Here is a 57,223-nt window from a genome sequence, read left to right on the forward strand (position 1 = left end):
GGATGGAGATCATCTTGGCGTCTAGATGAGTAGCGTTAGCTACACTGTAAGAAAGCGACTTCTTGTCGCACCATAATCAAAATTATAAGAAGTAACAAACCTTTAAAATTCCTATTATTAAAGGTTTTTATATATTTATAATTCAAATTTTGTAAAAGAAAAGTTCTAAAAAGGATAATAACTCTTGCCTTGTTATATTCTTTAGGATACAATACTGAGATATTTCCTCACCATTTTTATTCTGATTTGAAAACCTACTGTACTCTTGTTTGCACAGTAGGTTTTCTATTATAGAAAAGCGTACAATTCAATCACAGTACAAATGATTGGAAAAGGAATGATTAAATACCGAATAGTGGTAATGATTATCTTTATGTAAAATCTAATAACTCTTCTTATAGCTGTAAATAGATAAAAACATATTGACATTTAATTTCAAACTAACTATGATGATATACATTACATACACTTTAATTTAATAAACAAAAGCTAAGATAGGATCTTAAGTAATCCTAATCTCCCTGTTATAGAGAGCTGATAATTGGTGGAAGTCAGTACAAAGATTAGAGATGAAATTCACTCCTAGAGCTTCCTCTTCTAATGGTGTTTTAGAGAGGACGGATAAAACCGTTATGGTAATTAAGAGGTAAGATGTTTTTACAATATAGGGTGGTACCGCGAAATTTTCGTCCCTGCTGAATAATTCAGCAGGGACTTTTTTATGTTAAAAGGAGGGCATCATGAAAGAAAATACTGCATCAAAGAATACGTTAAAAAAGCAATTATTACCGCGACACATTCGAATGATTGCTATTGGAGGAATGATTGGAACAGGGATTTTCAAAGGGAGTGCTGATACAATTGGATTAGCAGGACCTTCGGTTATCTTTTCGTATCTATTTGCTGGACTATTGCTTCTCATTGTAATGGGAGCTTTGGCTGAAATGGCTATTGTATACCCATCGCACAATATGAAAGATCTAATTCAAAAAGCTTTTGGAAGACGTTTTTCTTTTGTAATGGGGGCTACTTATTGCTTTATGTGGCTTACTGTGTGCGTTATTGAAGTCATCGCTGCAGGTAGTTTTCTGCAATATTGGTTTTCTTCTATTCCTTTATGGATTCTTTGTCTTATTTGTTCAATTGTACTTATTTTAATTAATGCTACAAGCGTAAAGTCTTTTGGAGAAATTGAGTTTTGGTTTGCTGGTATTAAAATTTTTGTTATTATTGCTTTTATTTTATTAGGTATAGCGATACTATTTGGAATTATGCCAAGTAATAATTCATCTTCTCATTATCTTCATAATTATAGTGATTTTGTGCCAAATGGCTGGAAAGCCGTTTTTTCTACATTACTTGTAGTCATTTTCTCGTATGGAGGATCAGAACTCATTGGTTTAACTATTACGGAAACAAAAGATGCTGAAAAGGTATTACCAGGGGTAGTTAAAGGCGTTATGTGGAGAGTAGTTCTGTTTTATACTTTGCCTATTTTTATTATCTGTGGCTTGATACCATGGGATAAAATTGATGCAAATGCTAGCCCTTTTGTCCAAGTATTTGAAACAGCCGGGCTTCAAGGTGCTTCTCATATTATGAACTTTATTTTATTAACAGCTGTCCTTTCAGCAGCCAATTCAGGTATTTATGGCTGTACAAGGATGCTTCATTCTTTATCTCAGTCGGGAGATGCTCCTAAAAGTTTGTCCTATGTAAATAAACAAGGCGTACCTGTTTACAGTTTAGCTTTCAGTGTCCTATTTTTATTATTGGGAACGTACCTCGTATACTTATATCCTGAAAAAGCTTTTTCTTATTTATTAGCTATTCCTGGATTTACAGTTTCTCTTATATGGATTAGTATTTGCTTAGCTCAGCTAAAGCTACGTCCTCAATATAAAGAAAAACCATATTTTAAACTTTGGGGCTTCCCTTATTTAACGCTTTTTGCCGCATGTACATTAATTATTAGCTTCATAGTCTTTCTCATAGACAGTGCGAATAGGTTAAGCTCTATAGTTTGTGTAGCATTCGTTCTTATAATGGTAATTATTTCATTTTTCAAAAGGAACACCAAACCTACTTCTCTTGAAGTACCGAATGATACCAATTAGATTTTACATTCTTCAAAAACTTAAATCAAAAAAAGATACTTTATAAAGTATCTTTTTTTGATTTATAGAATCACTTGCTTCATCTGAGGGCATTTTTAGTGATTTAACTCACGATTTGTTTTTGGGATTTTGCTCTTCATTCCAAGCCTCTAAGGTTTCAAGGCCTGTTAAGTGCCCAAAATGGTGATATATGATTGCGTTTGACATACCTTTGTTATCCACACTGTAAATTCGTTAATCATGTTAATTAACTCGCGAATGTACTTGTTTTTTTGATGATCAAACTGTTTGTACGTTCCCTCTACTTTGCTAAAATCAATCCATTTCTTTAGTTTAATCATAGGCGGATTAGTGCTCAAAAAATATGCGAGTTCTTGCAGCTGATTACTAATCCTTAGCCATGTTTCTGCCTTGATTTCTGTCACTTGGGTAGGTTGGTACTGTGGCACATACTTGCAAATCGTGGTATAGAAATAAGCAAAAGCTTCATCAGCAAAATAGACCGAGTCTTTATTCCAATACTTTGCATTGTACTCACCTGGTTTCACTTCTATATAATAAGCATTTTCGACCTTGTCCACATTGGTTATCATTTCAAAAGGAGATTCCATAGTAACACCTCTTTTTTAGATAACGTTAGTATGTCCTTTTTTATTAGTGATTTACCTAAAAATTACTCCCAAGTTAATATCGTGTACTTTTATTTTTTTAACCATTTATAAAACATAGGTATGATTGCCTTTCCTTTGAATAGGTTAGTTGTAAAAAAACCATATAGCCGAAAGGAAGTAGCAATTATGCATATAGAAATGAATATCTTATTTACTTTAGGTTCTTTAATGGGTTTATTAGCAGGAGGAGGACTTCTCGGATTAGTAAACCATCTGGCAAGGGGAAGAATCCAATTTATGTATGCTATATGCGGTGGAATCTTATTGGGCTTATTGTTCTTTGATATCCTTCCGTCTACTTGGCATCTATATGATTTAAGAGGCGTTTTATTAGGAATTGTAGCCGGATATATCATCATGCTATGCATTGACCTCTTTTTGCATAAACAAAACAGCGAAATTTCACCCTTACAGGCACTTATCTTATTAACGGTTGCTATTTTTTTTCATAATGTCATCACAGGTATTACATTTGGAATAACAGATATGCACCAATCAGCTTCTGTATTCGCAGCTACCCTTTTACATCAGGTCCCAGAGGGGATGGCAATTATGACAGTCCTCTCTATAGCAAAAATACCTAACACCTTCTTTTTACTAATTATAGCCATTCTGTCGCTGTCTTTAGGAGGCAGTTTATTCATTGGTGAAAGTGTACAAGTTTCCTCACTTAAACTACAAGCTTTATCGACTGGCGCAGCAATCGGTACACTGTCTTTTGTTATCTTTCATGAAATAATTGGAAATACCATCAAGCACTTCAGAAAATTGCATGTATGGCTATTAATTTCGCTAGGATTCGTAATTATTTATGTTTATCAATATTCTCTTTCATTATTTCATGGCCATTAGAACGATTAAATTTAAGTGTCAAAAAGACACCTGCAAATGTATGCAGCTATACCTCACTCTGATCATTTATAAAAGAAGAACATTTCACACAATGTTCTTCTTTTACATTACTTCCTAGGGTCATGATTATGGTAACTAGAAATAACTGCTTAGAATCCATATTTAATTCTCCTATATGTAAGCATTTGTATGTTACCACTCTCTCCACTCTTCTGTAATATCCTCTTCAGTCTCTAAGCCAGCTGCATTTGCAGCTTTAATGATAAAATCGCAAAGTTCTTCTCTTTCTAACGTTTCAATGAAATAATCAAATTGTTCATTTAATTCGTTTAATCCTATAACTACCTCTTTTACATATTCTAAGATATCTTGTTCTGACATTTTATCTACAGAATCTTTAAGTCTATTCATATAAGTATCAAGGATTTCATCAGTGGCTTTAATATTCTCTACAGTGAAAATTTCATCATCTTCCATTCTTTGTTGCCAAGCTACTGTCGGTTTATTATTTTTTAGGTCTTGCATTATTGTAATATCTCCTTAGGGTCATATTTCCATTGAGCTATAAGCCTAATGCTAATCTGATTATATATCAAAATTAACCTAGAAGATTGTAGATACCCTTTTTATTTTTAGTTACTGTAAGACAGGTGATTATGGATATAAAAAATGTGCTAATTAGTGGATGAATCCTACTTTTCACTTAAATAAAAGGTCAATTTCTTCTCGATCATAATCCAAAATCCAATTATTATATTCTTCATAAAGAAAGCGTATAGATTCTTTACTTGAGGCTAAGACATCACATCCACGATCATCATACAAATGAAAAATCATTTTTTTAGAGAGATTAATAAAGTAAATATCATAACTACTTTGGGAATTACTCTTCAGAATAGTAGATGGATGAGCAAAGTCTTCATAATTAATAGCCTTTAAAAGCTGCGCATATCTTAATTCTGTTTTCTTACAAGAAAGTACAAAGCGATGGGTCAAAGATTGATCATCGTCTTCATCTTCATCCTGAAATATACTCGGCAAACAGTGATGGTTTAATTGATATAGCCGCTGTTTATCTTTTATGTATTTTAAATAAACGTTTAAAGGTCTTTTTTGAAGGAAACGATCTTTGTTCGTAGTATGTACATCCGTAACAAAAAGAATCTCATCTCCCTCTCCAAATACCCTTTGAAATAATGTGATTGATCGATGAAAAGCTTGATTCAAACAATCTTTTTCGTGAGATGAAATTAATGGATCTGATATTTCAAAGCGAATGCTATATTTCCATGAATAAAACAGAGCTGGACTTAAAGTTAATCCTTCAAAGTATTTTTCTGAAAATAAAGGCAGAGTGTTAGTGCTCATGTATTTTTCTCCATATTTTATAGTTTATAAGTAACTTTTTTTACTTAAACATTAAGTAATTGTTTTAATTCTTTTTTTTAAGCTTTTATAGTGCCCATTAATATGGTCAAGTTCTAACTCCATTTCAATTAATTGTTCTATAACTTTCTCTTTATCTAGTGAAGAGCTAAGAAGAGCTTTAATTAACCGCTCAATTTTATTACTACTCTCAGAAATGTTATTTAAATTTAAATCAGTCTATTTATTAAAATAAAAAGCACCTCAATTAATAGATGCCTAGTTTTTATTATTATTTTTCTTCTGTAATCATAAACTGTACCACGTTATTTAAATTGATGTGCACTAACTCTTTTTCATTCGAAATGAATCTTTCATATTTTGTTATATGACTAATGACTTCTTTCTTTGATGCGGCTTCGAATTTTAATTCCTTTGTCCTGCCATTTATAAATTCGAAAATAACTTTAAATTTAAGCATAGGTGTATCTCCTCATTATCTACTTATTATTCTTGTTTCATCAATTCTTCTTCAAAGAAAAAATACTTGGATATTTAGTAACCGTATAAGAGTATCTTTTCATGTTTTTTACATAATGAATTTTTAAGATTGTTACTAATTCATTCGATACTCTTATAGTTACTGTTTTTCCATCACTAAATATTTTCACGTTATATCCTTCATCTTCTCTCCTACGTTCTGTTCTTGCCTTTTTAATAGCGAACAGCTAAGGAATGTTCGCTATTAATGATGGGTGAGAAAAATGTGTCAGTCCTATTATCTTTGGGCTAACGTTTACATACGCATCAATGCGCCATTAGGCTTTGGTAACTCCTCAGCTGTTATCAGATTCATTTTACAAAAATGTTCAAAAAATTGTTGTGCCAGCTCTCTTTCCTTTGGGTCATTTTTTAACTCAGCTATATCAAGCAAAATTTGAGCCATCCATAAATTATCAAAATAACGATATTTACCTGTATTCCATGTCATTTTTTGGGATGTTCTTTCATTTACATAATATTTCCAGAAAGGCATCTGATCCGATTCCTGTTCTGTAAGCTGGAGTCTGTATTTTGAATGAGCAGGAATATATCCATCTTCACAAAGCTTACCGATAAAATCTTCATTCACCATATAGACGCCTAAGATACGTCTGTCTTTTTCAGGCATACTGGAATCTATTGCTGTTAACAAGACAGCACTATTTTGGTGCAAACGGATGGGTTTGGTTGGCTTCCCCTTGTTATTACCGCTTTTTATTACACCTGAAAAAACCTTCCACTCTAAAAAAGAACTATTCTGTTCTTCTATGTCACACCAAAAAACCATTTGTGATTCAGAATGAAGTTTATGATTTTTCATAAGTTTTTCAAGTCCCCAGCGAAGTTCCTGGTTTTTTCGTTGTAGTTTTTTTTCCTCTTCCTTCTTCCGTTCTTCCTCGTTGTGTTCCATTTCCTTTTTTTCTATAATTTTTTCGAGTGAATGAGCAACACTTTTATCATGCAGTTTTAGATGCTTTCCAAATACATCAGGGAAAACAAACTTTTTATTTTCCGATGCGAAATGTATTTCAATACTAGAATCATTACATTTAACTATACTACCTATCCCAAAAAGCTTGTGTGTAACTTTCTTATTGATTAGATTCATTATTCTAGGCCTCCTTGTAGAATAAAAACTCGGTTACTATTAGATGGTAAATTAATAATTTTATTCAACTAACTTACCTTTAAAGCTCACACAACTGTTTGAGTTTTTTTCAGTTTTAAAAAAGGGTATTGAAAAAATGTATCCATAATTCTATCTGAAAAAAACACAGCGGAATTCGGAATACGATCGAAAAAACAATTGTAAAACTATTATAACATTTTTTGAAAATATTACAAATTTTTCATTGACAATATATTTTAATTTGAGGTAAAATGAAGTTTTATTATTTATAATAACTCGAAATAAAAGTTTCCAACAAGTCATGAAACTTCTGGAAAGTCCCTATAAATAACCATTTGATTACCGGTGATAAGCGAAATGATTCCACCATTAAACTAATCTTTAAACTAACCCTCCTTACGTTGGCGGCTTAGTTTAGGGATGTACTACTACGGTAAGTGGTGCAATTAAAAAGCAAAAGAAGAAGATATGAACATTATTACCAAGTGTTTAGAAATTCTTATATCAAAAATTCCGTGCATTATTCCATGAAAATAAAATGGTAAGAAACACTAATTTATATAAATGATTATTACTCCTTTATAAGCTATAATGTAGTATGAGGAGTAGTGATGTTAGTATGTATTATTACGGCAAAAGAAACCAAGAACCTTTAGCTCAAGAACAAACAGAGGTTTGGGAATGTACAGTAGAAGATTGTAAGGGCTGGATGAGAAAAGATTTCTCTTACGACAACCATCAAAAATGCCCTTTGTGTGGAAATCACATGGAAGCTGGAGAACGGCTTATTAATAAAATCCCCCTTAATCCCCATCGAAGATAATTTGTACCAATGCTATCGCATAGATTAAAAATTACTACTATATTATTTAATTGAAAATATAGTTAATTTATTTGCATTTGCTTTCTATTTCTAATGTATGTTATAACTAGTTATACCTTGTATCGATCGTCTTGTCTAAAACCCAGGCTTTTTTTAAAGCCTGGGTTTTCTATTGAACTAATAGTAGATAAATCATGGTTTTTTAATTATAAGACCATAAAAAAAGGACTCCTTCATAAGGAGTCCTTTTTGTTATCACTTTTGATTATGCTTTATGAACGTTAGCAGCTTGTGCTCCACGTTGACCTTGCTCGATATCAAAAGTCACTTTTTGACCTTCTTCTAATGATTTGAAACCTTCACCTTGAATAGCACTGAAATGAACGAATACATCGTCTCCGCCTTCGATTTCAATGAAACCGAAACCTTTGTCTGCATTAAACCATTTTACTGTACCTTGTGTCATAATGTTGCCTCCTGCTGTGGAATATTCCACAAATGTATTACCTTTCTTGCCCAATCATACTATTTCAAGATAAAAACTTCTGTTTAAGGTTTTTTCTTCTCTCAATCTTATACCGAACAAAAACAAGTTAAACATAGTGTAACACATAGAGATATTGATAGCAAATAATTGCTTTTTCCCCTTCTTCACTAAAAACAGTATTATGAGAAACGCTCAGAATTGGAACGAGTGGACAATCACCCGCGAAATAAAGAATATCTTCTTCTGATAGCTTCTCAGTACAACATTTCAACACTTATGCACCAGAATCCCCTTAACTATGTATAGTTAATTTATGGTTAAGTTTTTCCAATATAGATAGTCTCAAAAAGTACACTTTTTGGGATTGTAAAAAAATGACTTAAAAAACAGCTATCCCATTCGAAAAAAAATACTTTTACGGACTCCTAATTTTTAACTTTATTCAAACACTAAAGGAATAAAGTTAAAAAATTTATTGGAATTAATAAAATTGCTTTAACGAAACTTAAAAAAGGTTAATTAATACTTTTAATGAATTAATTTACTTTTAATTTATTTTTAACCATATTTTAATGATTCACTATAATTATTGGATTATAATGGAATCGCCAAAGTGATTATCCTTCTTTCAACTTGCTTTCTATTATACTGATAAAGAATGGAAATAGGAGAGGATAATCTTGACTAAAAATCATCCATATTTAGATGAGAAAGTTATGACTATAAAAATCGTTACTGAAATGACAGGTTTATCAGAAAGACAAGTTCGTTATTATGAAGAGCGAGAGCTTATTTTTCCAAAACGAAACTCTTCAGGTACCCGAATGTATTCCTTTTCCGACATTGAAAGGTTAATGGACATTGCAGAAAAAATTGAAGATGGTGTTAGAACACGGGAAATGCGTAAGGATTTATTTTAAAGTAGGTGAATTTGATTTGTTCCTTTAGTCTTTGTTCATGCTTACTCAATCTCTATATTCAATATTTACTGGGTTATTTTTATTCGGATTTTTTATAAATGTATATAAGATAAGACTTTTATGCACTCCATTATTATTTAGCCTAGAGAAAAACATTGATACATAAGGGACGTATAAAGATGTCTATATTTTATAAAAATCATTCTGTTAGAACCCTTATTCCCATAAAGGTTCTCTTTTTCATATGTTCCTGAAAGAGTGATTATGGTAACATTAAGTAAGCCCCTTTGTGTTAAACTGTACACAGAAACTTGTATGAGTCTGGGGGCAATATAATGAAATGTGCAATAGGGATAGTTCTTATTGCTCAATCTTTATTAACGTACTTAACTATTAAGACAGCATATACTCCTTACACCGTTAGAATATTAGATAGAAATACTGGAGTTATGAAAGTTTCCTATAGTTTCCCTTTAACGTACTGGTTAATCTTTATAGGTTTGGGCATCATGTTTTTAGTGGGAACATATTTAGTCTTTGCTAAAGAAAAGAAGCAGATCTTTAATTAAAGGTCTGCTTTTTATTTTTACCGATAAATGGTTTTATGTTAACTAATGATTAACAACAAGCATTAGTTACAGGTAGCTTTTCATTTGGCCCATCGCTGTTCTTGTGAACCTCACTATCAGATTTCGTATAAAAGAATTCCCATTCGTTTCCGTCCGGATCTGTTACCCAAAACTTATCTTGCACAGCATAGCAGCAAGTTGTATCCATTTCTTCACGAGCAAAGAAGCCTTCTTTTTCTAATCGTGATTTATGAGAATGAATTTCTTCAGGAGTTTCTACTTGGAAGCCGAAATGATTCACTTGATTACCTTTTACTTCGTCTCGTACGTTTAAAGTAAAATTTAATCCTGGCTCATCTACTAAGAATTTAGCGTAATCTACTTTCGTTTTCACAGGTTGAACGCCAAATACCTTTTGATAAAACTCCATGGACGCCTCTAGATTCGTTACATTAATTCCTACGTGAACATATTTCATTTACACTTCCTCCTTCGCATTATAAACAATATTATTTTAAATATATTAATTTAAGAGCAGGAGCCGCTTTTACTTGTATCTTTTCTAAACAAGCAGCAAAGCTCCTCAGATAACAGGTGATTTACCTCTTTATCATGTAAATCATAATAGCTCCATGTCCCTTTTGTTTCTTTTGTGATAAGGTTTGCTTCTAATAAAATTTTTAAATGATAGGAAAGTTTAGATTGAGACATCCCAAAGAATTCAGTTAGGTCACATACGCATGTCTGTCCCCGCTGGCAGAGCTCATACATAATTTCTAATCTCTTTTGATCAGCAAGTGCTTTAAATTTTTGTTCGTACTGTTTAAATGGGTGCTTTCCTTCCTTAACTGTTTCCATTGTCATTCTCCTTCATCAACTTTTTTTGATTTAATGATCGAAGCTTTCGGCAGCTTTTTTAAAGTTACTATATGTAGTTTCCCCTCTTAGCATAGGATCTTGATGAAAAAAACGCTGAAAGATTAGGTTTTGTGCTTCCTTCTGGTCCATCCCTTGGGTGTTCATAACTAAATGAAAATAGGCTCGAAAGTACGTAACAGATAAGTTTCCAGAGTTGTTGACTCTCACTGCTTTCATCCTCACTTTCATAAATCAATTTTTTTTGATGTATTCATCATATCTGGAAAATTCAGATAAATCAAGACATTAATCAACTTTTTTTGATTAATGTTTAAAATGTATATTTTCGTTGAATATATAATAAAATACTTATATAATTATATTTGAAAATAAGGAGGTGAGTCATAATGGATGTAAAAGCGCAGGTAGAAGTGGAAAAAGCAGTACAGATACTGAAGCTGCTTGGAGATAAGACAAGATTGTCAATGATGAAGCTGCTCCAAAATAACGAGTGCTGTGTTTGTGAGCTAGTTGAAATTTATAAAGCAAGTCAACCGGCTATTAGCCAACACTTGCGGAAGTTAAGAGCTATCGAACTCGTAAGTGAAAGACGAAAAGGACATTGGATCTTCTATTCCTTAAATAAAGAAAACAGCTATTATCAGTTTGTCCTTGATATACTCGATTCTTTACCAAGCGAAGATGAACGATTAAAAGAACTAGAAAAGCAAGGTTTACGTATTAATTGTTGCTAATAATAGGAGGTCTGTAAAGTGATATCAGTTATAGTAGCCTCCCTCATCTTCTTAGTGACATTGATTTTTGTCATTTGGCAGCCAAAGAACTTGTCTATTGGTTGGTCAGCATGTGGAGGCGCAGTATTAGCTCTTTTAGCAGGTGTGGTTGATTTCCATGACGTGCTGGATGTAACTCAAATTGTATGGAATGCAACATTAACGTTTATTGCAGTTATTATTATTTCCTTAATTTTAGATGAAATTGGATTTTTCGAGTGGGCAGCTTTACATATGGCGCGTACTGCAGGAGGCAATGGCGTTCGCATGTTCGTTTATGTATCCCTCCTTGGAGCTGTAGTAGCAGCATTATTCGCAAACGATGGAGCAGCCTTAATTCTAACACCTATTGTACTTGCCATGGTACGAGCACTTAAATTTGAGGATAAAATGGTCTTCCCTTTTATTATCGCCAGTGGATTCATTGCAGATACAACATCGTTACCTCTTGTAGTAAGTAACTTGGTCAACATTGTATCAGCTGATTTCTTTGGTATTCGCTTTTCTGAATTTGCATCACGTATGATTGTGCCAGATCTGTTCTCACTTTTGGCAAGTATTGTTGTCTTATATTTGTACTTTCGTAAAAGCATCCCTAAGAAATACAATCTAGATGATTTACAGAAACCGGTTGAAGCCATTAAAGATAAGAAAATGTTCCGTTTATCAGGAATCGTTTTATTCATTTTAGTTCTTGGTTACTTTATTGGTGAGTTTTTCGATATTCCTGTTTCTATTATCGCAGGTATTATTGCGATTTTATTCTTAGGAATAGCAAGAAAGAGTCCCGCTGTTCACACTAAAAAAGTGCTAGCAGGAGCTCCGTGGGCGATTGTTTTCTTTTCGATTGGTATGTATGTTGTTGTCTATGGATTACGTAATGTAGGGCTAACTAAAGTATTAGCAAGCCTCATTCAAGCAACGGCTGACCATGGATTATTTGCTGCAACCATTGGCATGGGATTCATTGCAGCCATACTTTCATCGATTATGAACAACATGCCAACCGTGATGATTGATGCTTTGGCCATTGATGCAACTTCTGCAACAGGTACAATTAAAGAAGCCTTGATTTATGCAAATGTCATTGGTTCGGACTTAGGACCAAAAATTACACCTATTGGCTCTCTAGCCACTCTCTTATGGCTCCACGTTCTTTCGACAAAAGGAGTTAAGATTTCTTGGGGAACCTATTTTAAAACAGGTATTATCTTAACCATCCCAACATTGTTTATTACGCTTGTTGGTTTATATATTTGGTTATCAATTATTTCTTAACACATCACAAAGGAGATTTTACACATGTCTAAAAAAACACTTTATTTCTTATGTACAGGTAACTCTTGCCGTAGCCAAATGGCTGAAGGATGGGCAAAAAAATATCTAAATAATAATGAATGGGATGTACGCAGTGCAGGGTTAGAAGCTCATGGATTAAATCCCAATGCTGTAAAAGCAATGAAAGAAGCTGGTGTTGATATCTCAAACCAAACATCTGATGTCATTGACCCTGAAATTTTAAATAATGCGGATTTGGTCGTTACATTATGTGGCCATGCAGCAGATCACTGCCCAGTAACGCCTCCCCATGTGAAACGTGAACACTGGGGATTTGACGATCCTGCAAAAGCTGAAGGAACAAATGAAGAGAAATGGGCGTTCTTCCAGCGTGTACGTGATGAAATCGCTGAACGTATTCAGCGTTTTGCTGAAACAGGTAAATAATTAATCAAAAAGCAGTCTATTTGTGTAGACTGCTTTATTTCTTCTTAAAATCTGTTTTATAGTAACTAGGAATATCAGGAATGCGTTATTAGTCTAACCAGATTTATAGATTCATATATATCCAAATTTAAAAATGTAGATGGTAATCGATTCTACTTATATAAAAAGCTACCTTTCCCCTAATTTCTATCATTTGATAAGTAAATGCTAAAGTATAAACTTACTTTTTATAAATATAAGATATTCTTTTAGCTAGTTTGCAGAAAAACTTTCGCCTTTACAATTAGATGCGTTTATTGTATGATTACACAACAGGAACATTTGTTCGACACTAAGGGTTTAGAGATGAATAAAGGAACGCCAGAGCAAACTAAGACAGTTAAACACAAAATTTTCTCGCACGGAGCAAAAACATTTGAGCCAACTCTTATTCTTTATCGAAATACCTGGGCGTTTATTGTAAACGTAATAACAATCGGAGGTTTCAAATTATGAATGATAAAAAAGCAGCACTAGATATGGCTCTAAAACAAATTGAAAAACAATTCGGTACAGGATCAATTATTAAAATGGGAGAAGGCACACATACAAAAGTTGAGGCATCTAGCTCAGGCTCATTAGCTTTAGATATAGCTCTTGGAATTAATGGTTATCCCAAAGGAAGAATTATGGAAGTTTACGGGCCCGAAAGTTCAGGTAAAACAACCGTTTCCTTACACGCAATTGCAGAAGTACAAAAAAATGGAGGTCGAGCTGCCTTTATTGATGCTGAACACGCACTGGATCCAGTTTATGCAAGAAAACTAGGTGTAGATATTGATGAGTTACTGTTATCTCAACCAGATACTGGTGAACAGGCACTTGAAATTGCTGAAGCATTAGTTAGAAGTGGTGCTGTAGATATTATTGTTGTTGACTCAGTAGCAGCATTAGTTCCACAAAAAGAAATTGAAGGAGAAATGGGAGATTCTCACGTCGGTTTACAAGCTCGTTTGATGTCTCAAGCTCTTCGTAAACTATCTGGAGCAATCAATAAGTCTAAAACCATTGCCATCTTCATCAACCAAATCAGGGAGAAAGTAGGCGTTATGTTTGGAAATCCAGAAACAACGCCAGGTGGAAGAGCACTAAAATTCTATTCTTCCCTTCGTCTTGAGGTTCGCCGTGCTGAACAACTTAAACTAGGAAATGACATAGTTGGTAACAAAACAAGAATTAAAGTAGTCAAAAATAAAATGGCACCTCCTTTCCGCATTGCTGAAGTAGATATTATGTATGGAGAAGGTATCTCGAGAGAAGGAGAAATCTTAGATATCGGTTCTGAAGTAGATATTGTTCAAAAGTCTGGATCTTGGTTTTCATATAATGAGGAGCGTTTAGGACAGGGACGAGAAAACGCTAAGATTTTCTTAAAAGAAAACCCTGAAATTAGAGAAGAAATTAGAAAAAGAATTATTGATTTCAAATATAGCGATAATATTAACAACGATAATGTTATAGATAACGATAGCGAAAACGAAAACAAATAAAGGCATAAAACACCTTTCCCACGGCTTGAACTGCACCCCATTATTAGATAAAAAAACTCTAATAATGGGGGTGTTTTTATGTCAAGGCTATTGATTTGCACCTAAATAAACACTACTCATATAGAGAAACAGCATGAATCTTCTTGCAATCCATTTGTATATTTACAATGAACGCACCTTTCTCTTTGTTTCAATGAAATAAAAAGTATAACCAGCAGATAGTGAAGTGAATAATTTTTTGGCCTTAAATAGAATCCCAGCGAGCAACTAAATAAAGAATATCTTCTAAAAAGAAATTTTCATTAAAAAAGCCTAGGTGATACGATAGTAGAACTTTCTATTTCTTTCCCCTTCCATATCCATCGATCCGCTTTATCTCTACTTTTATTTAGGTACACATTATGATTAAGTTGATTATATTTATTTGAGTAATGAAGATTGGCCAGAAGCAAATTAGATTTTACTGAAACCATAACATTATTTTTAATAGCGCTATGAGTTGCATGATATTGCATCAGTAATTGGCCACCATCCATGTTCATCGTATCATTTCCATATAAAATATTATGTTCAATAAGAGTATTTATCGTCCCTCCACGTTTTTTATCATAGCCTCCAATTGAAATTCCTGTAAAACGATTCTTATAAATCATATTCCGTATAACTTGAACATTGCTAGTTTGTTTACCATAGTGTTCACTTGCGATTTCTATTCCTAGATCGTTATGACTTGAAACGTTATGCTCAATAATAACATCTTTTCCTCCGTCTACGTAGATTCCCCCAGCGGAGTATTCATGTTTGTAAGCAGGATTTGAATAACTGCTGACGTTGTAAATATGGTTTTCACTAATGAGTCCTTCACGAGCTCGGTCATATTTCTCAATAGGAGCTACTTTTTCAAAGCCAATTACGTCAATCCCAATATTATCAACGTTTCGAATTGTATTGGCATTGACGATAAAATCTTTAACATTTCCATTTAGAGTTAGTGCTTCACTAAAACCTAAGGTCAGGTTTTCAAGTAGGTTTCGCGATATTTCAATGTTTTCTAACGAACGCGGCGCTTTGGATCCATAAAAAGCTATTCCATGAGCGTTTCCATTTTTATGTGCAGTCTTAATATCGAAAATATGATTATTAATAATTCGAAGGTTCTTTCCACTTCCTTCTACTAAAATACCACATGGTGTATTTTGTTCCTTAGAAGTAGACGAATGACCTATATTCAAACCTTGAATTGTTATGTAGCTCTTATTTTTTATGCTAACTAGCCCTCCATCTGTAGAACGGCTTTTTATTTTTTCTCCACTAATAAGAGGCTTTTCACTTTTATAGTTCCTGAAGATAATAGGCTTTTGTTTAGTACCTGAACGGCTAATAATTAATTGTTCATAGTAGATACCGCCTCTGATGTAAACGGTAGTTCCGGGCTGAGCTACTTCACTTGCCTTTCTTAATGTTCTAAAAGGTTTGCTTTTAGTACCCAGGTTTTTGTCATCCCCTGTAGGAGAAACATAAATTTCATGATGTATTATAGGAGCTGCTGAAGGTTGATTAGCTGCCTCAACCCTTTGGTTTATACAGCATAGTAAAATAAGAAGAATACCAACTGCTTTTTTCATAAGATCCTCCTTAAAGTTAATGAATTTTACTTGCGAGATTTTTAAATTATACTATGGTTCTTTTCATAAGGATGTAAATAATTGCACTATGTCTTATTATTTTTTAAAACTACAGCAATTTTTACATTTAAAACGGAAAGTGCTAAAGTAATGCTAGAATGTGGAGGTTTGAGAAATGAATAAGGAACTTAAGTTACGTCCTTTGGAAAGAGAAGATTTAAAATTTGTCCATGAACTCAATAATGATGCAAACATTATGTCTTATTGGTTTGAAGAGCCTTATGAAGCTTTTGTAGAGCTACAGGACTTATATGATAAACATATTCACGATCAAGGTGAGCGTCGTTTCATCCTTGAAAAGGACGGGGATATGCTGGGATTAGTGGAATTAGTCGAAATTGATTATATTCATCGTAGAGCAGAGTTTCAAATTATCATCGACCCTACGTATCAAGGTCATGGCTACGCCATGGTTGCCACAAACCTAGCAATGAATTATGCCTTTTCGGTATTGAATATGCATAAACTTTACTTAATTGTAGACAAGGAAAATGAAAAAGCAATTCATATCTATAAGAAGGTTGGTTTTTCTATTGAAGGTGAGTTAAAAGATGAATTTTTTGTTGATGGAAGCTATCATAATGCTATAAGAATGTGTATGTTTCAAAAAGAATATTTACAAACCAAAAATAAAAACTAAGGTTGAACTAGTATAAGAGTCCTGGTCACCAAAAAAAGAAGAAAGAATGAAATTGGGCTTCTATTATAGGAGTAAAAAATCCTGAAGGAGAAATGTGCAAACCATTTAAATATGATAACATTGTAAATTATAGAAACCATAAGGATGGTATTATGAGTACATTTAATCCAACAGTATTGCTATTATTCTTAATAATTATTGGTTTAATAGGATTCCTAGCTTTTAAAGTTGTTAAAAGGTTAAAAAAGAAATAAGTAACAAAAAGAACCTGCTATCAAAACAGCAGGTTCTTTTTAATAAGAAGATACATAATACCAGTTTTTATGTACTTTTTTTATTTGTTTAAAATCCCCGTTAAAATCGCTTTTTGAAGGTTTGTTATCGTATGGGTTATATACAAACCCCGAAAAATTGTCTAGCATCCCACGGTATGTAAAGAAAAGAATTGATTTAGCCTTTCCTTTTGTTTCTACTACGATGTCGCCCCCACCTTTAGACAATTGAGTATACTTTTTAGGTAATTGAATAAGTGATGGACTATCAGATACATTAGGTTTAATAACACCATTTTCTATTTGAGTTGCAACCTCTTCTCTCTTATCTTGATGGATTTTAAAGTTGAGATCTAAGTTGACTTGATTGAATGGAAAGAAAAACCATAATGAGATAGTAATGAGCTGAATAACAAACGGCTGCCACTTTCTCTTTTTAAAAAGATGAATTAATGTCCATATAGTCATTATGATAAAGAAAGCATATACAAATAACCAAATAGGTAACATTAAAAATTCTGTTATCATATCAACCAGATCCCACTGGAACAAGGACACTAAAATAACGAACAAACTACTAATTAGCGATAAAAGCAACAATCGACTACGTTTCACACATTTTCCTCTTCCTAAAATAATTCTTTTTTACCTTAAGTATAATTATATATTAAAATCCTTATAAAAGCGTATGTATAATTCATACATAATTTGTTAACACAATCACTCTTCCAGAAAACATTATAAAAAAGGACCCTTGACGAAGGATAGTTCTTCCAAGGATCCTTTTTCCGGAGTATGCAGCTTTTTATACATTGTTGGCTGATCAACGTTTTCTCAGTAGGTGGATGAGAAACTAATGTATAAGAAGTGCACCTTTTATACATATGTTAATTTTAAAAAATATAGTATTTTCAGGTGAAACTGCCTCTTTTTTTTAGTAAACCTTCATAAGATATTCTGATAACATCCAAATTTAAGATGATATACAAATTTCTATTCTGCATGCTTATAAACATCCGGTCTCAGGCTTTCAAATATTGGAATGTATGTTTGTTGTTCTGTAACTTTCTGTATATCAATTTCCGCTGTTATAATCTCTTCTTGATCTCCCCCCTCTTCTACGATGTTTCCATTGGGATCAATGACCATTGAATGCCCCGCGTATGTGTTGCCGACATGATTTTCATTACTCACTTTTCCCACGCTGTTACATGCAATGACATAAACACAATTTTCTATAGCTCTTGCCCTCAATAGTGTTCTCCAATGGTCTATGTTTCTGGTAGTCCATTGTGCAACGTAGAATATGACTTTTGCACCTTGAGACGTTGGGTAGCGTGTGATTTCTGGAAAACGTAAATCATAGCATATAATTTGACTGGCTTTGATATTGTTAATCTCAAAGACATCTGGGACTTCATCTCCCCCTGTTAAATAATGATGTTCATCCAACATCGGCACGAGATGTATCTTATCTTTTTGATAGAGGAGCTTACCCGTTTTTGATACAGCAAAGGCTGTATTATAAATATTTTCATTTCTTTTATTTGAAACTGAACCTGCAATGATATTCACTTGATGGTTGATTGCTAAACGTTGAATAAAGGGAAAAGCTCTCTTTAAATCAATATCTGCTTTTTCTGCTACATTTTTTAAATCATAACCTGTATTCCACATTTCAGGTATCACAACAATCTCAGTATCTATATGCAGCTTTTCTTCAAATAAGGACTCAATGCGGTTTTCGTTTTGCTTAACTTCACCTTCTATAATCTCTGTTTGAAATAATTGTATTTTCATTTTTCTCCCTCTTATTCATATATAAATTTATAAATAGGATATAAATCACAGTTGTATTTGACATCTTCGCCATGTGATGAAGAAATAATAGAAGGTTTAATTTCATCTATAATTCGTCCGCTATTAATATTTTCACCCATATCAACTGTAAACTTTCGAATCGGCGGATGTAAGGATTCAGCATTAGAAAAGAATAAGTCTCCAGTTAGCAGCACATTGTCATCTTTATGGTGGTATATCACATGTCCTGGTGTATGACCGGGTGTTAAATACACATCTAAAGGTAACTTTTTAATGATGTTGTTACTTAGACTTTCAACTTGATGTTCCACCCCTGTTGTTTCCTTTTCTGCCTTATTTGGATATGGTTTTTCGCCATTGATAAAAGGCGCTTCAACTTCGTGGGCGTAAATAGGAATATTTAAATTATCTCTTAAATACTTGGCGCCATTAATGTGATCTAAATGGCCATGTGTGAGTAAAATACTTTTGGGGATACCTAAAGATTTTGCTATATTTAACTGAGTATGTGCATAGTCTTTCATTCCTGTATCAATGATATGAACACTCTCACCATCTAGCACGTACCATGTATTAATTTTGACAGGAATTCCTACAACAGTTTTGTAAGTAAGTTTGTAAATATGTCTAGAAATTTGGACAAATTCCAATTGATGCACCTTCTTTTGTTTTATTTGATAATATAAGTTTAGTAAGAAAAAATAGACGTAACAAGAAGGCACAATTTTGTTACTAGCCATTGAGGTGAAAAAATGTCAGACTTTAAAAGTGATCAATACGGTCCTTGTACGTTAACTGTAAAGCGCGCTTGTCCAATTGAGTTAACGATGCATATGATGGGTGGTAAATGGAAAGGTATTATTTTATCTTTGTTATCAAAATCACCCATGTATTATAATGCAATGCGCCGTGAAATACCGGGTATTACCCAGCGTATCCTTACACTGCAGCTTAGGGATATGGAAAAAAACGGATTGATTGAAAGAGAAGAAACAAACGATAACCCTAAAAGGGTTTTATATTATTTAACAGATCTTGGAGAAAGTTTTGTTCCAATACTAAAATCTTTAGAGAAGTGGGGCAATGTTTATATAAGTCAGCAGGAAGAGGAATTAAGAAAAATTGTAACGTTTTAAATAAACTCCTTAAATATATTTTACTTCTTTTTAATGACGCCTTGTTTTTTTATAATGTAAGTACTTAATTAAGTAGTATCCGCGAAACTATATTAACTTGAAAATGCAAACTTATTCAATGAGAAAAGCCTTTACCATGGCGGTAAAGGCTTTACCTATGCTCTTCCCTAATGGGAATCTCTTGTTATCTTTATCTCTATTTTTCATTAAGGTCTATGAAAATTGACTGTTTTCTCGTCATCTCCTGTTCGTTCAAACCATCCTCTAAAAGCCCAGTTATCATAACCTCCATCGCCTTCATTAATAAATGTTCCTTCTTCAAATACCCAGACACCATAGGTAATACCATCATAATCTACGGTGTCAAAATATTGAACACCTTGTAATTGATCTGAATTATACCCTTGGCTCAAATTCATAACCATTACATTGTATCGTTGACCTGATTCAAAGAATGCTTTTTCCATTGCTCCCTTGACGAAACCACTTCGATTGTCGGCTGTTTTAGCCGCATCTGCAATCGCTTGTCCTATGGCTACGGGATCAACTGTTACGTCTCCTCCAACTTCTGCAGCCTCTGCAGAGCCTGCAGAACCTCCTAAATTCGGTAGAGCTAATGGCGTCGCTAACACAGCTAAACCTACGGCAGAAGCTACAACAGCTTGTTTCGCTTTTCTCATTTGATCTCCTCCTATTTTTAGGTGATTCTTAGAACATTTACCCTTTATTACCAAATTAAAACAAAAAAGATATTATAATTAAGAATGGGAGATGGATAATTTTATTCTTCTAAAGCTTTTGTCCAACCAAACCTAAGTTTATAAGTTTCTTTCTAAAAGCTCTCTTGCTTTTTCTACCATTTCTCTCGGTGAATATGGCTTTTCATTTTTGAGCCACCACTCAACTACGCTGACGTACGCATTAGCAACAAATTCAGCAAGTAATAATTCATTTAGTTTTACATACAGCTTTTCTCTTTATAAATCTTTTTTGATCTTTACTCACGGGTGTTACCAATCGATTTGTTTCTTATCTCTGAAAAGCTTTTCATTGGGTTCTTCAGAGCCAATTGCTGCTAGCCATAAAATGAAAAGCGAGTAATCATGTGACCACTTTCTTAAAACGGCATATATACGTTATGCTTATAACTTATTAAACCATTCATCATCAACAGGTTCTAGCCATTCTGTTTCTCCTGGTGTCATTGCTAAGTGCACAAACCAGCTATCCTTTGTGGCGCCATGCCAATGTTTCACATTTGGTGGGATGTTCACGACATCACCTTTTTTTATTAACAGTGCTGCTTTACCTTCTTCTTGATACCAGCCTTCTCCACCTGTTACTAATAATACTTGTCCAACTTTATGAGAATGCCAGTTATTACGAGATCCTGGAGCAAAAGTTACATTTCCAATAGATGTGTTAAGCGGCTTTTCGTCTGTAAATACCATTTTTAAATAGGCGTCTCCACTAAAGTTGGCTTCCACTTTTTGTCCTAGTGGAAAGATTGTGCTATTACTTAATTCTTCATGCTTCATATTTCTTCTCTCTCCTTTTAAGCGTTATAAATTTTTTTAGCAATATTAAAAGCAGACCATGCTTTGGGCCACCCTGTATAAAACGAAAGATGAGTAATCACTTCTACAATTTCGTCTTTGGTTACTCCGTTTTTCTTTGCTTTTTGAAGATGCGGCGTTAATTGCTCAAAGTTTCCACCCGCAATTAAGGCAGAAACTGTAATCATACTTCGATCACGCGGAGATAACTCTTTCTCTCGCGCCCATACTTCGCCAAACAAAACATCATCATTAAGCTCAGCAAACTTTGGAGCAAATTCCCCTAACAGCTCTCGTCCTGCGGTTTGTTTTTCCGGCATCTCTCTCTCATCCTTTCTTTCTATTTTGATCGTTACAACAGGTGTAGTATAAGACTTAAACTTAGGTTTAAGTCAACAAGAGAATGTCGATGTTTTAAGAAGAAATTCATTATTGACTTAAAGTCGACTTTAAATGATAAGTTCAATAGATATAAGGAGACAATACTAAAGAAAAAACAATTATATATAACTGACTTTAAGCATTCAGTATTAGTTCAAATAAATGATAGAAAAGGTGAATACGATGGCTTATTCAATTGGAGAATTTGCAAAAATCCTTGGCGTAACAGCAAGTTCACTCAGATATTATGAAAGACAAGGTTTGCTTACACCTAATCGGGATGAGAATAATTTACGAAGATATACGGATGATGATATTGAATGGGCGAAGTTTCTCCTCCATTTAAAAGGTTCAGGTATGTTAATAACAGAGTTAAAACAATACACTAAATGGCGTGCAATAGGTGATAAAACAATCCAAGAGAGATTACATCTACTTGAAAACCGCAAACACCTTGTACAACAGGAAATACAGACTTTACAACAGAGTCTAGACATTTTAAATCGTAAAATTGAATTTTATAACGATCGGTTAAGAGGCGAATTATATGATTTTGTTCTTTATCCAAATGAAGAATCAAACTCATAACATAAGACAATAGAAAACTTTTTCTATTGTCTTATGTTTAGGTGGAAATCTCTTTTCTAAAATGTATTTTTTAAATCTATTCGGCTAGTATAGTAATGAACAAAATTGCTTGTCCCCTTTTGATCGTCTGTTAGAAAAAGTTGAGGTAACTCATTCAACATGATAACCAACTATTATTTAATGGATTTAGTTGCCAGATAACAAGGCATATATTCAGTGATTCTCCCTTTGTGGTGATGATCTTCATAAAGAGCTTGTAGAGTGAATCCAGCTTTTAGCTGTCCCCCAATTTGAGTTTCTAAAGAATGACTAAACTGTACACCGCCATTCTTTATAAGTTCTTCATCATTTTCTATCGTACTTTTAGTTCCGTCATAAGGTAATTTATGAACTACTTGTAATTCTTTCTCATCTTCTCCAAATAAATAGAGAGCAGGGTTTGCAAAGCCAGATAGCAGAACGCCACCTTTTTTAAGAACTCTAAAACATTCTTGCCAAACGTGTTCAACATCTTGAATATAGCAGTTTGATACGGGATTAAAAATCATATCGAACGTCTCATCTTCAAAGGGAAATGTCTTACTCATATCGCCTTTAACTAAATCAATAGAATAGCCTTCTCTAGCGGACACCATTTTTTCTAATTCTAATTGTTTATCAGAGTAGTCAAACACTGTAACTTCTGCATGCTGCGCTGCAAAGACTGGGCATTGCTGTCCTCCTCCACTAGCAAGTCCCAATATTTTTGCTTTTTTAAATGGAATAAACCAGTTATGTGGAACAGGCTTACAAGGTGTTAAGTAAATATCAAAAATACCTTGAGTTGCATCTGCAAAATCTTGATGATTAATAGCTAATGACCATTCTCCTCCAGCTGAAGCCCACTCATCCCACATTTTGGAGTTGATTTTTGTATAATTAGCTTTTTGTGACATAGTTACTCCCCCTTTACCTCTTTTAGTATTTTGTTTAATTTTACCATATCGCTAGAAGAATAATTTAGATGTACTAATTAATTTTTTCTGTTTCAGATAATTAATCTGTACTGGAGAAGTACTTAATAGATATTTTTAAAAATAAAAACACCCTTTTAAAAAATTAAAAGGGTGTTTTTATCTTAAGTATAAAAGCTTGTATATAAATAAGATACGAGTTTTATTTTTAATGGCTTGTCTCGAAGCTTTCAGCCATCATTAGATCATTTTTGTAGGCAGCCATTGCGAGTTCATATCTCACCTTTTGACCCGCTTCTACAAAATCAGCTTCCTTCACAAGGCCTGATACTGAATATTGGTGACCTTTAAAATCTACGTTCAGTTCAGTAATTTGATTGAATTGAAAGCTCTCTATAGGAATTCCATTCACATCTTTCAACAAATACTGGCCATATTTCTCGTTACATGTTTGTGCTACTTGCTCCATTACTTTGAAGGCATCTTCCGGATTTTGTCTATAGTTGAGAATAAGACTTTCATTTACCCGGCGTCTTCCTCGGGTTCCATTCTGAAGTTCCGTAATGTTGCTATATGAGACGGTATAGAGGTAGCCGTCATACTGACGAATCTTTAAGTAGCGCATGGTGATTTCTTCTATTTTTCCTTGGCGGTTTCCGTTGAGAATAACATAATCTCCGTGATGGATCTGACGTTCAAACAGGTAAGTCAGTCCCATTATATAATCACGGATAATATGCTGGAGGATTATTGCCAGGGCACTGGCCAACACTACTGAACTAGTGAGTATCTTTCCAAAGTCAAAGAAATGGCTAAGCACATAAATAAAGAAAAAAGCCAGGCCTACTACTCTTGTCACCTGATTAGAAAAATGCATTAAGGTTTCTTCTCGTTTTTCATCTAAAAAGCTCGTTTTATCAAAGAAAAGCTTAATGAATTTGCGAATAAAATAAACGATAAGTATAATCAGCAGCGCTACCGTTAAAACCTTTACGGGAAACTGCTGGAAGAATTCAGTGAAAACCAACTTACCCACTCCTTATTTCTAACACTATACCAAAAGAATGTACGTAAAGACAAAAATCTTCTGTTCTTCATAAACCTTAATGATAATAGCACGGTTTCATCAAAAAAAGAAGCGGTATCTATGCTTCTTGAAGGTCGGTATATTGATGATAATCTCTCAATTAATTGAAATTAAAGGAGTAAGGTGAACTGTAATAGACTAATTTTCTTCGTTTTTTTGTAGACTATTCTTATATATCTTTTGACTTTTGCAGACTTTCTAATAAAGACATTCCTATATGTTCATTATTATTTTTACCTAGTCTATAATTAGCTAAAACGACGGACGCAACTTTATTTTCCTTATCAATCCCTAAAAATGAGCTGAAGCATCCTGTTCCACCGCCGTGCAACACTACATTATTATTTTTCTTTAAAAGCAACCATCCAAGACCCATATCAAATTTCTTTGTTCCATTACCGTGTTTTTTATGACAAAAAGAAAGATATGGTTTATCTTCGTACATATTTATTTTTGCGTATTTAAGTAAATCTTCAGCGGTTAAGGATACTGCCCCGGCAGGTGATATAAAGTTTTCTTTGTCCCACTGCCAGTTGCCGCAACCATTATTTTTGCGGTCATAGCCCTGTAAATTATTGTGTGAAGTGCCTAAACAAGTATCCTTTAGTCCAAGCTCATTATGAAGAAAGTCATTCATAGTGTCCCAATATCCTTTGCCTGAGACAGTTCCTAACACATACCCAATAAGTGAAATACCGAAATTAGAATATTTCCATGAATAATCTACTTCTTTCAATTTAGTTCTTTCAATTAGCATTTTCATTTTGTTAAAATCCATATGCAACGGATTATTTTTGTTCAAATCACTTCCGCCAAAAATCAAACCTAAAATTATTTTAAAATATTCTCGTTTATTTAAAGGTAAGCTTCCTGAATATCCAGAAGAGTGAGTAGCGAGGCGGAGCAATGTAGGATAATACGTATCTTCTTTAAGTTCTTTTATGTATTTTTGTATAGAGTCGTTTAACGACACCTTGTTTTCAAATATGTATTTTGATAACAGCGATACAGTGAAAGTTTTCGTAATAGAACCAATTTCATAATGATATCTTTTTGCCGAGTCAATTTCACCGCTTTCATTATAGACTTTTATAATAGACTGATTGTCCGTTAAGTAGCCAACGGTTAGTTTCAAGTGCTTTTTTCCTTTACAGGTTTTATTAATTAATCGTAATGTTTCATCGCTGATTTCAAACATAATGATTGCTCTCCCTTATCCTTTATTTTTAAAATTTTAAAAGGATTAATCGATATGCTTTAAGTTAGATTAGCCTATCGAGTTTTTTTATATATTCTTTCTTATATTATCAATTGCTTGAACTCTTCGACTTTCAAGCTCCCTTATTACTCTCAACTGTAATTCATTGTGATCATCATCCATTTTGATGTTGCCTTCTTCTTCAAATCCATCATGTTCTTCCCCATCGAAGCTATAGAGTTTCTTTAAAAGCTTCCATATTATTTCCAACTCTTCAGTTGAGAACTTTTTAAAAAGTTCTTCCAAAAAGAAAATTCCTTTTTCTGAGACAACAAGCAGTGCTTCTTTTCCCGCTTTCGTAATTTTTACGTTAACTGCACGCTTGTCTTTACTGCTAGGAACTACGTCAACATAACCCTTCTTTTCCATAATGGTAATCAACTGTTTGACGCTTTGTTTTGTAGTTCCTAATTTTCTAGCAATATTATTCAACGTTGTTTCATCTTCAGGTAAATGTGCAATTGCCACCATCGCCATATGCTGTCTTGATGTTAAAAGTTCAAGAGATTTATCACCTTTTACTTGAATTTTATTTGCCAGAGAAAATAAGGTAGCGTAAGTTTGCTGCATCAAGAAAAGCTCTTTATAAATATCCATATTCACCCTCCATTTTAGACAGTATATTGTCTAAAACAAGAATAGTATATCTTGGTAATTAAGTCAATATACTGTCTATTTTAATTTTGACAATTCTAAGGAGATTATTCTGTTACACTAAAATAGGCAAAGAAATCATGATCGTTCGTAAGCAAAAGTTGTCCTTTCTTTATCCAATTAGATATACTAAAAAGGCACTCCAATTTAATACTGCTCTTAAAAAATGTAAGAAAATCGATATGAAGTAAAGGAGAAAAAACATGAACCAACACACACAACCTTTAAGCCCTATCGCCTTCCATCTTGGTCCACTTGAAGTCCATTGGTATGGAATTATCATAGGAATAGGAGCTTTCTTAGGCTTCTTGTTAGCCTCGAAAGAAGGAAAGAAACGAGGGATCTCTTCAGAAACCATCTCTGATTTACTTCTGCTAGCACTACCCATTGCTATCATTACTGCTCGAATTTACTACGTACTTTTTGAATGGAGTTATTATAAAGACCACCCAGGCGAAATTATAGCAATTTGGCATGGAGGCATAGCTATTCACGGTGGAATTATTGGCTCTGTATTAACAGCTATATGGTTTTGCAGAACAAAGAATCTTTCTTTTTGGAAAATGGCTGATGTTTTAGCTCCTAGCTTATTATTAGGCCAAGCTATTGGCCGGTGGGGAAACTTCATGAATCAAGAAGCACACGGCGGACCTGTTACACGTCAGTTCTTAGAAGCTTTACATTTGCCTGATTTTATTATTAACCAAATGTATATAAATGGAACTTACTATCATCCTACGTTTCTCTATGAATCACTTTGGAACATAATAGGTGTGCTTGTCCTAATCGTACTAAGAAAATCCTTGTTAAAAAGAGGCGAAGTCTTTCTTACTTACCTGCTATGGTATTCGATAGGAAGATTTTTTATAGAAGGACTGCGTACAGATAGCTTAATGTTAACCTCTCATATCAGAATAGCTCAATTAGTTTCTTTCCTTTGTGTGCTAGGCAGCTTGATTCTGCTATGGTATAGACGCAAAAAAGGCTTGGCAACTAGTAAGGCTGTCTTTCTCTCATAAGAACCGATATTTTTATGCAGTTTTGTAAAATTAGTAGTTGATGGACTATGTTTCAGATATCAAAACGCGTAATGAGAAATAAAAAACCAATAAAAGCAGCAAGTTGATTTTCAGTGAATTTGAAGATCAACTTGCTGCTTTTACGCATTAGTTATTAATATTTTTAATCGAAACTATGATTTATATATATTTTACTAATAATAAACCGTCTTTTATAGTTAAGGTATACACTTCTTGTGTGAAGCTGCACTTGATAAGAATTCATATTGGAGATGAAATGTATGATAAATATAAATAAAGTTCAAAAACGGACTCTATTCCCACGAACAAATGCCCAGACGTCACCTAATGTTTTTTTATGGGCTGAAGGAATTGCTTTTACTTTTCTTTTTGCTTTACTTGCTTATGGCTTAGCGAAAGTCCCGGGGTTTAATCATATCGGTCCACTAGCCTGTTCAATTATAATGGCAGTCATTTATCGTCAAATTTTGGGGTACCCTGAAAAAATAAGATCTGGAATTGAATTTTCTTCTAAAAAGCTGTTACGCTATGCCATCATTTTATATGGCCTAAAGCTTAATATTGATGTTGTTATTCATCACGGATTAGGATTGTTGCTTCACGATGTGGGAACGGCTGTATTTGCGATTGTTTTGACGGTTTTTCTAGCCAAATGGATGAAAGCTGATAGCGGTTTATCCCTTCTTTTAGCGATAGGAACAGGAATATGCGGTGCTGCAGCTATTGCGGCTGTTTCTCCGATTGTAAAAGCAAAAGAAGAAGATACAGCTATCGGAGCTGGTGTTATTGCTTTAGTGGGAACCCTATTTGCGATTGGATATACCATTTTAAGACCTTATATACATTTAACAAATATTCAATATGGAATTTGGTCAGGCGTAGGTCTCCATGAAATTGCCCATGTAGCTCTAGCTGCAGCACCGTCTGGACGCGATGCTCTAGCTATTGGACTGTTGGCTAAGTTAGGCAGAGTGCTCTTACTTGTGCCATTAAGCTTTATCTTAATGTACTGGATGAAGCGAACAGGAAAAATTGAAAAGGATACTAAGATTGAATTCCCTTGGTTTTTAATAGGTTTTATAATCATGAGTATTTTTGGGAGTTATGTCGTTGGTAAGCACCTTATAATACCTAAAACGATCATGGATGATATTTCAACTCTAACTACCTTTCTTTTAACAATGGCTATGGTCGGGCTAGGGTTAAATGTAAGTTTGAAGGCTCTTCGAACAAAAGCATTAAAGCCGTTGATTGCGATGTTTATTACCTCTATACTCTTATCATTTCTTACGTTTTGGACGATGTAAAGACAATTAAATTAAAATGATTAAGTAACAGCTACTACTTCCTATACAACTGTTAATGCGAAAAAAGTTTCTTATTTCTCAGGTTTTAAATCTCCTCCCAAATTTATGGATTAATTATAGAGAAATCTAAACCTATAACCTAGATACTAATGGCAGTTCCCTCCCTAATAAACGTTGTCAATTAAAAAACAATCTTTATTGCAGTAAGTAGTGATGTAATAAAGGTTGTGTTTGTATATACTAGGGGTTGTAGTGCTGAACTTGGTGTTGTTTTAAGAGCATCAAGCGGATAAAAAGCCGAAGCATCTCCTCCCATGAAATGCAGTAAAGCAGTGAAACATTTAGAAAATACATTGACGCCCCTGAATCAGTCATGGTATAAACACAATAGGAGAGTTTAGCACTTAAAAGCATAAAAGCGATAAAGTTTAAAACAATATTTATATAAATAGAATACATAGGAGGAAACAACTACCATGGGACATAATAGCAAAATTATAGACTGTACCATTCGTGACGGAGGTTTAATTAATAATTGGGATTTTAGCGTTGGATTTGTGCAAGACTTATATAACGGCCTAAGCGCAGCCGGCGTTGAATACATGGAAATCGGTTATAAAAATTCACCTAAGCTTCTTCAAGCAACTGAGCCCAATCCATGGAGATTTCTTGACGATAACTTTCTCAAAGAAATTATCCCTGAGAAAAAGTTCACGAAGCTATCTGCCTTAGTAGATATTGGGCGTGTAGATCCAAATGACATTCTGCCACGTGAACAAAGTATGTTAGATATGATTCGAGTGGCATGCTATATTCGCGAAGTAGATAAAGGCTTAGAGCTTATAAAAATGTTTCATGATTTGGGCTATGAGACCTCACTTAACATTATGGCACTATCTAGCGTACCGGAAAATCAGCTTATTGAAGCATTTGAAATGGTAAAGAAAAGCCCTGTAGATGTTGTATATATCGTTGACTCCTTTGGAAGCCTAGACCCTGCGGATATTGAGCATCAAGTGAAAAAGTTTCAAGCCATGATTCCTAGCAAACAGCTTGGGATCCATACGCATAACAACATGCAGCTAGCTTTTGCTAATACATTAACTGCGATGCGTAATGGAGTTACATTCCTTGATTCATCTGTTTATGGTATGGGCCGTGCAGCTGGTAACTGTAACACAGAGTTGCTTGTTAGCTACATCCCAAAACCAAGCTATGAGATGAAGCCGATTCTTGGCGTAATTGAAAAACATATGCTTGAAATGCGTCAAAAGTGGGAATGGGGCTATATCATTCCTTACATGATTTCTGGTGTACTGAATGAACATCCACGTGTTGCTATGGCTTACCGTGATAGCGAGGATCGTGACAAATTCGTAGATTTTTATGACAAAGTGACGTCTCCAGAAGTTACTACGTCTCCATCATCAAAATAAGTTAAAATGCTAAAAGTACCTCTGTTAATCGGGGTACTTTTTTGTTTTTGTACAAAGAGCCCATGATTGTATAGCATCTACTTAAACTTTGATACCCTCGATCTCGACAATTAGCTAAATGTAAACAGTCGTGCTCTTCTTAAACTATTATTTATGTATGTAAACCGGCGTTCCAATGGGAACTACAGAGGAAAGTTCTAGAATATCTTCATTGTCCATTCTGACACATCCATGTGACATATCTCTGCCAATAGAAGCTGGATCATTAGTCCCGTGTATTCCATATGTAGGTTTTGATAGTCCCATCCATAAGGGACCAAATACAGCTGGAGGGGTAGTATCTTTATTAATGATTTTAAATTTTCCAGTTGGAGTTGGCGTAATCATTTTCCCTACAGCAATAGGATATGTCTTTACTAATTTAGCTCCATCATATAGTTTTAATTGATGCTGCTTTATTGAGACATCTATCCTTTTTGCCATGGCAGTACCTCCAACTTCTTATAAGTTACTATAAATAGAATTTTTTTATTGTTAACAACGTATATCGAATAACTGTTAACTGAAAAATATCTAAATTAATCCATAAAAACTAATGCTATTTATACCGTTCTAATAGTGAAAAATTTTTTTAAAAGCCAAGGCCCTGGCGTAAATCCAAGTGTTAATTGCCAAGCTCCTATTGCTTGCAAACCAAATTTACGAACTAACACCATTTTTTCACTCATGCTTCTTACATCTTCAAACCATACTTCATGCATCTGTCCCGCTTGATCTCTATACTGAAAAAATGGCGATTTGTACTCTTTTGAATATTGGATAGGCGACTGATATCTCATCGCTGTTTTAATCGCATCTTGATTGGATATAGCAGATGCTACTGTGCCGGGCTTGTAAGGAATTGACCAGTTATATCCATACAAAGGGACTCCAATGATAAGCTTTCTTCGCGGAACACTTTTTATCGCAAATTCTATTGTTTTTTTTACTTCAGTAATAGGTGCAACAGGCCCTGGTTCGCTGCCTGCATGATGCCAATCATATGCCATAATGAACATATAGTTAACAACGGCACCTATTCCACCGTAATCATATCCTTTTAACCAAGGAATATCTTCGCTTGTCTTCGCTGGAACCGCTATGGTCAGCACGTATCCGGCAGGTTTTAAACGTTCACCCAGCTGACGTAAAAATCCTGTAAAAAGATCTCTATCCTCGGCCTTTACACGTTCAAAATCAATATTCACCCCGCCGTAGCCTTTTCTAGATACTAAATAAAAAATATTATTAACAAGATTGTTTCTTGCCTGAGGATTATTTAAAACTTGATGGGCAAGATCCGAACTAAACCCTTCAGAAGTTAGATTAGTAATCGTAACTAACGGTGTAACTCGGTTTTTCCAAGTCGTTTCAATTGCTACTAAATCGTTTAAATCATTCATAATATCTCCATTGCTGCCAAAATGATATTCAAAGATAGAAATGGACGAGGAATAAGTTGCAAAATCAGTAATTAAATCGCGATCTAATTCTGGATTTCGAACGGCATAATACTCCAGTGTACCTGCAATATAGTCTGATATATTAGGGATTTTCATTTTCATTCCCACCTGCAAATAATTATAATGGACTGAAGGATTAGCTCTTTTTAATTGTTCTAAGGATACATAAGCTTTTTTAGCAATACTCCTCATCGTATCACCAGGTTGAACTGTGTATACATAAGAAGCTATAAGTAAGGCTTGACCTGGAACAACATTTGTTTCTTCTAAACCATTTACCCTCCTAAGCTGCGCAATGGGATAATCATATCTACTGCTTATTGAAGACAGGGTATCACCAGGTTGAACTATATGAACAAACATATTTTCTCCTCCTATGTACTCTTTATCGAATTATGTTTTATTTCGTGACAAGTTTAAAGAAGCCATTCAATAAATGTATATGAGTATTGTTTGTATATATAACTGAGTTAAGTGAGGGGAAACCTCTTTACACACTCCCTCCTCTATTGCGCCCCTCATACGGGTAGAAATGTTCCAAAGATTACATCAAAATCTATATATCATAAACGTATGCTTTTAGCGTGCTTGAAAAAGGGTGATTATTTGTCGGGTAGGATTACGTTAAGAAATAAAACTATTTTAAACAATATAAACAACGCGGCGATTAATATTAGTCTTAATGAATAATTAAAATCGAAAAACCTTCTCCTCTGTTAGGTAGAAGGTCATTCGTGTAATTGAAATGTCAATGTAGTCTCTGTAAAAAAGAATTCAATTCTTTAAACGGAAGTGGAAGAATACAAGTAAATTTGAGTGACATGATTTATTTCAGAGCCGGGCTTCCATACCGCAGATAAATTAAAGTCCTTGACCTACTTTAACTTTATTTTCACCTGTACTCCTATAAGCCCATATGATAACCGGAATTAATATCAAAGATAGAATTCCTCCACTTAATGATAAAACGGCATAACTTGATTGAGCCACAACCATTCCGGATAAAGCTCCTCCGGAAGCTCCTGCTAAAGCAATTAAAACGTCTATAGTACCTTGTGTTTTCGCACGTGTTAATGGTTCTGTAGCATCCACTATTTGAGCTGTCCCGCTAATTAAACCTAAGTTCCATCCTAATCCAAGTAACGATAGAGCAACCACTAGAAGAACCATTGAATCACTCGGTGCCATAGCTGCTACCAGCCCAGCTAAAAGAAGGATAATTCCTGAAGTAATTGTCATCGCCGTTCGTCCAATTTTATCAATTAAGACCCCTGTAAATAATGAAGGAAGATACATAGAACCAATATGAAAGCCAATTACAACTCCTACTTCAGTTAGCCCGTGGCCATGATGTTTCATGTGCACAGGTGTCATGGTCATGATAGCAACCATTACAATTTGAGTAAGGACCATAACTGTGGCGCCAACAGCCACTCCTTTTTTGTTCGTTGATCGCTCAGTATTTATTAAATTTCTTTGAGCATCACGTTCTTGTTCATTCGCTTCTATTGCTCTTGCAATCAGTAACGGATCCGGACGCAGCATAATATAAAATACAAGACCAGCTACTATATATGCAACTGCTGCTAAAATGAAAGGTCCCGCAAGTGCTGGGGCACCAATAGAAAGAGCAAAATCTCCCATTACATTAACTAAATTCGGACCTGCAACGGCTCCAAATGTAGTGAAAACCATGGCCATACTAACAGCGGTCCCCCGTTGTTTTGCTTTGGCTAAATCTGTTCCTGCATAACGCGCTTGTAGATTAGTAGCTGTTCCTGATCCATAAACGAGGAGCGAAAGAAAAAGAAGAAAAACACTATTAAGAATGGCAGAAAAAATAACACCAATTGCTCCAACTCCCCCTAGAATAAAACCCGTTGTAAGTCCTGCACGACGCCCTTTTTTTTGAGAAAGCTTTCCTACTAACCAAGCAGCTCCTGCAGATCCTAAAGTAAATAGAGCCGTCGGTACTCCTGCATAGGCATCTGTACCAAGCATTTGCTGTGCAATAAGTGCACCGACAGTAACTCCTGCTGCCAATCCTGCACCGCCAAAGATTTGAGAAACACTTACAACAAATAAGGTTCGTTTATATAAAGCTTTTTGTTTCTCTGGTGAATTAACATATTCTTGTAAACAAGTTGATTGGGTGTCTGAAGCTTTTACATGATCCTCGTTTACCATCATAACCTTCCTTTCAGAAAACTCATTTTATTTTTGAAAATATTCTCCCTAGATCTGGATTATCATAACACGCATAAAAAAACCATACAATATTATAATTGTATGGCAAACAATATTATAAATAGTCGTTAAGTAAACGTTTAAGGATAATCAATCCTTGCTCAAGCTCTCCAATCGTTTTCGGTGCACAGACAGCGATCCTTACAGCTCTGTCTGGACAACTGTTTCCCACTACAAAGCGTTCTGCTGCATACACTTGTACGCCCTGTTGCGCAGCTAATGTTTCAAATTCAGCACCTGTAATCTTTTCTGGTAATAGTAACCAACGAAATATACCAGTTTCCATACCTAAACACGTGTAATTTTCTAAATATTGATTTGCAATTCGATTTCTGAGAATAGCTTGTTGACGATGATTCTCTACTAAGGGTTCAAATTGATTTGACACAATAATACGTGCTGTTAGCTCTGCTAATAATGGTGAAACTGATATATTTAAATTATAAAGTGCTTTTGAAATAGGCTCTTTAAATCGACTAGGCGCTGCTACATATGCTAGTCGTAACCCTGGTGCTATTGATTTTGATAAACTCGCAATATAGATGACTTGTTCTGGTGCATATGATGCCACTGCTGGCATTGGTTGCTCATGATGGAGATGATACGTTGCATCTTCAATAATAAATTGGTTATATTTTTTTGCAATCACGGCAAGCCTTTCTCGGTTTTCAACGGACATACAGCAAGCAGTTGGATTATGGTAGTCTGGTATCAAGTAAATGCCTTTAATATTATCATTTTTACATGCATATTCAAAAGCAGTTGGACTCATTTCATAATTCTTTGATTTTATCGGTACTAATTGTACACTAAGCATAGCTGCAACCGTTTTTAAACCTGGATAAGTGTGATGATCAACCCCGATGCGATCTCCAGGCTGACAAAGACTCGCTAGTATTGCAGCAATTGCATTTTGTCCTCCATTTGCAAATAAAATGTGATCAACTGTTGTTTTGAATCCGCCTCTTCTCATCAGCTTTACAGCTGCATCTTTTTGCCAAAGACTTTCACCTGGCCTCCCATAACTAAACCACTTTTCGTAATCAGTCTCTTGTAGCATATCTTTTAGTTGAAGGAGAAGCGGCTCGTATGAATCATTGTCTGGCAGTGTCGCGCCCATTTCAATTAAGTGGCTAGGCTTTATATCTTCGAGTAAATACGCATTCGATAACGCATCATACGATACGAATGTACCGCTTCCAACAGTAGCACTTAATAAACCCTTTAGCTCGCACACTTTAAATGCTTTTGAAATCGTACTCAAATTTAAATCTAAATAATCGGCTAGCTCTCTCTGTGGAGGAAGTTTTGTTCCAGGTAATAAAACTCCCTTGATAATATCCTGTTCCAATTGTCCTGCAATGGCTTGGTAAATAGGCTTTCTTGTTTTATCAACAGATGGTTTCCAGCTCATCGGATAGTTTTCAAACGAATTAATCGGCATAGTATCCATCCTTTTTTCACACAATTATATACTTGTACTGTTTATATCACAATTATCATTATTAATAATTTCCAAGAATCTATGGTTTTTGAGACTTGATTATGATCAATTATTTTAACGATTAAATATAATTGATCATAATTTTCTACACCTTTTTCTCATGTTTCTAAGCCTCTTGTGACACTGCGAAGAAACATTTTTGTCCTACTGCTAAGAGTTAATAGAGGAGAAGCACATGCTGAAGGTACCAATTCACGCATGTGAAATATCTTAACCTTATCCTAGAGCCGGATCATCAGGGGATGATGTTTTTAGAAGCTATCTTCTATTCAATAAAGGAGTCTTTTGTAAAGAGGAAGTCCGTTCTTTCTTAAATTTTTTAAAATTTCTTGACCTTAATAGTGCTTAATGAAAAATAGATTTTTCAGTCTAGCTACTCATAAATCTATACAAATCTTTACCTACTGTTGTAGATAAACGTTTACAGTTTAACTTGTCTTCCTTTTACTTATTTCTTTTTTTCCATTTTATAACCTGGATGTTAACGCCATGGTCTTCTTGAGATGATATGGTGAATTCGTCCATTAATTTTTTCACCCCTGATAAACCAACGCCTAACCCTCCTGACGTTGTATAGCCACTTTCCAGCGCTTTTTGAATATTTTTAATGCCAGGTCCTTTATCTATAGCTATTATTTTGAGTCCTATTTCAGGTTTTTTCTCTATTATTTCCATTGTAATTTTTCCGGTAGTGGCATATTTATATATATTTCTGGATAATTCTGAAATAGTCGTAATAATTCGGGCCTGATCAAGTGTGCTGAAGCCTAAGCAGTTAGAAAACATTCGCCCTTTCTGACGCGCTTCTACTATATCCACTTCAGTGTGTATCTCAACAGTTAAAGGTTCCTTTCCTTCATCCGATTGAAATAGCATAATTATCACCACTTTCTTTATTTTAATAGTAGTAAAAAAACAATAGGCCAAAAAGAAAGGTTATATAACCTTTCTTTTTGGCCTACATCTAGTTCAGTGCCTAGCTTATCAATGCCGTTATGAAGTTGGGTTTAAAATCAGAAGAATTGTACTTTTATCTTTATGAAAGTCCCATGCTACTAGTATATCTGTTACCTTTGAATCTAAAATTACTTCTAATGATTGACTATGTTCATGAAGTAGCCTTTTTTCGAGATTTCTTTTAGCCAATGTAAGGTTTTCTTCAAATCCTAATTGAACTAATTCTTTCTCTATATTTACCATAATACCTTCCCTGATTATAAGAAGTGTTCTCTGATCTAATAAATAAGAAGAAACATCGTGAGGGAATTTTTCTGCTTTTTGAGTTACTTCCTCAACTTCTTTATGTAGCAATTTCTGATTTTTATAGGAATGATTAGCTATGTTTTCTTTATCAGAATGGATCATGATAAACATCCCAGACTGCAGCTCTAAATTCCAATCATAATAAAATTCTTTAATATCTAAATGTATATTTAATTGTATATATCCTTTTATCTCTTCAATTAAAGTCTCCATTAACAAATCACGTGTTTTTTGAACATAGATAACTTGTTCCTTGTCTAACAAAACCTTTTCTAAAGGTAATAAAAAGGCTTTAAAATAAACGGTTATAAAAGGAGGAGAAATGACGGTGAATACACCTCCAGGACCTCTTCCAAAGTTTTCACGAAGTAACCTTCCCATATAGCTACTTAATTCTTTTTCCAGTTTCGTTTTATCCATAGATGGTGCACCTAGTTTCTAGTTTCATAAGGTATACTATTCGTGATGTTTTATGAAAAATCCTTCTTCCTTATAAGATCATTTTCGGTAATAAGAATTCGCTTTTTATAAAGTGTAAACGAAAGGCATACTAGTATATCTTTAATAGATTGGTTTCTGTTTACCTTTGTGTTTCCTGTGTTTCAAGATTCTTCTTTTATTTAAAATTCCAATTTTACTTCCATAGATAATGGTACTTAAAAGTAGTATATCCTTGCTAATTTCTTCTTTGTATAATTCATTGTCATACTTTTGGTAATCCTGCAACAATCGATGAAGCTCTTTTATAAACAATACAATCTCATGATTATCAGCCATCCCGACCAAATCCTTTCTGTTGGCACATCCAATTTTCAGGTGCTGTTTTAGGGAATTATTCCGTTACAAAAGGACTTACTCTTTTTAGACAACAAAAATAAGCCGAAAAAGAAAAGGTATGAGCTTTTCTTCCTCGGCTTATGTTTGGCACAATGTGTCCAATTCATTACTGCCTCATTACTTTTTTGGTTTTAAAATAAGCGTAATAATACTATTATCCTTTTCAAAATCCCAATCTACAAAAATATCAAGAATGTCGGCATTTAATATCTCATCATAGTCATCGTTTTGTCGTAAGATTCCTTTTTCCAAAGGGCGTTTAGAGATGCGCAAGGTGTCATCAAAACCCAACGAAATTAGCTGTTTTTCAATAGCTACCAGTATTCCTTCTCTTACGATGACCAATGTACGATCGCTTAATTTATATGACGAGATTTTTTCGGGACCTTTTTGGGCAATCTCACTCATCTTTATAATTCGATCATGAATTGCTTGTTTTCCTGGGTAAGGGTCGCCCTCAGTCAAATCGGCTTTCAAATCGTCTAAGCAAACTCCAACAAAAATTCCGGAGTGATGATCTAAATTCCAATCATAATATAAGTGCTGAATGTCAAGGTCTGTAATCCCTTTAATTTGCCCCGTGATTTGAGGTTCAAGAGTTTTTACCAACAGCTCTCTTGTAGTCATCACTTGAAGTTCTTCATTCTGATTTAACAGTACTTGTTCCATCGGCGATACAAAGCCACTGACATAAATAACAACATAAGGTTCATAAATCGTAACATGAACAGCCTCAGGGCCTTTTCCAAAGTTATCTCGTAACAATTTGCCCAAATTATTCGCCAGCTTTGTTTGCTGAGCTTTAATATCCATATTTTTTCATCCTTTATTAAGAAAGAAGCATCATATCCTCTTTCCATCATTTTATTGTACCATCACGAACGAATAATTTAAATATAAAGAATAAATAAAAAATAATTATTACAATCTGTTTAACCTAATTATAGACGTTCAAAACCTCTTCTTTCTATTGCTTAGGAAGTATTTTGAATGTCACCGGAAAATACGAATCCATTAGATTCGTATTGCTGTTTTCAATAAAGAAATTTATTATACGATGATGAACAAAATTTTTTTATTTCTTAGTAGAAATCTATATATTTTTGAAGGAAAGACCAATTGTTTGTAAAAGAGAATTAAGCTTTGGAAACGTGCAAAAAAGCCAAAGCTTTCTTAAAAAGCATTTGGCTGCTTGCTCATTTCTTTCTTGCTTTACTTAAATAAAAATCTACTCATCATTTAACAGACCTTTATTAAGAAAGAAGGCCGTCCTCCCTGACCGATTTCTTTCTTAATAACCCTCTATTTAAGAGAGTAGCAGCACCGGCAGTAGATCGGCGTTTGATGGATTCCTCTATAATTGAACCGGAAATATTTTGTTATAATTTTTTCAGCCTTCTCCCTTTAGCTCTACCAATTTTTTGTTTAATCGCGGAGTGTACATAACTAGGAACCCTGATCGCCCGATAGTATAGATGATGAAAGCCAGCCATAGGCCATGATTATGCCAGATAGGAGTTGCTGTAATCTGTATAATGATATAGACAACCATCGCGTAAATCATAGAATTTCGAACGGGAGCAATTTCAGTTGCTCCTGTAAAAACCCCATAAAGGACAAGGCCAAAACAAGCAACAAAGGGGTAGATGATAAGCCATACTCCATACGTAAGTGAAAGTTCAATCACATCAGGCAAATTTGTAAATAGCCCTACAACCTGCTTTTGAAAAAGTGCATATAAACTAGCTATAATAACAGCTGTTATTATCGACCACTGTCTAGACAAAGTAAGTGTTTTTTTAAATAATTCTTTATCATTTGACCCTACTGCTTTGCCAACTAGGATACTAGAAGCATTAGCAAATCCATCAAAGAAATAAGCCATTATATAGTGAATTTGAAATAATACAGCATTTGCAGCTAGAAATTCTGTGCCAAACGAAGCACCTTTTGCTGTGAACATATTAATAACGACTAATAAACAAATAGTTCGAATAAACAAATCCTTGTTAACATTAAACATCCTCTTCGTAGAATTTGTATCTATAAGTGCCTGAATGGATGGCATTTTCCATTTAAATGGAGATACTTTCAAAATAATGAATAATCCTAATATGAAGGCTGTAACTTCAGCAATCAAGGTTGCTGTAGCAACTCCTTGTACGTCAAAAGAAAAAACATGGACAAAAAGAATAGCTAAAAGCATATTTAAAACATTTGTTAGTATCTGTAAACATAAAGATTCTTTAACCTTAGCCATCCCCATTAACCAACCAAGAATCACATAGTTCATCAGTATAAAGGGTGCTCCCCATATTCTAATTCTAAAATATTCTACTGCAAACCTACTTACATCAGCATCGGGAGAAATCACTAGGAGAGCCGCATGTTCAATCGGCCATTGTAAAAGAATAAAAAGCATCCCTACTATTAAAGCTAATAAAAACGGGCGGGATAAAGCAAGTACTCCCTGATCTGGATCGCTTGCCCCATTTGCTTGTGCAGCAAAGGCGGATGTACTAACTCTTAAAAAGCCAAATACCCAATATAACGTATTAAAAATAAGAGTTCCTACCGCAACTCCTGCAATATAAGCTGGAGCTGAAAGTTGCCCGACAACCGCGGTATCCACCGCACCTAATAAGGGCGTAGTCATCGTTGAGATTGTCAGGGGAATCGCCAAAGTAAGATACGTACGATGATTCATCCAACTGGCCTCCTTCTATCGTTTCGAGTTAAACATAACAGCAATAGCCTCGATTACGTGGATGAAATCGAGGCCTTAAAATGCATGAGTATAGTAATATCTTTAAATTAAATATAATTGCTCTTTGTTCTAATCGAGCGAAAACGTGGATGCTCGGCAAGTATAGAACCTCTCATCTCTTTTACCACAGGATTTTCTGAACTAAAGAACTCATTTTTCGAATTATAATGTTCAATTAATTCTCCTTTTTCTAATACACCTAATGTATCGCTAATCATGCAAGCGGCTTTGATATCATGTGTAATAAAAAAATACGATAAGCCAAAGTCTTCTTTTAACTCTCTTAATAGTTCTAGAATAAGAGTTTGCGTAACCATGTCTAGACTGCTTACAGATTCGTCTAAGACAATGAGCTTCGGCTTAAGAGAGACTGCCCTTGCAATATTGATTCTTTGCAGCTGACCACCACTAAATTGATGTGGATATTTTTTTAAGTCCTTTTCACCGAGTCCTACTTTTTCTAATAATTCAATTACGGTTCGTTTTTGTTCAGCTAATGTTAATTTCTCATAGTTTTCTAACGGCTCTGCAATAATACGTTCAGCGGTCATTCGGGGATTAACTGCTGAGTATGAATCTTGAAAAACAACTTGAAGATCACGCCGAATTTTTTGGCGAGTGTACTTATCTACCGTATAGATATCATGTCCTTGAAAAAGAATCTGTCCATGCTTTGGCTTTTCCAAACCAAGGATTACTTTTCCTAACGTACTTTTACCGGCTCCACTCGTACCCAACATTCCTAAACATGTCCCTTCTTCAATAGAGAAGGAGATATCAGAAAGTACTTTCTTAGAACGATTTTGCCATTTGAAAAAAGTTCGATTTCCGTAGCTATGAGTGACTTCATTTACTTGTAATAAACTCACTTGTTCACCTCTTATAAAATGCTTTCCACATATCAAATTAAGTTGGTCATAGGTTCTTCTAAATATAATGTTGGTCTTGCATTTAACAGCTTCTTTGTATACTCATGCTTGGGTGAATCAAACAGCTGAAATACACCTGCTTTTTCTACTATTTTTCCATGCTGCATAACGGCTACTTCATCTGCCATTTCAGAGACAACTCCTAGATCGTGTGATATTAATAAAATTGCTGAACCATATTCGGAACGAATTTTATCCAAATGACGTAGTACATTCTTCTGATTATTTACATCTAACGCGGTGGTCGGTTCATCAGCGATAATAACAGCTGGATGCAAGCTTGCTGCAATAGCAATCATTACTCGTTGAAGCATACCCCCACTTAGTTGAAAAGGATAGTATTTCAAAAGCTTGCCAGGGTCAGGTAAGTTTACTTGTTTCATTGACTCAATAGCAAGCTCTGTTGCCTGTTTTTTATTCAAGCTCGTATGAGAGCGAATAGTCTCAACAAATTGGTGCCCAATAGTAAAAACTGGTGTAAAAGCATTCATCGGGTTTTGCATAATAAACGCTATGTCCTTGCCACGAATCTTACGCATTTCTTTCTCAGCTAAACCGTTTAATTCTTGCCCTTTTAGCATTATGCTCCCTTCAATTGTTGTTTCCTTACGATTAAGGAGCTGAAGAATAGACATACTTGTGACGGTTTTACCACAACCGCTTTCACCAATAAGACCAAGAATCTCCCCAGGCTTCAGTTCAAAATTGATATCTTGAACGAGAGTTGTAATACCGTTTTTTGCTTTTATTTGAACATGTAAATCTCTAACTTGTAATACTTTTGACTTGTCTGTTCCCAACTTTCTTCATTCCTTTTTAAAATCGACGTTTGACACCGTAACGCTCTGATAATGCTTCGCCTAATAGATTGAATGTAACAATAACAAGCATAATAGACAAACCTGGATAAAGCATCAGTTCCGGATTCGTCCGAATATATGATTTTCCTTCGTGAATCATTGCTCCCCATTCAGGTGTAGGAGACTGAACGCCTAATCCCAGAAAAGACATAGCAGATATATCCATGATTGCCCAGCCCATTTCCAGTGTACCCATTACGACAAGCGGGGGTAACACATTGGGGATAATATGATTTTTAATGATCTTCCATTGAGAGGAACCACTGATCTTCGCAGCAGGGATAAAGTTCTGCTCTTTCAAACTAAGGGCCATTCCTCGGAACATTCTCGCGTAATAAACCCATTGTACAAGCATCAGCGCTAAGATTACTTGTGACAGTCCAGGACCAAATATACCAACCAATCCTAATACAAGAATAAGGCTTGGAAAAGCCATAACAGCATCGCAAAATCTCATTAAAACATGATCGACCCAGCCACCTTTATAACCTGAAAAAGTTCCAATAATTAAACCAATGGCTAATGATGAAATGAAAATAAGTATAGCAAAACCTAATGAGATGCGTGCTCCATATAGAATACGTGACAAGTTACATCTTCCTAAATGATCGGTTCCTAATGGGAAATTCCAGCTTGGAGGCTGCAATTTATAAGCCAAATTGACGGCAACGGGATCATTTGGTGTAATCCAAGGGGCCAAAATGGCGATGATAAAAAGAATACCTAATATCGTTGAACATATGGGAATTACTTTTTCATTTTTAAATATCGTACGTATACTTGTTATCATCGATGTTGCCCTTCTTTCCTGGAAATACGTGGGTCGATATACATTTGAACTATATCTACAATTAAGTTACTCAAAATAAATAAACTAGCCGCTATTAGTACATAGCATTGTATAACAGGTATATCACGATTAAAAATAGCTTCAATGAAATAACGTCCAAATCCAGGCCAAGAAAAAACCGATTCAACGATAATTGTGCCCGTAAGTAATTTCCCAAGATTCATTCCAAGCCCAGTTATCATTGGAGAAATAGCAATTCTCAGCACATGCTTTGTCATAATCGTTTTTTCTTTAAGTCCTCTAGTTCGAGCAAATAGCACATATGGTTGCTGCAAGTTTTCAAGAACACTGGCACGTAATAATCTTGTATACATTGCTATTAAAGGAAGAGCTAGCGTAATGGAAGGCAGTACAAGATGCTGCCATGTCCCAATCCCTTCAACTGGAAAAAGGTTAAGCTTAACAGAAAAGAAAAAGACCAATATATAGCCCAGCCAAAAACTTGGAATAGATGCACCAAAAAAGGAAAGTAAACGACTAAAATGATCAATAGCGCTACCTTTCTTTACTCCCGCCAGAAATCCAAGAGGCACGCTGACGAACACGGCTATTAATATACTTACTATAGCTAGTTGGATGGTCGCTGGTATTCGATATATAACCTCATCCCAAACCGGCTTATTCGAAACATAAGATATGCCAAAATCAAGTTGGCATATCTTCATAATAGAGTTTGCATATTGAATAAAGAATGGTTGATCTAAACCAAACTCATGTCTTTTTTGAGCTAAAATCTCATCAGTCGGCTGGATATGGGCTGCTGTTAAATAAGCTTCAGCTGGATCCACCGATGAAAGGTGAACCATTCCAGTCGTGAGAAGTGTGGCCAAAAGAAAAACTGGAATGATGGACATAATTCGTTTCAGTATATAATTGCCCATGAAAACCTCCTGCTAGTTACTGTTTGATGCTAATTCCTGTGAATGGATTCTCGTCACGATTAGCAGGGAAATTAAAATTCGTTACATTCTTTTGATAAATGGCTGTTTTCTTCATATACGAAATAGGAATAATAGCTCCTTGGTCTTGTATTGACTTTAAAATAGATGAATAGAGCTGTTGGCGCTCTTTTTCATCTGTTGTTTGAGGAACCTTCGCCATTTGTTTAATTAATTCATCTTTATTTGGATATGCTGAAATAGCTTCATTAAACCCATACCCTTTTGATGAGACAATGTTTAAAAATGTATGAGGATCATAAGGAGCACCAAAATTACTATAGAAATTAATATCAAATTTATTATCTTTAAATCTTTGAACTTGGTCTGGTAGTTCAACTCCCTCAATGTTTAATTTCACACCAATTGCCGCCCATTCAGATTGAAGAGTTTCGGCCATTGCTTTTTGAATTGATTCTGCTGAATCATACATTAGGTCAATTTCAAGTAACTTTCCATCTTTTTCACGAACTGTTTTTCCTTTAGGGAGTTTCCATCCTGCTTTGTCTAATAGTGCCTTTGCTTTTTCTACATTATACTTTACCAACTTCACATCAACATCTTTCGTGTAAGGTAAATTTGCAGGTAAGATATGGTCTGCTTTTTCTTCTAAACCTGAAGTCACTCCTTTAACCAAAGCTTCTTTATTAAAACCATAATGAAGGGCTTGTCTTACACGTTCATCTGAAAGCTGTTCTGTTTTTGTATTCATAACAAGCTGTCTTGTGGCAATTGGTTCAGAAACCCTAGTTTCATATTTTCCAGTAGACTTTAATTGCTTAAACGTGTCTAGACTGACAACTCCTTCTCCATAAATCATGTCTAAATCACCTTTTTCAAATGCGAGTACTCTCGTTTCCGCATCTGGAATAACTTTCACTTTGATTTTTTCTACTTTTGGAATCTCTCCCCAATAATTTTCATTTCGTTTATAAATAGCATATTCGTCTACTTTATACTTTTCTAAAATCCATGGACCTGTACCTACCGGTTTAACGATACCTTTTGAAGTATCACCATCTTTAGGAAAACCAGCTTCACCCAAGAAACGAACTGGTCGAACTACAGCTAGCTCTTGAATTGTTGGGTAATATGGTTCAGTCAATGTTAATTTAAAAGTATTTTTATCCACTACTTCTGTTTGAGCTATTTTTGTAATGAAACCCAACCAACTATGTAATTCTTTATTATTCAAAATAGTGTCAAAATTCTTTTTAACAATTTCTGCATTAAAATCTGTTCCATCGGAAAATTTTACACCTTCACGCAAATGAAACGTGTATACTTTACCATCCTCAGAAATTTCCCATGACTTAGCTAGATTTGGTTTTATCTTACCGCCGGCTTGATAGCTTACTAACGGTTCATATACCATAGATTGAGCAAATAATTGTGAAGGATTGTAGACATGTGGATTCATTTCTCCTACATCTCTCGGCCAAGCAATCGTAAGCATGTTATCATGATTGCCTTTCGATGTTGATTCCTCATTATTAGCGTTTGAACAACCAACTAATAATGTCGACAAAATTAAAATAAACATAAAAGCTAACTTAATTTTCAGACTAATTTTACCCTTAGACATAACGGTGTCTCCTCCTACTTGATGTTGATAATCGTTTTCAATTGTAAGCAGGATTGGCATTCTTGTCAATGTAATATTAAAAACTTTATTTTCAATATTGTTATCCCGTTTGTGAAAGTAACTTTCTAATAAAATAAGCTAATCCTTATTTATATGTATGATATAAACTTAATTATTGCTTAATATATAGAATTAATGCTATATCTTCTTTGTGTAAATAGATATTTCCTACTTTTTTTGGAATTTACTGCTTTTTTATTTACGTTTGTTTGTATAAAAAGGTGTAGATCTTTAAATTGTCTGCTTTAGATATTCTCAATTATGGCTTATGTATTATGTCCTCTTTTAACATATTATATTGGGGTAAAATTCCTTTTATCACCCACTTTGTTTATACAGGTTTGTTGTTGAAAACCTTGTTTTTGACAAATAATATATTTACTTTGACTTAAATGATGGGAAAATATGAAGATTTTCGGAATAAATATATTGGCTCTTTTATTGACAACTGCAAACCTCCTATAATGGATGGTTTGTTAGATTAGAGCGTAGATTCATTTTTGAGGGAATGAGTTATAGCATGTAGTCAAATTATTGTTGGGGAAATATAGCTTTATCTTTTAATTGATGTATCGCAGGGACATACTAAAAAATGAGGTGATACTATGGAAATAAATCGAGCTAAGCAAATTCTTTCTTCACCCAAGGAAATTGATGTTCATTACCACGGAGTTTCTATTTGGATTAAAAGTGTAGATGAAACATCAAGTATGGCTACCGTTCATGCGAGAGGAACACATGATGAAGACCGTATGGTTCCAGTCCTTGATTTAGAAGAAAAATAAAAAGCCAGAAAGGAAGAATGTGGAATTTTCACATTCTTTTCTTCCATCTTCAAATAGAACCGAATAACTGATACCATATTTCTCTAAGCTTTATTTATAAGAAAAAAGAGGTGCAGCATGAAAGAGAAAAAAGAACCACAATTCAGAAGTGGCGAGCTAGAAAATGCGGAACTAAAAGGCTATTATGGAATGGATCCTGAAACTAGCCTTCAATCTGTTAATTTTGCTACGACAGAGAACCTATACTTAAATGAACATTACCAGGAAGATTCTAAAGAAAATGAATAAAGAGAGAAGAGAATAACTGATCTTTATTTCTTTAGTTATACATTTTTAATAAGTTGTCAATAAAGGGGTTGTAGATACCATATTTCAATCTTGGCTTATTCTTACTTCTGCAAAGATATTACCTAACACATAACGTAGCAAAGAGCCACTTGCTTTACGCAAGTGGCTCTTTGCTACGTTAATTGAATACACTTGAATCCCTAATAAATAATGGCAGATAGCAATCTATAAGTGATTTAGATTATTCTTTAACTAATTTAACAAGCATATGAGCAAGATGATGTTGTTCTTCCTCATTTCCAACTTTCCATAACTCATGTAACAAGTATTGCTCTTCATTTTGTGGCTCCTCATGCGTTGCGAGATAATCAGCTGTTTTTTTAGCTGCTAGAGCTAATTGATTATCATTTAACCCTAGTTTCTCACCTTTTGTGACTTTATCTCCTAAGTAACTTTTAAATTCGTTAAAACTAGAAAGGATGTTGTCTTTCTTCTCTTGACTCATTTCATTTAGTTTATCCTCTACTTTGTTTTCAACGGTTTCAGTATTATTGTTCATTTTTCATTCTCCTTCCAATTAAGTATTAATGTTCTTATATGGTAAATCCCCCATTTACAAGTATGTAAACATTTCGTAGCCTACTCATATATTAAGTAGAATAGTTAACGGGCTTCAAAATAGTGAACACTTCTTTTTTGACGAGTTTGAATAGAAGATATTGGATATTAAAAAAGAAAAACTCCCCTAGTGCGTTAAAGGAGTTTTTCTTTTTTTTTAATATTAAGGGTGTAATTGCTTGTTACTTACATAACATTTAATATTTTTGTAGATATTTATTATAACCTATCAAATGATTTCGAGAAAGTAAAAAATGAAAGCGATTACTTTAAATTTAAAATAATAAATGAAACATAACTGTTTTTTATGAGATGTATTTTGGTTTTGAAAAAATACAGAGCTTAAGCTTAAATGCTCTAAAGTTTCTCTTATATATTAATATATAAGAAACTTTTATTCTTTATCGTTTCGTGGCACAGCATTAGAAACCATAGAAGTATCTCCAGTATAATATTTATGCGGATAAGGATCAGAAGACTTAGCAGGCTTTGTTACAAACTCTTTCTCAAGATCATCTAATTTGGTTTCATCTGTATTGTTCTCTGATACCTGTTCTAAATTATTTGATTGATTATCGCCCATATAAAATTCCTCCTTTTAATTAAACAATGCTCATTGCTCATTAAGGATACATTTTTTAATAACCTGGATATAAATACTGTTTTTATTCTATACTTTCCCGTGCTTTTTCTTCATTTGGTATATATTTGAAATAAATATTTATTACTTTTTTGAAATTGTGAACGATTTATTTATACCTTTAAAATTCATTATGTTAATTAAGAAAGTATGTTATATTCACTTCAAAAAGCAGAAACCGATTGGCCCTGCTTGTTATTTGACTATCACTTTCCCCACCATTCCACTATTAAAATGATACCTACATATCAGTTCATATGTACCAGGATTTTGTGGTTTTACGGTAATGGTTTTTTCTTTTCCAGGCTGGACTTCAGCGTCAATTCCGAGCTTTTCTACTGTGAAGGTATGCTCTTTCTGACCTTCATTTTTTAATATCAATGTTGTCGTTTTTCCACTCGGGATAGTGATGGTTTCTGGATTAAAGTAATCATCGTTCAACTGAACCTCCATGGCTTTTTGTCTTACCATGTCGGATTCGGCCAAAACGCTGAGTGAACCTGGAGTTATCACAACCATAACCATCGCAAACAAAACGACTAATCCCATTAACCAGTTTTTTACAGACATTTGCATTCACTCCTTTCATAAGCCATATTCTTTTCCAATTCATAAAATAATATCACTATTTTTTTTGAATTAATCATTGTTTTTCCTTTATTTCTATTTATAGAAAGCACAAATAGTTATGAACGTTGAGAGAATCGTGAGTGCTAAGAGAAGAAAATAGCAGACGTACCCAAGAATGGGTAAGTTTTATGAAAGAAGCTTCTCGATTAGGTCTCTCCATTAAATTGCCTAACTTTATAAAATAGTATTGATACTAATAGAACAGTTACAATCATATTCTTATAAAAGAAAACAATAAAAAGGAGTGTCAAGTTAGTTGATAAAAGCTAAGGTTAGTTTACGGCCTATTGTTAGTAAGATAAATTTACCTACCATTTTGAAAACAGCTATACTTCCTGGTGACTCATTTGAAAGCTTATTTATTGCAACCCAAGTAGGAGAGATCTTTTACATAAGAGACGAAGCTATACAGACTTTTTTAGATATTCGCTCACGAATCATAAAATTAGGTACGTCTGAACCAGGTGTTTCTCGCGGAGGATATGATGAACGAGGATTGCTAGGGCTAGCGTTTCATCCAGAATTTTATTATAACGGTCTGTTTTATCTTCATTACTCAGTAGCTGGAACACAAGGCCCAGGTGCACTTTCCGAACATTATAGGCCTAACCCGTGTGATCCTAAAACTTCAAACTTAAGGTGGATAAATAGAGAAACTAACTATGATCATATTGATACAGTGGAAGAATGGGTTTTCCAACCAAATGCTCAGCCTCAAAAAAGACGGACGTTACTTAACTTAAGAAGACCATTTTTTAATCATAATGGTGTCAACAGCTTAAACTTTTCACCTGAAACTGGAAAACTTATCTTAACAACCGGAGATGGTGGATCAGGCTATGACCCCTTTAACTTAAGTCAGAATGATATAGAAATTTACGGGAAAATAATTGAAATTGATGTAGGTAAGAATACATTTATCCATAATCCACCCGTAGTCACACGTTTTAGTGAACTCCCCTCACCTATTCAGGAAACTCTTACGCTCATTGCTAAGGGTGTTCGCAATATAACGGGCATTTCATTTCAAAAATTTTATAATCAGTACATCAAATATGTGGGAAATGTTGGACAAGATGTAGTAGAGTCAATTTTTTCATTTGTTCATTATAAGCCAATACCTGTTCCTCAACTTGTTCAAGCTTCTGTAATGAGAGCTAAACCCAGCCAAGAAGGATTTATTAACCTTGGCTGGCGGGGATGGGAAGGAGATTTTCCAACTTCGTTTATAAAAAGGTGTTCTGAAAATCCGGCCTTGGATGAGAAAATAATTGCTTATTACAATGAAGCGGTAAAAACTTCAGTGAGACGTCTTCAGCCTTTAACTAGTTATTTTCATAAAGATCCCCGCCCCAATAAATTTGGAGGGACCTCACTTACAGGAGTTCAGCCATATATGGGAAATAATATCCCTAGCTTAACAGGAAGCGTTATGTTTACAGATATTGCACAGGTTAAAGAATCTCAATCCCCAGTTAAAGGAGTTTTAGCTTATACCAGGGCAGGTACAGATTGTAAGCTAAATGATTTTAGTGTGGTGGAAATTGATTATAATTTTGGTTCTCAATCAGCTTACTACGTTAGTTTGGGAACGAATCTGGATCAAACCAGGCTTTATTTAGGAGTTTATGGCTCTATGAAAGTGTCTGACTTTAATCAAGGTACTGTTTTTGAAATTGTTCCATGACTTATATTTATAAAATTCGACTGGGTATTGATTTTCTCCTAAAAGCTTAATTTTTTTACCAGCTATTTTATAGGAATAAACAAATGAACTTTCTAGAAAATAAAAAAGCCTTTAATCAATAAAGCCCATAAAAGGTTCATTTTATGGGCTACAGTACATACCTTTAGAAAGATAAAGAAATTTATCTTAACGGATATGACCTATTCCTTTAAAAGTAAATACGACTTATTAGTCCTCCCTCTTAATTTCTTCATATATTACATGTAAGAGTTGATATATCAGGCAATGATCTAAATCTCTCTTTAACCCCTTATAATGTAAAAACAGTTAACCGAGGTGAAATTCATGTACTTTTTAAAGTCTCTTTCAAATGAAGTAAACTCTGCGCAGCTTTTTTTTAATAGACTATCTAAAACTAAGCAGCTTGTATCAGGCGCTCTTTTCGCCAGCTTAGCAGCCCTTTTTCAATCAGCAGGAGGTTTCTTACCAGGAATAGGAGTTTTTATTAGTCCATTCTCTACTGCACCCATTCTTTTTTGTTTTACACTTTCGCTCCCTCTAGGAATTATTACCTATATACTAACAAACCTGCTTCTTCTGATTATCCAGCCAAGTGAACTTATTATTTTTCCTTTTACAACAGGAATATTGGGAATGGGCATAGGAGCTGCTTTTTACTTTTTTAAAAAGAGATTATACATTGTTGTAAGTGGCGCCACTCTATTAACTGTTGGGATTATTACCCTATTGTACGGTTTCAAATTCCCAGTACTAGGTCCCGTGATTTCTGAAAATTTTTCTCTTTCTACTACTGGTTTAATTTTTGCATTTACTTTCCTTTATAGTTGGATTTGGGTTGAACTCAGCTTAGCTTATTTCAAAAAATTAAAAACATTTATTTCCTAGTGAATCTACAAATTAATCCCTTAACAAAGATAACTCGTTAAAATAATGGAGAAATCGCAATCAGTTTTTTAGAAGAACGTCAATTAGGACAATCTCATCTAAACTTTGTAAGGCTCTTTTCATTATATTTTCAAATTCAACTAAACTATTTGCCTGTTCCCCTTTAATTCCAAAGCTTTTTGCCAGTTGAACAAAATCTGGGTTTGTAAAAGTTACTCCATAGCTCTTACCAAACTTTTTGTTCATCATTTCCTGCTCTATTTTTAATGTAGAGTCGTTTAAAACAATAATGATGAATGAAAGCCCTAAGCGCTTTGCCGTCTCTATTTCAGCAAAATTCATTAAAGCTCCTCCATCTCCAGTAATACAAATAGCTGGATCATTAGGGCAGGCTAGCTTAGCTCCAATTGAGCCTGGTAGAGCAATACCCATGGAAGCTAGACCATTTGATATAATGAGCCTGTTAGGATTTTTAGGTTGATAAGTTCGGGCTATAGATACTTTATGAGCTCCCACATCTGAAATCACAATTGTTTTCTCTGAAGAGAGCTTGTCAATAATATGCAAGATATTCTCGATTGTCAAAGGCAGCAAATTGCTATCTATCTTTTTCTCTTCAATGTGCTAAGATTGCTTAATTTGTTCCTGGAGATTACCAGAGGGAATCCACGGTTTAGAAGGAATATCAAGCTGATTGAATACTCGTAAAGTCTGCTTTATATCTCCAACCAATTCGACCTCTATAGGGTAATATTCATCTATTTCTGCCGGTAAAGTATCTATATGTAAAATTGATGTTTTTTCTGTGTTCCATTCTTTGGGTAACCTTTCGACAAGATCAAACCCAATTACAATAAGTAGATCAGCTTCCTTTAAGCCTGCTAGCACTTCATCTTTTTCATTAAATCCAAACGTAAAGAAATTTTGTGGGTGATCTTTAGACAGTACACCTTTAGCCATATAACTATGGGTAACCGGTGATTGAAGGCGTTCAATAAATGGTTGAAGCTCATCCACAGCTCCCTGTCTAACAGCGCCGTTACCGATAATAACAAAAGGTCTCTCATACTGTTTAATAAGAGTATTGGCAGCCTGAATTGACTCAAATATAGGTATGCTTACGGGTATAGATGTAGGTAAAATAGGTTTAATGGGAACGATTTGAGTTGCTAAGTCTTCTGGCAATTCTACTACTACGGGTCCTGGCTTTTCCATTTGTGCAATTTTAAATGCTTTTCGAATAATCTCAGGAAGCGTTTGTGCATCTTTTATCTGAACACCCCACTTCGTTGCCGGTTCCACCATTTTGATAATGTCCATATACTGATGCGAATCTTTATGCTGCCTTCCCAAAGCAGTCTGTCCTGTTAAAGCAACAACAGGGGAATGGTCTAGCTTTGCGCTAGATATACCTGTCAATAAATTAGTAGCTCCAGGGCCTAATGTTGATAAACATACCCCTACTTTGTTTGTTAACCTTCCGTATACATCTGCCATAAAAGCAGCTCCTTGCTCATGCCTCACATTCACGAATTGAATCTGTTTAGAGTTGGATAAGGAATCAATAAAATCCAAGGTCTCTTTACCGGGTATTCCGAAAATATATTCAACTCCCTCATTTTCTAAACATTGAACAAGTGTATCCGTCACTTTCATATTGTTCGACCTCTCTCTAGATAGTATTCTGACAAGCTTATGTGAAAGGAATAGCTCATTAATCTTTATCGTATTTTTTGAGTTTCAGCTCGCAAAAACCCCAAATTTATGCAAAGAAATCCTATTCACTAACTATTGTTTATAGTGTTGCCATTAGGTTCTTATGTTAAAGACATTTTTTAGAGAATGTATAAATAATTGAATGAGTCAAAAAAATTGGAATGAAATTAAACCTCAATGACTGTTTCTTTGTTAGTGAACAAAAAAAGGCTCCCTCAAAAGCTGAAGCCTTTTAAATTAAGTCATTAAGATTTGTAAAGAGGAAACATCAATGTATTATTTTTGTGTTTGAAGATTCTTTTCAAACATATCGATAATATGAAGGAACCTTTCAGCCTCTCGAAAAACATGATCAGCTAAAAGAGGATGAATAATACTTTTAATTCTACATTCCTCAATTAAATCTCTTGCTGTTTTTTTAAAGTCTCTAAGGGAAGCCACGGAAACACGATTCTGATCAAGAAATTGATCCAAAAGAGGTACCGTTTGAGATTGAGGCTTCATAGACTCTAAATCTCTTGCTTGAAAAACTAATTGATCAAAATCGTGACTGAAGTTTCTCGCCATATCTACAAGTTTTCTTTCTGATGGATCAAGAAGATGGCCTATAAATTGGGCATGATCAGCCATAATTCTTAAAAAGAAGACATTTTCCTTTATAATTGCATCAGCTAGCGGCTTCAATTTCCCTTCGTTTAATTCAATTAATCGTTTTCTAAAATAGTTGGCTTCTCTACTAGTATGATCAACCAAAAGAGGAAAGTTATTTGAGCCCGGTAGTTGACAGGTTAAGATTAAACCTAAAATTTTTCTCTTAAATGCAAATATACCTGTGGCTGCTTGTTGGACTTCCGAATTAAATCTTCTCATTTGCTCCGGATCTGTTTGATTAGTAAATGAATGAGAGCGTTGTTCAATATCTTCAAACAAACGATAAAATTGATTCGCTTCCTGTATTAATTGTGTATCCTCACATCTAAAACCTAATCGAAGAAACAATGAGTGTTCCTTCATAATCCTTGACCAAAAACGAATTTCATCTAAGGATTGTGCAACAAATGCATTAGTCATTATTAATCCTCCTATAATTGTAAATTAGTTTCATTCTAAGTTATTCTGTTTTATGTCTGGACATGCTTAAGCTCACATAAAAATTGGTTTTACTATATTTTTGAGGAATGGAATAAAAGATTTTGATTTTAGCCCTTCTCTCACAAAAAGAACAGGTACATGTAGAGTAGGGAATCTTCTTTACATGGGGGGTTTTAAGACCAATAAGTCCCTTCTTCACATGCTGATTACATACCATTAGCATATGCTTCACATTTTTCACCTCTTTTTCTTCTAGAGTTTTATATAAACATATGAGACAAGCAATAATATTTATGAATGTATAAATACAAGAGCCTAAAATTTCGAATTCTCTACTATCACCTTATAGAAAGGTATCCTCTGTAACCCTTCATCCGTGTGAGCTGATTGGGAGTGTGGTAGTACTCTATAAAGAATTATTATTAGAAAATAACATTTTGAGGAATGTAAAAAATGCCATATACAAATAATAAGACGGATCATTTAAATTGGAAGGAGCAGCTTTTATGAAAAAATTGTTAGGGATGGGACTTATTTTGTTATTTTCGCTAAACATGCTGGTTGAACCAAGTAGTGCTCGTGCTGAAACACAAGAACATCGTGTTAGTCAATCTCAGGTAAAGTTTGAAAATGAATTGAGAAGACTTTGGATGGATCATGTACTGTGGACAAGCAATTATATTACAAGTGCAACAACAGCAGGATCAGAAGACCAAAAACAAGTGTTGACAAGGTTATTAAAAAATCAAGAAGATATCGGTAATGCTGTGAAGCCGATATACGGAGAGAAAGCTGGGAATAAACTTACGGATTTGCTCAAGGAACATATTGTGATTGCTGGCAAGATTGTAGATGCGGCTAAAACGGGAAAGAAAGCCTTGGTGAATCAATTAAACCAAGAATGGTATAAAAATGCTGATGATATAGCAGCGTTCCTTAGCCAGGCCAACCCTTATTTAAAAAATGAAGATTTGAAAAAATTACTGTATATGCATCTAAAATTAGTGACAAATGATTTATCTGCAAGCTTAAAAAGAGACTGGGAGGCGAGAATCGTTGCAATTGATGAAGGAGTATCGCATATTATCTTAATGGCAGATACTATATCTGCAGGAGTTGTGAAGCAGTTTCCAAAGAAATTTAATAAATAATTTTAATAATATCCAGTATTATTTGAAAATCCTTCATAAAACACTGTATCTGTAAGGGCTCTTTTGCTGGATAACTCTAAGAAACCTTATGTTCACTAAAAAGGTACACGTAGATATTCTGCATAAAGCATCATAACCAAAGGTTTAGTAAATTTAAACATTGGGTATTATCAAATCAAGACGATGTGTTAAGAGTACCGCCCGTGCATAGGGTGTGTCCTTCTCTATTCTATAAAAATGGCGCCTAAAACGGCGTCATTTTTTATTTGGAAACAAGTTTACGGATTCTAGTGCGAAGGTTGTATTTATATGAAAAAGGTATATAGATTTCTATCTAATCGAATGTATTTTTACACCACTATTCAAAAATTTTTTGAGTGAACTTCCCTTTCTTTTGGACAGACGGCTCCCATTATGCTCTCGTATCTAATTGAGGTTCATATTTATGAATGCAATGCCCTTAATGATTGTGTGAACAGTGGCTAATATTTGACTTCTATCATTTCCATGTTTATTTGAGGTTTTTGCACGAGAACCTCACTATGATGTTATAGTCATACACTTGTTACATTTTAATGGAATGAGTGATGATAAAGAAAGTTAAAAAGATCAAATTAATTTAAGTTTAAGATGTCTCCATTGGGATAATATATAAATAAGCTAGATTTAATGATAATCTGGTTTATTTTCTACATTTTAGGAGGCAACAAAAAATGGAACACGGTAAAGTAAAATGGTTTAATGCTGACAAAGGTTTTGGATTTATTGAGCGCGAAGGTGGAGAAGATGTATTTGTTCACTTCTCAGCTATTCAAGGTGAAGGCTTTAAATCCTTGGATGAAGGTCAAGAAGTGACTTTTGATATCGAACAGGGGCAACGTGGACCACAAGCGACAAACGTAAATAAAGCATAAGAAACCATACTAAAAAACAGACTCTATTTTCAGAGTCTGTTTTTACTTAAAAAGATTTTTATATCAAAACTTATTCATCAATAATTATAGTTCGTGTTTTTTTAATTCTTCTTCAAAGAAAAAGGTACTTGGGTATTTATCGACTGTATAAGAGTATCTTTTCATATTTTTTACATAATGACTTTTTAAGATTGTCACTAATTCATTCGATACTCTTATAGTTACTACTTCTCCATTACTAAATATTTTCTCACTCATAGCCATTATCCTTTCTCGCATCAAAAATAATCAGGGATTATTTTCTATATGTTTTTTTACGGCCTACTGTTTCTTTTCTCCCTCTATTTCTCTTACGTTCTGTTTTTGCCTTTTTATTACGAAGTGGTGCCACTTCAGACAATTGGACAGAGGTCATATTTGATTCTTTTGTTAAAAGCTTTAAAGTGGCTGACAGCAAAGAAACAGAATCCACTTCTTCTAATAACTTTTCCGCCATTGGCTTATATTCCACAAACTCCCCCTTGTCGATAGCGGTCAAAACCTGGTGAATGATTGCTTCCTGATGCCCTGCCATTACCTCACTAGAAGTAGGAGCTGATTGTCTAGACATTTTGGTTTTCGTGACATCTTCGATTACTTTTAAGTGATTACGTTCTCTTGGAGTTATAAAGGTAACTGCCAATCCCTTAGTACCTGCCCGCCCTGTTCGGCCAATACGATGAACATAGCTTTCAGGGTCCTGAGGAATATCAAAATTGTAGACATGGCTAACACCTGTAATATCAAGTCCTCTTGCTGCAACGTCGGTTGCAACCATAATCTCAATCGTATGATTCTTGAATTGACGAATTACATCGGCACGTTTGGATTGCGTCAGATCTCCATGAATGCCTTCTGCTGCATATCCACGCTTTTTTAGCCCTTCAGCAAGTTCATCCACACGTTTTTTTGTGCGTCCAAACACAATAGCAAGGTCTGGTGATTGAAGATCTACGAGATTACAAAGAACATCAAATTTTCGATTCTCTGGAATTTCCATATATTGCTGCTCGATGTTCTTTACCGTTAACTCCTTCGCTTTTACTTTTACGAGTTCAGGATCGTTCATAAATTTCTGGGCTAGACTTTGTACTTGCTTCGACATGGTTGCTGAAAATAGCAAGGTTTGGTGGGGAGAAGAGATTCCACCAAGAATCGTTTGGATATCTTCAATAAAGCCCATATTTAACATCTCATCTGCTTCATCCAGAACAGCTGT

Annotated in this window: 60 protein-coding genes, 2 pseudogenes and 1 other annotated feature (1 of these 63 cut by a window edge); of the genes and pseudogenes, 21 read left to right on the top strand and 41 right to left on the bottom strand. The window is 34.4% G+C overall.

The features are described 5' to 3' along the window. Positions 1-482: 482 nt before the first annotated feature. Positions 483-697 (top strand) — a binding site (T-box leader). A 43-nt stretch (positions 698-740) separates the two neighbouring features. After that, positions 741-2,117: an amino acid permease gene (locus ACFX4G_RS24180; RefSeq protein WP_043981862.1), complete on the top strand. Its 1,377-nt coding sequence runs from the start codon at positions 741-743 to the stop codon at positions 2,115-2,117. A 167-nt stretch (positions 2,118-2,284) separates the two neighbouring features. Here the strand turns inward: ACFX4G_RS24180 and ACFX4G_RS24185 are convergent, their stop codons facing one another. Then, a complete protein-coding gene (locus ACFX4G_RS24185; protein WP_377577479.1) occupies positions 2,285-2,728 on the bottom strand; it encodes a hypothetical protein in 444 nt (147 codons plus the stop codon). 186 nt (positions 2,729-2,914) lie between these two features. On the opposite strand from ACFX4G_RS24185, the gene ACFX4G_RS24190 reads away from it, so the two are divergent. Continuing rightward, on the top strand, positions 2,915-3,640 hold the full coding sequence (locus tag ACFX4G_RS24190) for a ZIP family metal transporter (RefSeq protein WP_377577482.1): 726 nt from the start codon (positions 2,915-2,917) through the stop codon (positions 3,638-3,640). 192 nt (positions 3,641-3,832) lie between these two features. Here the strand turns inward: ACFX4G_RS24190 and ACFX4G_RS24195 are convergent, their stop codons facing one another. From ACFX4G_RS24195 to ACFX4G_RS24210, 4 genes are all read right to left on the bottom strand, one after another. Then, positions 3,833-4,165: a hypothetical protein gene (locus tag ACFX4G_RS24195; RefSeq protein ID WP_230184770.1), complete on the bottom strand. Its 333-nt coding sequence runs from the start codon at positions 4,163-4,165 to the stop codon at positions 3,833-3,835. A 174-nt stretch (positions 4,166-4,339) separates the two neighbouring features. Then, complete coding sequence (locus ACFX4G_RS24200; RefSeq protein ID WP_377577486.1) at positions 4,340-5,008, bottom strand: DUF3885 domain-containing protein; 669 nt, start codon at positions 5,006-5,008, stop codon at positions 4,340-4,342. A gap of 289 nt (positions 5,009-5,297) precedes the next feature. Then, positions 5,298-5,486: a hypothetical protein gene (locus tag ACFX4G_RS24205; RefSeq protein WP_013082641.1), complete on the bottom strand. Its 189-nt coding sequence runs from the start codon at positions 5,484-5,486 to the stop codon at positions 5,298-5,300. A 315-nt stretch (positions 5,487-5,801) separates the two neighbouring features. After that, positions 5,802-6,656, bottom strand: a complete 855-nt coding sequence (locus tag ACFX4G_RS24210; protein ID WP_377577489.1) for a malate synthase — start codon at positions 6,654-6,656, stop codon at positions 5,802-5,804. Positions 6,657-7,296: 640 nt separating this feature from the next. Here ACFX4G_RS24210 and ACFX4G_RS24215 point away from each other — a divergent pair. After that, positions 7,297-7,500 carry a cold-shock protein gene (locus ACFX4G_RS24215; RefSeq protein WP_016763693.1) on the top strand — a complete coding sequence of 68 codons (204 nt, stop codon included), beginning with the start codon at positions 7,297-7,299 and terminating at the stop codon, positions 7,498-7,500. A 265-nt stretch (positions 7,501-7,765) separates the two neighbouring features. Here the strand turns inward: ACFX4G_RS24215 and ACFX4G_RS24220 are convergent, their stop codons facing one another. Continuing rightward, positions 7,766-7,966: a cold-shock protein gene (locus ACFX4G_RS24220; RefSeq protein WP_013056497.1), complete on the bottom strand. Its 201-nt coding sequence runs from the start codon at positions 7,964-7,966 to the stop codon at positions 7,766-7,768. Between the two features lie 737 nt (positions 7,967-8,703). Between ACFX4G_RS24220 and ACFX4G_RS24225 the strand changes: the two are divergent. Next, positions 8,704-8,901, top strand: a pseudogene (locus ACFX4G_RS24225) (MerR family transcriptional regulator); the annotation flags it as partial. A 624-nt stretch (positions 8,902-9,525) separates the two neighbouring features. On the opposite strand, the gene ACFX4G_RS24230 reads toward ACFX4G_RS24225, so the two are convergent. Next, positions 9,526-9,954 carry an ArsI/CadI family heavy metal resistance metalloenzyme gene (locus tag ACFX4G_RS24230; protein WP_162214031.1) on the bottom strand — a complete coding sequence of 143 codons (429 nt, stop codon included), beginning with the start codon at positions 9,952-9,954 and terminating at the stop codon, positions 9,526-9,528. Between the two features lie 50 nt (positions 9,955-10,004). After that, a complete protein-coding gene (locus tag ACFX4G_RS24235; protein WP_043981853.1) occupies positions 10,005-10,334 on the bottom strand; it encodes an ArsR/SmtB family transcription factor in 330 nt (109 codons plus the stop codon). Between the two features lie 407 nt (positions 10,335-10,741). Between ACFX4G_RS24235 and ACFX4G_RS24240 the strand changes: the two genes are divergently transcribed. The 5 genes from ACFX4G_RS24240 to recA all read left to right on the top strand — a co-directional run bounded on the left by ACFX4G_RS24240 (position 10,742) and on the right by recA (position 14,382). Further along, positions 10,742-11,089, top strand: coding sequence for an ArsR/SmtB family transcription factor (locus ACFX4G_RS24240; protein ID WP_028410070.1), 348 nt, complete (start codon positions 10,742-10,744; stop codon positions 11,087-11,089). Positions 11,090-11,107: 18 nt separating this feature from the next. Continuing rightward, a complete protein-coding gene (locus tag ACFX4G_RS24245) occupies positions 11,108-12,406 on the top strand; it encodes an arsenic transporter (protein WP_318331380.1) in 1,299 nt (432 codons plus the stop codon). A 24-nt stretch (positions 12,407-12,430) separates the two neighbouring features. After that, positions 12,431-12,853 (top strand): arsenate reductase (thioredoxin), encoded by a 423-nt coding sequence (gene arsC / locus ACFX4G_RS24250; protein WP_097823748.1) that lies wholly within the window; start codon positions 12,431-12,433, stop codon positions 12,851-12,853. A gap of 300 nt (positions 12,854-13,153) precedes the next feature. After that, positions 13,154-13,348, top strand: a complete 195-nt coding sequence (locus tag ACFX4G_RS24255) for a hypothetical protein (protein ID WP_141425872.1) — start codon at positions 13,154-13,156, stop codon at positions 13,346-13,348. Further along, on the top strand, positions 13,345-14,382 hold the full coding sequence (recA, locus tag ACFX4G_RS24260; protein ID WP_097823749.1) for a recombinase RecA: 1,038 nt from the start codon (positions 13,345-13,347) through the stop codon (positions 14,380-14,382). The genes ACFX4G_RS24255 and recA overlap by 4 nt, the downstream gene beginning before the upstream one ends. A 302-nt stretch (positions 14,383-14,684) precedes the next feature. On the opposite strand, the gene ACFX4G_RS24265 is transcribed toward recA, so the two are convergent. After that, positions 14,685-16,007, bottom strand: coding sequence for a DUF1565 domain-containing protein (locus ACFX4G_RS24265; protein WP_377577494.1), 1,323 nt, complete (start codon positions 16,005-16,007; stop codon positions 14,685-14,687). 175 nt (positions 16,008-16,182) lie between these two features. Here ACFX4G_RS24265 and speG point away from each other — a divergent pair, with 175 nt between their 5' ends. After that, complete coding sequence (speG, locus tag ACFX4G_RS24270; protein ID WP_013056444.1) at positions 16,183-16,707, top strand: spermidine N1-acetyltransferase; 525 nt, start codon at positions 16,183-16,185, stop codon at positions 16,705-16,707. Positions 16,708-17,000: 293 nt separating this feature from the next. Here speG and ACFX4G_RS24275 read toward each other — a convergent pair whose 3' ends face one another. From ACFX4G_RS24275 to ACFX4G_RS24285, 3 genes are all read right to left on the bottom strand, one after another. After that, on the bottom strand, positions 17,001-17,594 hold the full coding sequence (locus ACFX4G_RS24275) for a hypothetical protein (protein WP_097823751.1): 594 nt from the start codon (positions 17,592-17,594) through the stop codon (positions 17,001-17,003). Between the two features lie 378 nt (positions 17,595-17,972). Then, positions 17,973-18,779 (bottom strand): carbon-nitrogen family hydrolase, encoded by an 807-nt coding sequence (locus ACFX4G_RS24280; protein WP_097823752.1) that lies wholly within the window; start codon positions 18,777-18,779, stop codon positions 17,973-17,975. An 11-nt stretch (positions 18,780-18,790) separates the two neighbouring features. Next, positions 18,791-19,450 (bottom strand): MBL fold metallo-hydrolase, encoded by a 660-nt coding sequence (locus ACFX4G_RS24285; protein WP_097823753.1) that lies wholly within the window; start codon positions 19,448-19,450, stop codon positions 18,791-18,793. A gap of 102 nt (positions 19,451-19,552) precedes the next feature. On the opposite strand from ACFX4G_RS24285, the gene ACFX4G_RS24290 reads away from it, so the two are divergent. Continuing rightward, positions 19,553-19,936: a winged helix-turn-helix transcriptional regulator gene (locus ACFX4G_RS24290; RefSeq protein ID WP_377577500.1), complete on the top strand. Its 384-nt coding sequence runs from the start codon at positions 19,553-19,555 to the stop codon at positions 19,934-19,936. 206 nt (positions 19,937-20,142) lie between these two features. On the opposite strand, the gene ACFX4G_RS24295 is transcribed toward ACFX4G_RS24290, so the two are convergent. From ACFX4G_RS24295 to ACFX4G_RS24310, 4 genes and pseudogenes are all read right to left on the bottom strand, one after another. After that, entirely contained in the window at positions 20,143-20,616 is a 474-nt protein-coding gene (locus ACFX4G_RS24295; protein WP_043981843.1) for a hypothetical protein, read from the bottom strand. A gap of 138 nt (positions 20,617-20,754) precedes the next feature. Beyond that, a pseudogene (locus tag ACFX4G_RS24300) lies at positions 20,755-20,877 on the bottom strand (TetR-like C-terminal domain-containing protein); the annotation flags it as partial. Between the two features lie 201 nt (positions 20,878-21,078). Next, on the bottom strand, positions 21,079-21,474 hold the full coding sequence (locus ACFX4G_RS24305) for a cupin domain-containing protein (protein ID WP_230184394.1): 396 nt from the start codon (positions 21,472-21,474) through the stop codon (positions 21,079-21,081). Between the two features lie 17 nt (positions 21,475-21,491). Beyond that, entirely contained in the window at positions 21,492-21,812 is a 321-nt protein-coding gene (locus ACFX4G_RS24310) for a carboxymuconolactone decarboxylase family protein (protein WP_377571575.1), read from the bottom strand. 244 nt (positions 21,813-22,056) lie between these two features. Between ACFX4G_RS24310 and ACFX4G_RS24315 the strand changes: the two genes are divergently transcribed. Continuing rightward, positions 22,057-22,461 carry a MerR family transcriptional regulator gene (locus ACFX4G_RS24315; protein WP_176521243.1) on the top strand — a complete coding sequence of 135 codons (405 nt, stop codon included), beginning with the start codon at positions 22,057-22,059 and terminating at the stop codon, positions 22,459-22,461. Between the two features lie 173 nt (positions 22,462-22,634). Here the strand turns inward: ACFX4G_RS24315 and ACFX4G_RS24320 are convergent, their stop codons facing one another. The 4 genes from ACFX4G_RS24320 to ACFX4G_RS24335 all read right to left on the bottom strand — a co-directional run bounded on the left by ACFX4G_RS24320 (position 22,635) and on the right by ACFX4G_RS24335 (position 26,356). Beyond that, positions 22,635-23,396, bottom strand: a complete 762-nt coding sequence (locus ACFX4G_RS24320) for a class I SAM-dependent methyltransferase (protein WP_377577504.1) — start codon at positions 23,394-23,396, stop codon at positions 22,635-22,637. Positions 23,397-23,622: 226 nt separating this feature from the next. After that, the gene (locus ACFX4G_RS24325; RefSeq protein ID WP_043981838.1) at positions 23,623-24,441 is read right to left on the bottom strand and encodes a mechanosensitive ion channel family protein; all 819 of its coding nucleotides are present in this window, start codon (positions 24,439-24,441) and stop codon (positions 23,623-23,625) included. Positions 24,442-24,670: 229 nt separating this feature from the next. Continuing rightward, on the bottom strand, positions 24,671-25,699 hold the full coding sequence (locus tag ACFX4G_RS24330; protein WP_377577508.1) for a serine hydrolase domain-containing protein: 1,029 nt from the start codon (positions 25,697-25,699) through the stop codon (positions 24,671-24,673). An 87-nt stretch (positions 25,700-25,786) separates the two neighbouring features. After that, positions 25,787-26,356, bottom strand: coding sequence for a MarR family winged helix-turn-helix transcriptional regulator (locus tag ACFX4G_RS24335; RefSeq protein WP_377577511.1), 570 nt, complete (start codon positions 26,354-26,356; stop codon positions 25,787-25,789). 260 nt (positions 26,357-26,616) lie between these two features. Here ACFX4G_RS24335 and lgt point away from each other — a divergent pair, with 260 nt between their 5' ends. The 3 genes from lgt (at position 26,617) to ACFX4G_RS24350 (ending at position 30,196) form a co-directional block, all read left to right on the top strand. Further along, complete coding sequence (lgt, locus tag ACFX4G_RS24340) at positions 26,617-27,432, top strand: prolipoprotein diacylglyceryl transferase (RefSeq protein WP_377577514.1); 816 nt, start codon at positions 26,617-26,619, stop codon at positions 27,430-27,432. A 281-nt stretch (positions 27,433-27,713) separates the two neighbouring features. Then, positions 27,714-28,760 carry a YeiH family protein gene (locus tag ACFX4G_RS24345; protein ID WP_323618807.1) on the top strand — a complete coding sequence of 349 codons (1,047 nt, stop codon included), beginning with the start codon at positions 27,714-27,716 and terminating at the stop codon, positions 28,758-28,760. 476 nt (positions 28,761-29,236) lie between these two features. Further along, complete coding sequence (locus ACFX4G_RS24350; protein WP_377577517.1) at positions 29,237-30,196, top strand: aldolase catalytic domain-containing protein; 960 nt, start codon at positions 29,237-29,239, stop codon at positions 30,194-30,196. Positions 30,197-30,343: 147 nt separating this feature from the next. Here the strand turns inward: ACFX4G_RS24350 and ACFX4G_RS24355 are convergent, their stop codons facing one another. From ACFX4G_RS24355 to nikA, 14 genes are all read right to left on the bottom strand, one after another. Beyond that, a complete protein-coding gene (locus ACFX4G_RS24355; protein ID WP_013082624.1) occupies positions 30,344-30,679 on the bottom strand; it encodes a L,D-transpeptidase in 336 nt (111 codons plus the stop codon). A 119-nt stretch (positions 30,680-30,798) separates the two neighbouring features. Next, entirely contained in the window at positions 30,799-32,061 is a 1,263-nt protein-coding gene (locus ACFX4G_RS24360; protein ID WP_043981832.1) for a glycoside hydrolase family 18 protein, read from the bottom strand. A gap of 498 nt (positions 32,062-32,559) precedes the next feature. Further along, on the bottom strand, positions 32,560-33,888 hold the full coding sequence (locus ACFX4G_RS24365; protein ID WP_377570254.1) for an MFS transporter: 1,329 nt from the start codon (positions 33,886-33,888) through the stop codon (positions 32,560-32,562). Between the two features lie 112 nt (positions 33,889-34,000). Next, positions 34,001-35,389, bottom strand: coding sequence for an aminotransferase-like domain-containing protein (locus ACFX4G_RS24370; RefSeq protein ID WP_377577520.1), 1,389 nt, complete (start codon positions 35,387-35,389; stop codon positions 34,001-34,003). Between the two features lie 504 nt (positions 35,390-35,893). After that, positions 35,894-36,325: an anti-sigma regulatory factor gene (locus ACFX4G_RS24375; protein ID WP_043981829.1), complete on the bottom strand. Its 432-nt coding sequence runs from the start codon at positions 36,323-36,325 to the stop codon at positions 35,894-35,896. A gap of 117 nt (positions 36,326-36,442) precedes the next feature. Next, a complete protein-coding gene (locus ACFX4G_RS24380) occupies positions 36,443-37,132 on the bottom strand; it encodes a Na-translocating system protein MpsC family protein (protein WP_043981828.1) in 690 nt (229 codons plus the stop codon). Positions 37,133-37,273: 141 nt separating this feature from the next. Beyond that, positions 37,274-37,489, bottom strand: a complete 216-nt coding sequence (locus ACFX4G_RS24385) for a hypothetical protein (RefSeq protein ID WP_377577523.1) — start codon at positions 37,487-37,489, stop codon at positions 37,274-37,276. Between the two features lie 177 nt (positions 37,490-37,666). Continuing rightward, positions 37,667-38,362: a Na-translocating system protein MpsC family protein gene (locus ACFX4G_RS24390; protein WP_043981826.1), complete on the bottom strand. Its 696-nt coding sequence runs from the start codon at positions 38,360-38,362 to the stop codon at positions 37,667-37,669. 577 nt (positions 38,363-38,939) lie between these two features. Then, positions 38,940-40,256, bottom strand: a complete 1,317-nt coding sequence (locus tag ACFX4G_RS24395; RefSeq protein WP_377577526.1) for an MATE family efflux transporter — start codon at positions 40,254-40,256, stop codon at positions 38,940-38,942. A gap of 107 nt (positions 40,257-40,363) precedes the next feature. Further along, positions 40,364-41,185, bottom strand: a complete 822-nt coding sequence (gene nikE / locus ACFX4G_RS24400; protein WP_013056425.1) for a nickel import ATP-binding protein NikE — start codon at positions 41,183-41,185, stop codon at positions 40,364-40,366. A 32-nt stretch (positions 41,186-41,217) separates the two neighbouring features. Beyond that, the gene (gene nikD / locus ACFX4G_RS24405; protein ID WP_013056424.1) at positions 41,218-42,045 is read right to left on the bottom strand and encodes a nickel import ATP-binding protein NikD; all 828 of its coding nucleotides are present in this window, start codon (positions 42,043-42,045) and stop codon (positions 41,218-41,220) included. 16 nt (positions 42,046-42,061) lie between these two features. After that, positions 42,062-42,895 (bottom strand): nickel ABC transporter permease subunit NikC, encoded by an 834-nt coding sequence (nikC, locus tag ACFX4G_RS24410; protein WP_013056423.1) that lies wholly within the window; start codon positions 42,893-42,895, stop codon positions 42,062-42,064. Further along, positions 42,892-43,836, bottom strand: a complete 945-nt coding sequence (gene nikB, locus ACFX4G_RS24415; RefSeq protein ID WP_013056422.1) for a nickel ABC transporter permease subunit NikB — start codon at positions 43,834-43,836, stop codon at positions 42,892-42,894. Before nikB ends, nikC begins: the two co-directional genes overlap by 4 nt. A gap of 16 nt (positions 43,837-43,852) precedes the next feature. Continuing rightward, complete coding sequence (gene nikA / locus ACFX4G_RS24420; RefSeq protein ID WP_097823775.1) at positions 43,853-45,478, bottom strand: nickel ABC transporter substrate-binding protein; 1,626 nt, start codon at positions 45,476-45,478, stop codon at positions 43,853-43,855. Between the two features lie 665 nt (positions 45,479-46,143). On the opposite strand from nikA, the gene ACFX4G_RS24425 reads away from it, so the two are divergent. After that, positions 46,144-46,323, top strand: a complete 180-nt coding sequence (locus ACFX4G_RS24425) for an H-type small acid-soluble spore protein (protein ID WP_377577530.1) — start codon at positions 46,144-46,146, stop codon at positions 46,321-46,323. 117 nt (positions 46,324-46,440) lie between these two features. Further along, a complete protein-coding gene (locus ACFX4G_RS24430; protein ID WP_013056419.1) occupies positions 46,441-46,611 on the top strand; it encodes a hypothetical protein in 171 nt (56 codons plus the stop codon). Between the two features lie 241 nt (positions 46,612-46,852). On the opposite strand, the gene ACFX4G_RS24435 is transcribed toward ACFX4G_RS24430, so the two are convergent. The 3 genes from ACFX4G_RS24435 to ACFX4G_RS24445 form a co-directional block, all read right to left on the bottom strand. After that, the gene (locus ACFX4G_RS24435; protein ID WP_053487096.1) at positions 46,853-47,170 is read right to left on the bottom strand and encodes a DUF3243 domain-containing protein; all 318 of its coding nucleotides are present in this window, start codon (positions 47,168-47,170) and stop codon (positions 46,853-46,855) included. A gap of 453 nt (positions 47,171-47,623) precedes the next feature. Continuing rightward, positions 47,624-47,812: a hypothetical protein gene (locus ACFX4G_RS24440; RefSeq protein WP_013056416.1), complete on the bottom strand. Its 189-nt coding sequence runs from the start codon at positions 47,810-47,812 to the stop codon at positions 47,624-47,626. 252 nt (positions 47,813-48,064) lie between these two features. After that, positions 48,065-48,439, bottom strand: coding sequence for a cupredoxin domain-containing protein (locus ACFX4G_RS24445; protein ID WP_377577533.1), 375 nt, complete (start codon positions 48,437-48,439; stop codon positions 48,065-48,067). A 316-nt stretch (positions 48,440-48,755) separates the two neighbouring features. Between ACFX4G_RS24445 and ACFX4G_RS24450 the strand changes: the two genes are divergently transcribed. Then, positions 48,756-50,186, top strand: coding sequence for a PQQ-dependent sugar dehydrogenase (locus ACFX4G_RS24450; RefSeq protein WP_377577536.1), 1,431 nt, complete (start codon positions 48,756-48,758; stop codon positions 50,184-50,186). 345 nt (positions 50,187-50,531) lie between these two features. Then, positions 50,532-51,092, top strand: coding sequence for a hypothetical protein (locus ACFX4G_RS24455; RefSeq protein ID WP_377577539.1), 561 nt, complete (start codon positions 50,532-50,534; stop codon positions 51,090-51,092). A 60-nt stretch (positions 51,093-51,152) separates the two neighbouring features. On the opposite strand, the gene ACFX4G_RS24460 is transcribed toward ACFX4G_RS24455, so the two are convergent. From ACFX4G_RS24460 to ACFX4G_RS24470, 3 genes are all read right to left on the bottom strand, one after another. Continuing rightward, positions 51,153-51,659 carry a thiamine pyrophosphate-dependent enzyme gene (locus ACFX4G_RS24460; protein WP_377577542.1) on the bottom strand — a complete coding sequence of 169 codons (507 nt, stop codon included), beginning with the start codon at positions 51,657-51,659 and terminating at the stop codon, positions 51,153-51,155. A gap of 57 nt (positions 51,660-51,716) precedes the next feature. Then, positions 51,717-52,748, bottom strand: a complete 1,032-nt coding sequence (locus tag ACFX4G_RS24465) for a thiamine pyrophosphate-binding protein (protein ID WP_377577545.1) — start codon at positions 52,746-52,748, stop codon at positions 51,717-51,719. Positions 52,749-53,084: 336 nt separating this feature from the next. Further along, entirely contained in the window at positions 53,085-53,879 is a 795-nt protein-coding gene (locus ACFX4G_RS24470; RefSeq protein ID WP_013056411.1) for a DUF2935 domain-containing protein, read from the bottom strand. Between the two features lie 527 nt (positions 53,880-54,406). Between ACFX4G_RS24470 and ACFX4G_RS24475 the strand changes: the two genes are divergently transcribed. Together ACFX4G_RS24475 and ACFX4G_RS24480 are read left to right on the top strand one after the other, a co-directional pair. After that, positions 54,407-55,051, top strand: coding sequence for a glycosyltransferase (locus ACFX4G_RS24475; RefSeq protein ID WP_377577548.1), 645 nt, complete (start codon positions 54,407-54,409; stop codon positions 55,049-55,051). A 713-nt stretch (positions 55,052-55,764) separates the two neighbouring features. Then, entirely contained in the window at positions 55,765-55,965 is a 201-nt protein-coding gene (locus ACFX4G_RS24480; RefSeq protein WP_013056409.1) for a cold-shock protein, read from the top strand. A gap of 295 nt (positions 55,966-56,260) precedes the next feature. On the opposite strand, the gene cshA is transcribed toward ACFX4G_RS24480, so the two are convergent. Continuing rightward, positions 56,261-57,223, bottom strand: the 3' portion of a protein-coding gene (gene cshA, locus ACFX4G_RS24485) for a degradosome RNA helicase CshA (protein ID WP_377577551.1). The gene runs 438 nt beyond the window's last position; the window shows 963 of its 1,401 coding nt (coding positions 439-1,401); the start codon falls outside the window, past its right edge; it ends in the stop codon at positions 56,261-56,263.

The organism is Priestia sp. YIM B13486, assembly GCF_042787865.1.
GTDB classification, from domain to species: domain Bacteria; phylum Bacillota; class Bacilli; order Bacillales; family Bacillaceae_H; genus Priestia; species Priestia megaterium.

What these genes read in the sequence shown, in the direction of transcription:
- ACFX4G_RS24180 (WP_043981862.1), top strand. Translation starts at nt 741, where the DNA reads ATGAAAGAAAATACTGCATCAAAGAATACGTTAAAAAAGCAATTATTA.
- ACFX4G_RS24185 (WP_377577479.1), bottom strand. Translation starts at nt 2,728, where the DNA reads ATGGAATCTCCTTTTGAAATGATAACCAATGTGGACAAGGTCGAAAAT.
- ACFX4G_RS24190 (WP_377577482.1), top strand. Translation starts at nt 2,915, where the DNA reads ATGCATATAGAAATGAATATCTTATTTACTTTAGGTTCTTTAATGGGT.
- ACFX4G_RS24195 (WP_230184770.1), bottom strand. Translation starts at nt 4,165, where the DNA reads ATGCAAGACCTAAAAAATAATAAACCGACAGTAGCTTGGCAACAAAGA.
- ACFX4G_RS24200 (WP_377577486.1), bottom strand. Translation starts at nt 5,008, where the DNA reads ATGAGCACTAACACTCTGCCTTTATTTTCAGAAAAATACTTTGAAGGA.
- ACFX4G_RS24205 (WP_013082641.1), bottom strand. Translation starts at nt 5,486, where the DNA reads ATGCTTAAATTTAAAGTTATTTTCGAATTTATAAATGGCAGGACAAAG.
- ACFX4G_RS24210 (WP_377577489.1), bottom strand. Translation starts at nt 6,656, where the DNA reads ATGAATCTAATCAATAAGAAAGTTACACACAAGCTTTTTGGGATAGGT.
- ACFX4G_RS24215 (WP_016763693.1), top strand. Translation starts at nt 7,297, where the DNA reads ATGTATTATTACGGCAAAAGAAACCAAGAACCTTTAGCTCAAGAACAA.
- ACFX4G_RS24220 (WP_013056497.1), bottom strand. Translation starts at nt 7,966, where the DNA reads ATGACACAAGGTACAGTAAAATGGTTTAATGCAGACAAAGGTTTCGGT.
- ACFX4G_RS24230 (WP_162214031.1), bottom strand. Translation starts at nt 9,954, where the DNA reads ATGAAATATGTTCACGTAGGAATTAATGTAACGAATCTAGAGGCGTCC.
- ACFX4G_RS24235 (WP_043981853.1), bottom strand. Translation starts at nt 10,334, where the DNA reads ATGGAAACAGTTAAGGAAGGAAAGCACCCATTTAAACAGTACGAACAA.
- ACFX4G_RS24240 (WP_028410070.1), top strand. Translation starts at nt 10,742, where the DNA reads ATGGATGTAAAAGCGCAGGTAGAAGTGGAAAAAGCAGTACAGATACTG.
- arsC (WP_097823748.1), top strand. Translation starts at nt 12,431, where the DNA reads ATGTCTAAAAAAACACTTTATTTCTTATGTACAGGTAACTCTTGCCGT.
- ACFX4G_RS24255 (WP_141425872.1), top strand. Translation starts at nt 13,154, where the DNA reads ATGATTACACAACAGGAACATTTGTTCGACACTAAGGGTTTAGAGATG.
- recA (WP_097823749.1), top strand. Translation starts at nt 13,345, where the DNA reads ATGAATGATAAAAAAGCAGCACTAGATATGGCTCTAAAACAAATTGAA.
- ACFX4G_RS24265 (WP_377577494.1), bottom strand. Translation starts at nt 16,007, where the DNA reads ATGAAAAAAGCAGTTGGTATTCTTCTTATTTTACTATGCTGTATAAAC.
- speG (WP_013056444.1), top strand. Translation starts at nt 16,183, where the DNA reads ATGAATAAGGAACTTAAGTTACGTCCTTTGGAAAGAGAAGATTTAAAA.
- ACFX4G_RS24280 (WP_097823752.1), bottom strand. Translation starts at nt 18,779, where the DNA reads ATGAAAATACAATTATTTCAAACAGAGATTATAGAAGGTGAAGTTAAG.
- ACFX4G_RS24290 (WP_377577500.1), top strand. Translation starts at nt 19,553, where the DNA reads ATGTCAGACTTTAAAAGTGATCAATACGGTCCTTGTACGTTAACTGTA.
- ACFX4G_RS24295 (WP_043981843.1), bottom strand. Translation starts at nt 20,616, where the DNA reads ATGAGAAAAGCGAAACAAGCTGTTGTAGCTTCTGCCGTAGGTTTAGCT.
- ACFX4G_RS24305 (WP_230184394.1), bottom strand. Translation starts at nt 21,474, where the DNA reads ATGAAGCATGAAGAATTAAGTAATAGCACAATCTTTCCACTAGGACAA.
- ACFX4G_RS24310 (WP_377571575.1), bottom strand. Translation starts at nt 21,812, where the DNA reads ATGCCGGAAAAACAAACCGCAGGACGAGAGCTGTTAGGGGAATTTGCT.
- ACFX4G_RS24315 (WP_176521243.1), top strand. Translation starts at nt 22,057, where the DNA reads ATGGCTTATTCAATTGGAGAATTTGCAAAAATCCTTGGCGTAACAGCA.
- ACFX4G_RS24320 (WP_377577504.1), bottom strand. Translation starts at nt 23,396, where the DNA reads ATGTCACAAAAAGCTAATTATACAAAAATCAACTCCAAAATGTGGGAT.
- ACFX4G_RS24330 (WP_377577508.1), bottom strand. Translation starts at nt 25,699, where the DNA reads ATGTTTGAAATCAGCGATGAAACATTACGATTAATTAATAAAACCTGT.
- ACFX4G_RS24335 (WP_377577511.1), bottom strand. Translation starts at nt 26,356, where the DNA reads ATGGATATTTATAAAGAGCTTTTCTTGATGCAGCAAACTTACGCTACC.
- lgt (WP_377577514.1), top strand. Translation starts at nt 26,617, where the DNA reads ATGAACCAACACACACAACCTTTAAGCCCTATCGCCTTCCATCTTGGT.
- ACFX4G_RS24345 (WP_323618807.1), top strand. Translation starts at nt 27,714, where the DNA reads ATGATAAATATAAATAAAGTTCAAAAACGGACTCTATTCCCACGAACA.
- ACFX4G_RS24350 (WP_377577517.1), top strand. Translation starts at nt 29,237, where the DNA reads ATGGGACATAATAGCAAAATTATAGACTGTACCATTCGTGACGGAGGT.
- ACFX4G_RS24355 (WP_013082624.1), bottom strand. Translation starts at nt 30,679, where the DNA reads ATGGCAAAAAGGATAGATGTCTCAATAAAGCAGCATCAATTAAAACTA.
- ACFX4G_RS24360 (WP_043981832.1), bottom strand. Translation starts at nt 32,061, where the DNA reads ATGTTTGTTCATATAGTTCAACCTGGTGATACCCTGTCTTCAATAAGC.
- ACFX4G_RS24365 (WP_377570254.1), bottom strand. Translation starts at nt 33,888, where the DNA reads ATGATGGTAAACGAGGATCATGTAAAAGCTTCAGACACCCAATCAACT.
- ACFX4G_RS24370 (WP_377577520.1), bottom strand. Translation starts at nt 35,389, where the DNA reads ATGCCGATTAATTCGTTTGAAAACTATCCGATGAGCTGGAAACCATCT.
- ACFX4G_RS24375 (WP_043981829.1), bottom strand. Translation starts at nt 36,325, where the DNA reads ATGCTATTTCAATCGGATGAAGGAAAGGAACCTTTAACTGTTGAGATA.
- ACFX4G_RS24380 (WP_043981828.1), bottom strand. Translation starts at nt 37,132, where the DNA reads ATGGATAAAACGAAACTGGAAAAAGAATTAAGTAGCTATATGGGAAGG.
- ACFX4G_RS24385 (WP_377577523.1), bottom strand. Translation starts at nt 37,489, where the DNA reads ATGGCTGATAATCATGAGATTGTATTGTTTATAAAAGAGCTTCATCGA.
- ACFX4G_RS24390 (WP_043981826.1), bottom strand. Translation starts at nt 38,362, where the DNA reads ATGGATATTAAAGCTCAGCAAACAAAGCTGGCGAATAATTTGGGCAAA.
- ACFX4G_RS24395 (WP_377577526.1), bottom strand. Translation starts at nt 40,256, where the DNA reads ATGAATCATCGTACGTATCTTACTTTGGCGATTCCCCTGACAATCTCA.
- nikC (WP_013056423.1), bottom strand. Translation starts at nt 42,895, where the DNA reads ATGATAACAAGTATACGTACGATATTTAAAAATGAAAAAGTAATTCCC.
- nikB (WP_013056422.1), bottom strand. Translation starts at nt 43,836, where the DNA reads ATGGGCAATTATATACTGAAACGAATTATGTCCATCATTCCAGTTTTT.
- nikA (WP_097823775.1), bottom strand. Translation starts at nt 45,478, where the DNA reads ATGTCTAAGGGTAAAATTAGTCTGAAAATTAAGTTAGCTTTTATGTTT.
- ACFX4G_RS24425 (WP_377577530.1), top strand. Translation starts at nt 46,144, where the DNA reads ATGGAAATAAATCGAGCTAAGCAAATTCTTTCTTCACCCAAGGAAATT.
- ACFX4G_RS24430 (WP_013056419.1), top strand. Translation starts at nt 46,441, where the DNA reads ATGAAAGAGAAAAAAGAACCACAATTCAGAAGTGGCGAGCTAGAAAAT.
- ACFX4G_RS24435 (WP_053487096.1), bottom strand. Translation starts at nt 47,170, where the DNA reads ATGAACAATAATACTGAAACCGTTGAAAACAAAGTAGAGGATAAACTA.
- ACFX4G_RS24440 (WP_013056416.1), bottom strand. Translation starts at nt 47,812, where the DNA reads ATGGGCGATAATCAATCAAATAATTTAGAACAGGTATCAGAGAACAAT.
- ACFX4G_RS24445 (WP_377577533.1), bottom strand. Translation starts at nt 48,439, where the DNA reads ATGTCTGTAAAAAACTGGTTAATGGGATTAGTCGTTTTGTTTGCGATG.
- ACFX4G_RS24455 (WP_377577539.1), top strand. Translation starts at nt 50,532, where the DNA reads ATGTACTTTTTAAAGTCTCTTTCAAATGAAGTAAACTCTGCGCAGCTT.
- ACFX4G_RS24465 (WP_377577545.1), bottom strand. Translation starts at nt 52,748, where the DNA reads ATGAAAGTGACGGATACACTTGTTCAATGTTTAGAAAATGAGGGAGTT.
- ACFX4G_RS24470 (WP_013056411.1), bottom strand. Translation starts at nt 53,879, where the DNA reads ATGACTAATGCATTTGTTGCACAATCCTTAGATGAAATTCGTTTTTGG.
- ACFX4G_RS24475 (WP_377577548.1), top strand. Translation starts at nt 54,407, where the DNA reads ATGAAAAAATTGTTAGGGATGGGACTTATTTTGTTATTTTCGCTAAAC.
- ACFX4G_RS24480 (WP_013056409.1), top strand. Translation starts at nt 55,765, where the DNA reads ATGGAACACGGTAAAGTAAAATGGTTTAATGCTGACAAAGGTTTTGGA.